At 33.5% G+C, this 57,671-nt stretch carries 35 protein-coding genes, 1 tRNA gene and 2 pseudogenes (2 of these 38 running past the window's edge); 17 read left to right on the top strand and 21 right to left on the bottom strand.

Going from position 1 to position 57,671, the window contains the following annotated elements:
- From AAHN03_RS03545 to nuoH, 4 genes are all read left to right on the top strand, one after another.
- Positions 1–1,016, top strand: partial view of an MFS transporter gene (locus tag AAHN03_RS03545; RefSeq protein WP_341761579.1) — the 3' portion only. The gene continues 310 nt to the left of window position 1, outside the view; 1,016 of the gene's 1,326 nt are visible here — the last part of the coding sequence; the start codon falls outside the window, past its left edge; it ends in the stop codon at positions 1,014–1,016.
- A gap of 244 nt (positions 1,017–1,260) precedes the next feature.
- Entirely contained in the window at positions 1,261–1,611 is a 351-nt protein-coding gene (locus AAHN03_RS03550; protein ID WP_341761580.1) for a TrbC/VirB2 family protein, read from the top strand.
- A 199-nt stretch (positions 1,612–1,810) separates the two neighbouring features.
- Positions 1,811–3,871 carry an NADH-quinone oxidoreductase subunit NuoG gene (nuoG, locus tag AAHN03_RS03555; RefSeq protein ID WP_342279120.1) on the top strand — a complete coding sequence of 687 codons (2,061 nt, stop codon included), beginning with the start codon at positions 1,811–1,813 and terminating at the stop codon, positions 3,869–3,871.
- Complete coding sequence (nuoH, locus tag AAHN03_RS03560; RefSeq protein WP_342279121.1) at positions 3,868–4,899, top strand: NADH-quinone oxidoreductase subunit NuoH; 1,032 nt, start codon at positions 3,868–3,870, stop codon at positions 4,897–4,899. The genes nuoG and nuoH overlap by 4 nt, the downstream gene beginning before the upstream one ends.
- Positions 4,900–5,064: 165 nt before the next feature.
- Here nuoH and AAHN03_RS03565 read toward each other — a convergent pair whose 3' ends face one another.
- The 12 genes from AAHN03_RS03565 to yidC form a co-directional block, all read right to left on the bottom strand.
- On the bottom strand, positions 5,065–6,864 hold the full coding sequence (locus AAHN03_RS03565; RefSeq protein WP_342279122.1) for a glycosyltransferase family 2 protein: 1,800 nt from the start codon (positions 6,862–6,864) through the stop codon (positions 5,065–5,067).
- On the bottom strand, positions 6,849–7,766 hold the full coding sequence (locus tag AAHN03_RS03570) for a hypothetical protein (protein WP_342279123.1): 918 nt from the start codon (positions 7,764–7,766) through the stop codon (positions 6,849–6,851). Before AAHN03_RS03570 ends, AAHN03_RS03565 begins: the two co-directional genes overlap by 16 nt.
- 258 nt (positions 7,767–8,024) lie before the next feature.
- Complete coding sequence (locus tag AAHN03_RS03575) at positions 8,025–11,231, bottom strand: type IV secretion system protein (protein ID WP_342279124.1); 3,207 nt, start codon at positions 11,229–11,231, stop codon at positions 8,025–8,027.
- Positions 11,232–11,568: 337 nt separating this feature from the next.
- Complete coding sequence (locus AAHN03_RS03580) at positions 11,569–14,283, bottom strand: type IV secretion system protein (protein WP_342279125.1); 2,715 nt, start codon at positions 14,281–14,283, stop codon at positions 11,569–11,571.
- 23 nt (positions 14,284–14,306) lie between these two features.
- Positions 14,307–17,243: a type IV secretion system protein gene (locus AAHN03_RS03585; RefSeq protein WP_342279126.1), complete on the bottom strand. Its 2,937-nt coding sequence runs from the start codon at positions 17,241–17,243 to the stop codon at positions 14,307–14,309.
- Positions 17,244–17,258: 15 nt separating this feature from the next.
- Complete coding sequence (locus AAHN03_RS03590; RefSeq protein ID WP_342279127.1) at positions 17,259–19,604, bottom strand: type IV secretion system protein; 2,346 nt, start codon at positions 19,602–19,604, stop codon at positions 17,259–17,261.
- On the bottom strand, positions 19,591–22,548 hold the full coding sequence (locus AAHN03_RS03595) for a type IV secretion system protein (protein ID WP_342279128.1): 2,958 nt from the start codon (positions 22,546–22,548) through the stop codon (positions 19,591–19,593). The genes AAHN03_RS03590 and AAHN03_RS03595 overlap by 14 nt, the downstream gene beginning before the upstream one ends.
- A gap of 7 nt (positions 22,549–22,555) precedes the next feature.
- Positions 22,556–24,970 carry a VirB4 family type IV secretion/conjugal transfer ATPase gene (locus AAHN03_RS03600; protein WP_341762164.1) on the bottom strand — a complete coding sequence of 805 codons (2,415 nt, stop codon included), beginning with the start codon at positions 24,968–24,970 and terminating at the stop codon, positions 22,556–22,558.
- 32 nt (positions 24,971–25,002) lie between these two features.
- Positions 25,003–25,290 (bottom strand): VirB3 family type IV secretion system protein, encoded by a 288-nt coding sequence (locus AAHN03_RS03605; protein ID WP_341753466.1) that lies wholly within the window; start codon positions 25,288–25,290, stop codon positions 25,003–25,005.
- Positions 25,291–25,536: 246 nt separating this feature from the next.
- Positions 25,537–26,463 carry an acetylglutamate kinase gene (locus tag AAHN03_RS03610; protein ID WP_342279129.1) on the bottom strand — a complete coding sequence of 309 codons (927 nt, stop codon included), beginning with the start codon at positions 26,461–26,463 and terminating at the stop codon, positions 25,537–25,539.
- Positions 26,417–27,025: a ribosome biogenesis GTP-binding protein YihA/YsxC gene (gene yihA, locus AAHN03_RS03615; protein ID WP_341761591.1), complete on the bottom strand. Its 609-nt coding sequence runs from the start codon at positions 27,023–27,025 to the stop codon at positions 26,417–26,419. The genes AAHN03_RS03610 and yihA overlap by 47 nt, the downstream gene beginning before the upstream one ends.
- Positions 27,015–28,703 carry a membrane protein insertase YidC gene (gene yidC / locus AAHN03_RS03620; protein ID WP_342279130.1) on the bottom strand — a complete coding sequence of 563 codons (1,689 nt, stop codon included), beginning with the start codon at positions 28,701–28,703 and terminating at the stop codon, positions 27,015–27,017. The genes yihA and yidC overlap by 11 nt, the downstream gene beginning before the upstream one ends.
- A 719-nt stretch (positions 28,704–29,422) precedes the next feature.
- On the opposite strand from yidC, the gene AAHN03_RS03625 reads away from it, so the two are divergent.
- The 6 genes from AAHN03_RS03625 (at position 29,423) to AAHN03_RS03650 (ending at position 38,834) form a co-directional block, all read left to right on the top strand.
- A complete protein-coding gene (locus AAHN03_RS03625; protein WP_341747908.1) occupies positions 29,423–30,352 on the top strand; it encodes an AEC family transporter in 930 nt (309 codons plus the stop codon).
- A 294-nt stretch (positions 30,353–30,646) separates the two neighbouring features.
- Entirely contained in the window at positions 30,647–32,926 is a 2,280-nt protein-coding gene (locus AAHN03_RS03630; RefSeq protein ID WP_342279131.1) for an NADP-dependent malic enzyme, read from the top strand.
- Between the two features lie 61 nt (positions 32,927–32,987).
- Positions 32,988–33,164, top strand: coding sequence for an HIG1 domain-containing protein (locus AAHN03_RS03635; RefSeq protein WP_341762705.1), 177 nt, complete (start codon positions 32,988–32,990; stop codon positions 33,162–33,164).
- Positions 33,165–33,480: 316 nt separating this feature from the next.
- Positions 33,481–35,463 (top strand): DNA topoisomerase IV subunit B, encoded by a 1,983-nt coding sequence (gene parE, locus AAHN03_RS03640; RefSeq protein WP_342279132.1) that lies wholly within the window; start codon positions 33,481–33,483, stop codon positions 35,461–35,463.
- A gap of 42 nt (positions 35,464–35,505) precedes the next feature.
- Entirely contained in the window at positions 35,506–36,885 is a 1,380-nt protein-coding gene (locus AAHN03_RS03645; RefSeq protein WP_342279133.1) for a S41 family peptidase, read from the top strand.
- Between the two features lie 458 nt (positions 36,886–37,343).
- The gene (locus AAHN03_RS03650) at positions 37,344–38,834 is read left to right on the top strand and encodes a sensor histidine kinase (protein WP_342279134.1); all 1,491 of its coding nucleotides are present in this window, start codon (positions 37,344–37,346) and stop codon (positions 38,832–38,834) included.
- 31 nt (positions 38,835–38,865) lie between these two features.
- Here AAHN03_RS03650 and AAHN03_RS03655 read toward each other — a convergent pair whose 3' ends face one another.
- The 4 genes from AAHN03_RS03655 to AAHN03_RS03670 form a co-directional block, all read right to left on the bottom strand.
- Positions 38,866–39,117, bottom strand: coding sequence for a BolA/IbaG family iron-sulfur metabolism protein (locus AAHN03_RS03655; RefSeq protein ID WP_341761597.1), 252 nt, complete (start codon positions 39,115–39,117; stop codon positions 38,866–38,868).
- A 104-nt stretch (positions 39,118–39,221) separates the two neighbouring features.
- The gene (locus tag AAHN03_RS03660) at positions 39,222–40,778 is read right to left on the bottom strand and encodes a patatin-like phospholipase family protein (RefSeq protein ID WP_342279135.1); all 1,557 of its coding nucleotides are present in this window, start codon (positions 40,776–40,778) and stop codon (positions 39,222–39,224) included.
- Between the two features lie 228 nt (positions 40,779–41,006).
- Complete coding sequence (locus AAHN03_RS03665) at positions 41,007–41,558, bottom strand: hypothetical protein (protein WP_341761599.1); 552 nt, start codon at positions 41,556–41,558, stop codon at positions 41,007–41,009.
- 83 nt (positions 41,559–41,641) lie between these two features.
- Positions 41,642–44,131 (bottom strand): valine--tRNA ligase, encoded by a 2,490-nt coding sequence (locus tag AAHN03_RS03670; protein WP_342279136.1) that lies wholly within the window; start codon positions 44,129–44,131, stop codon positions 41,642–41,644.
- Between the two features lie 69 nt (positions 44,132–44,200).
- Between AAHN03_RS03670 and AAHN03_RS03675 the strand changes: the two genes are divergently transcribed.
- Together AAHN03_RS03675 and ubiA are read left to right on the top strand one after the other, a co-directional pair.
- A complete protein-coding gene (locus AAHN03_RS03675; RefSeq protein WP_342279137.1) occupies positions 44,201–44,425 on the top strand; it encodes a palindromic element RPE1 domain-containing protein in 225 nt (74 codons plus the stop codon).
- A 200-nt stretch (positions 44,426–44,625) separates the two neighbouring features.
- The gene (gene ubiA, locus AAHN03_RS03680; RefSeq protein WP_410521350.1) at positions 44,626–45,477 is read left to right on the top strand and encodes a 4-hydroxybenzoate octaprenyltransferase; all 852 of its coding nucleotides are present in this window, start codon (positions 44,626–44,628) and stop codon (positions 45,475–45,477) included.
- 226 nt (positions 45,478–45,703) lie between these two features.
- Here the strand turns inward: ubiA and AAHN03_RS03685 are convergent.
- The 5 genes and pseudogenes from AAHN03_RS03685 to rodA all read right to left on the bottom strand — a co-directional run.
- Positions 45,704–47,953 (bottom strand): annotated as a pseudogene (locus AAHN03_RS03685) (2-oxoglutarate dehydrogenase E1 component); the annotation flags it as partial.
- Positions 47,954–48,592: 639 nt separating this feature from the next.
- A pseudogene (locus tag AAHN03_RS07650) lies at positions 48,593–48,676 on the bottom strand (2-oxoglutarate dehydrogenase E1 subunit family protein); the annotation flags it as partial.
- 123 nt (positions 48,677–48,799) lie between these two features.
- Positions 48,800–50,551, bottom strand: coding sequence for an ABC transporter ATP-binding protein (locus tag AAHN03_RS03690; RefSeq protein WP_342279139.1), 1,752 nt, complete (start codon positions 50,549–50,551; stop codon positions 48,800–48,802).
- A gap of 100 nt (positions 50,552–50,651) precedes the next feature.
- Positions 50,652–50,726, bottom strand: a tRNA-Asn gene (locus tag AAHN03_RS03695).
- 228 nt (positions 50,727–50,954) lie between these two features.
- Positions 50,955–52,058, bottom strand: coding sequence for a rod shape-determining protein RodA (rodA, locus tag AAHN03_RS03705; RefSeq protein WP_342279171.1), 1,104 nt, complete (start codon positions 52,056–52,058; stop codon positions 50,955–50,957).
- Between the two features lie 67 nt (positions 52,059–52,125).
- Between rodA and cysS the strand changes: the two genes are divergently transcribed.
- From cysS to mraY, 5 genes are all read left to right on the top strand, one after another.
- Positions 52,126–53,508, top strand: a complete 1,383-nt coding sequence (gene cysS / locus AAHN03_RS03710; RefSeq protein ID WP_342279141.1) for a cysteine--tRNA ligase — start codon at positions 52,126–52,128, stop codon at positions 53,506–53,508.
- 529 nt (positions 53,509–54,037) lie between these two features.
- On the top strand, positions 54,038–54,925 hold the full coding sequence (gene rpsB / locus AAHN03_RS03715; protein WP_342279142.1) for a 30S ribosomal protein S2: 888 nt from the start codon (positions 54,038–54,040) through the stop codon (positions 54,923–54,925).
- Between the two features lie 390 nt (positions 54,926–55,315).
- On the top strand, positions 55,316–56,233 hold the full coding sequence (tsf, locus tag AAHN03_RS03720) for a translation elongation factor Ts (protein WP_342279143.1): 918 nt from the start codon (positions 55,316–55,318) through the stop codon (positions 56,231–56,233).
- 27 nt (positions 56,234–56,260) lie between these two features.
- Positions 56,261–57,631 carry a UDP-N-acetylmuramoyl-tripeptide--D-alanyl-D-alanine ligase gene (locus tag AAHN03_RS03725; protein WP_342279144.1) on the top strand — a complete coding sequence of 457 codons (1,371 nt, stop codon included), beginning with the start codon at positions 56,261–56,263 and terminating at the stop codon, positions 57,629–57,631.
- On the top strand, positions 57,628–57,671 hold the 5' portion of the coding sequence (gene mraY, locus AAHN03_RS03730) for a phospho-N-acetylmuramoyl-pentapeptide-transferase (protein WP_342279145.1). The gene runs 1,042 nt beyond the window's last position; 44 of the gene's 1,086 nt are visible here — the first part of the coding sequence; the start codon lies at positions 57,628–57,630; its stop codon lies beyond the right edge, outside the window. Before AAHN03_RS03725 ends, mraY begins: the two co-directional genes overlap by 4 nt.

Below are 57,671 nucleotides of genomic sequence, written 5' to 3' on the forward strand. Positions count from 1 at the left end.
TCATGGCTAATCTTCCTACCTATGCTCAAATAGGAGTAGCTGCTACTTGGATAATAACAATTTGCCGTATTGTTCAAGGCATGACATCTATGGGGGAGATAGTAGGGGCAGGACTTTATTTAACCGAAACAATTAACCCACCAATCCAGTATGTAAGTGTGACATTGGTAGGTCTATCTGCTGTCTTAGGAAGTATGGGTGCTTTAGGAATTGCCTCACTTGTTACTTCCTATGGTTTTAACTGGCGTCTAGCATTTTGGATAGGTGCAATAGTGGCATTGATTGGTTTTGCTGCTAAAACAACATTGCGGGAAACACCTGAATTTGCTAATGCAAAACTTATACTAAAAAAGAAATATGAGAAAGCTAATATTGATATAAAAGCATTATATAATGATCCAGTCGTTAATGAAAAAATTAATAAAAAAACAATAATAGCGTTCCTTTTATTAGAATGTTCTACACCGGTATGTTTTTATTTTATCTATCTGCATTGTGGTACTATTCTCAAGACTGATTTTGGTTATACATCAATTGAGGTTATTCATCATAATTTTATTGTCTCTGTATTAGAGTTCTTAATCTTATCAATATTATCTTATGTAAGTTACAGAGTATATCCATTATTAACCGCAAAAATTATACTTATTATATATTCTATTGTTATTTTATTTTGTCCATATTGGCTAAATAATCTTCATTTTCCGTTTGAGCTATTTCTCATTCAGATAGTCATTATTTTATTTAAGTACTGTCATACCTCTGCTGCTCCAATTTTTTATAAAAGCTTTCCTATATTTAAACGTTTTACCTGTGTTAGCGTGATATTTTCTGTATCTCGTGCTTTGATGTACGTTATTACTTCTTTTGGTTTCATTTATATTATTGACTATTTTGGCAATTGGGGGATATTGATTATTATGATTCCTACAATTATAGCTTTTGCCTACGGGCTATTGCATTTTGAGAAGTTAGAAAAAGACTCTGGAAGTTACCCACAAAAGAGAACTACATAGTGTAACCTCAATTTAATGTAAGACATCGGTTTAAAATCATAGTTGATGACATCCGAAAGTGCAGAGATAACATCGGGAGTATTAATTAAACTTGCAAAAATTGTGACTAAAACACCACGTAAACCTTTCTTTTCCAGCAATTATCCAATTAGATTACGATCACCCTATATTAATCCTTGAACTGTAAAAATGTACAGTATAGAATCATCCACATGTCTAAAATAATTCGTTAACGAGGTAAAATATGAATATTTGTAGGTCCTATTCTGAACAGTTTGATAGTGGTTTTGTGTGGCGTTTGCTGTTTATCCTTTGTAGCATTGCTCTAATTACTACAGCATCGGATGCTTTTGCTTCTACTGATCCAGTAGGTGATGTGTTGTGTAAGATGATCAAAACATTTCGTGGTAATACAGCTCGTGGTATAGCAATTATTGGTATAGTTGTTCTAGGGATTCAAACTCTTAGAGGTCAATTAAAATGGGAAGTTGCATTGGTTATTGTGACTGGTGTTATAATATTGTTTAAGGCTCCCGAAATTATAAACATGGTAGCTAGTACTGCTGATGCTACTACAGCATGTACGGGAACTTAAGTCGTCTCTTAGCTTCATCTTAGTGCGGAGATCTAAAAAATAGCCTCAAAAGTTATGATATACAGATCTCTGCTTTCATAGGGATAGCATCTTTTTTGTTAGTTAATATTGCAAAATTCTTGTAAAATTGGAAAATTTAGATTAGTGAGTAACATATAATGTGGTATAATTTCGACGTAATATAAAACTACATTATATAATGATAAAACTTACTATAGATGGTACTGAAGTTGAAGTAGAGGAAGGCACAACCGTATTTCGTGCCTGCAGTAAGCTTGGTATAGAAATCCCACATTTCTGTTTTCATGAACGTTTAAAGATTGCCGGTAACTGCCGTATGTGCTTGGTGGAGATGGAAAAATCTCCCAAGCCCATTGCTTCTTGTGCTATGCCTGCCTCCTCAGGTATGGTTATCCACACTAATACCATAGGTGTTAAAAAGGCTCGTGAAGGAGTGATGGAATTTCTATTGATTAATCACCCCCTAGATTGTCCTATTTGTGATCAAGGAGGTGAGTGTGATTTACAGGATCAAGCCTTTAAATATGGTAAAGCAAGTTCTAGATTTTTGGAGAATAAAAGAACGGTCAAAGATAAGTATATGGGACCTTTGATTAAGACCCATATGACTAGATGCATACAATGTACTAGATGTATAAGATTTGCCACTGATATTGCTGGAGTTGAGGAAATAGGAACTCTTTACAGGGGGGAGCATATGGAAGTAACCTCGTATCTTGAACGTAGTCTTGAATCGGAGTTATCAGGCAATATTATAGATATTTGCCCAGTCGGAGCATTAAATTCTAAGCCTTATTCTTTTAAAGCTCGTAGTTGGGAACTAACAAAGACTGAATCAATAGATGTATTGGATGCACAAGGTTGTAATATAAGGGTTGATAGTAGGGGATCTGAAGTAATGAGGATATTACCAAGGATTAATGACGATATCAAAGAAGAATGGATATCAGATAAAGCAAGATTTGCTTATGATGGTTTGAAATATCAAAGGTTAGATTCTCCATATATCAGGAAAAACGGTAAATTAGTCGAAGCCTCTTGGAATGATGCTATTGCATTAGTAGCACAAAAATTAGAGTCTCTTGCTGGTGATCAAGTCGGTGATCAGATTGCAGCAATAGCTGGAACGCTAGTATGCACCGAATCAATGTTTTTATTGAAAACATTATTACAGAAACTTGGATGTAACAATTTTGACAGTAACCAGTTTAATTATAAAATAGACCAATCTAGTAGGGGGAACTATCTATTTAACACAACAATTTCTAGACTTAAAGAAGCTGATCTAGCTTTGTTAATTGGTGCAAATATTAGACAAGTAGCTCCTGTCCTGAATGCTCGTATTGGCATATTGCAAAGAGAGGGAAAGCTAAAAGTAGCTCGAATTGGCAATATTACTAACCAAACTTATTATATAAATGAATTAGGGGCTAGCCCTGACATAATTAAGGCAATAATATCAGAGGAACATCAGTTTGCTAAGGAATTAGAACATGCAAAAAATCCAGTTATAATTATTGGTGATGGTGTATATTCTCGGGATGATGGTTATGCTATTTTGGCACTCATTCACCAAATGGTTGATAAATATAAGATAGTTAGAGATGATTGGAATGGTTTTAATATATTGCATAATCATGCGTCAATGGTCGGTAGTTTAGATATAGGCTTTAGTCCTAAAAACGGTGGTAATGGAGTTTTTGAAATTTTACAAAAGGCAGAAAGGGGTGAGATTAAGTTTGTATATTTACTAGGCAGTGATGAAATTGATATGAACAAAATAAAATCATCTTTTGTAGTATATCAAGGACATCACGGTGATAATGGAGCAAATGTAGCAGATGTAATCTTTCCTGCTAGTAGCTATACAGAAAAAGATGCCACTTACGTAAATTTTGAAGGAAGACCTCAATATGGTAAAGCCGCAACTCATCCAGTAGGACAAGCAAAAGAAGATTGGGTTATTATAAAGAATTTAGCTAATAGTTTAGGGCTAAATCTTGGCATGAATAATTTAGATGAAATAAGAACTAGGTTGGCTGCAGAATTCCCGGTATTTGCCAATATTTCTGAGATAACGAGCTGTGATTTTATAAAATTTACCTCCCTCGATAATTTACTTAAATCTGATATAGTGACTAAACCTATAAATTACTATATGACAGACTCGATTAGTAGAGCATCTGTTACTATGGCAAAATGTGTAGAGTCAAAGCAAGAAAGGGACAAAGTTGCATGATATCGTTCTTTCAACAATATCTATTGCCGTTAATTATTGTGGCTTTGAAAGTTTTATCTATCACTATTCCTCTTTTGCTGTGCGTAGCTTACCTTACCTATGCTGAGCGAAGAGTAATAGGGCTAATGCAACTCCGAAAAGGTCCAAATGTAGTAGGACCTTTTGGGTTATTGCAACCAATTGCCGATGCAGTAAAACTATTATTTAAAGAAACAATTATACCAAACCAAGCTGATAAAATATTATTCACCCTAGCACCTATGATTACCCTCGTACTTAGTTTAATTGGTTGGGCGGTAATACCTTTTGATAAGAAACTTGTACTAGCCGACATAAATGTTGGTGTTTTGTATATTATGGCCATCTCATCGTTAGCTGTTTATGGTATAATCATAGCGGGCTGGGCAAGTAATTCGAAATATGCTTTCCTTGGGGCTGTTCGCTCGTCGGCTCAGATGATTTCATACGAAGTATCTATAGGGTTGGTGATTGTTACTGTACTTTTAACAACAGGTACTCTTAATCTTTCAGAAATCATAGAAAGACAAAGATTATTTCCTTGGTGGGTTGATTTGATGCTGTTACCTATGGCAGTAATATTCTTCATATCAGTACTTGTAGAAACGAATAGATTGCCTTTTGATTTATCAGAAGCTGAGTCTGAGCTAGTTGCTGGTTATAATGTTGAATATTCTTCCATGGGATTTGCATTATTTTTTCTTGGTGAGTACGCTAATATGATTTTAGCTAGCGGTATGACCACCACATTTTTCTTAGGTGGCTATTTGCCACCTTTTGGCATTAAAGTCTTAAATTTTGTGCCAGGTTTTATGTGGTTTGTACTAAAAACCGGGGTTTTATTATTTTGTTTTTTATGGATAAGAGCAACATTACCTAGATATCGTTACGACCAATTAATGCGTTTAGGTTGGAAAGTATTTTTACCTTTTACTTTATTTTGGGTGGTGTTAGTATCAAGCGTTCTAATGTTCACCAGTAATTTACCAAACCATACTCTTCTGCTTTAAAGTATATACTGCTCGTAAATGAAGAGTTGGTAGACGATAGAGTCAAAATCAACAAGTGCTAGGAGTGTTCAAGCCGAGGAACGCAGCGTACATTAGTACGTGAGTACCGCAGGTCTTGGACAACGACAACGCAATTATTGATTTTCTATCTGAGTATACCATGATTTATTCAAGGTCTAGAGTACTAATCCCATGCTGAGTTTTATCCCATTTGAAGGGCATGAAAATAATCTCCCAAATCGCCTTATAACTTGCTATCGTATGTAGTAGAAAATACAGAGGCCACACAAACAAGGCAGCAATATCTAATATTCGAAAATTAGTTATTTTTCCTTTTTTAATCAGTAAAATAAAAAAAGCACTTCCGTAAAGGTATGAAAAAGCAAAAAAACTGTTAATTATCCATAAATAATTAATTATGGCGAATGTATTAATTTTAATAGTTAGCATTAGAAATGGCAAACAACAAAAACCATAAGAAGAAAAACCAATAAAAATGAAAATAGTAGTTATTTGATAAAATTTAAACCTTTTATATTTGTCTTTTTGGGCAAGAAATACCAAAAATGTTTGGATAAATCCTTTTATCCAACGAGATCTTTGATTTATCCAACTTATAATATCTCTAGGTGATTCCTCTAAAGTATAAGAATCTATCATATGAACTTTATAACCAAAAGAATATAATCTAATTCCTAAATCAGCATCCTCAGTAACATTATAAGCGTCCCAAAACCCTATTTTTTGTAAGGCGTCAACCTTAAAATGATTGCTAGTTCCTCCAAGAGTTACTGGTAAGTCCATCAAGCTTAAACCTTTCAGAAGATATTTAAACCATAAACAATATTCTATGCTAAAAAGTTTAGTGAGTAAATTTTCATTCTCATTATAGAAGTTAAGTTTAGCCTGCAAACAAACATATTCTTTCGGTAATTCATCAAAGGCTATTACTGCTTTAAGGAGTTGATCAGTATCAGGTCTATCTTCTGCATCATATATTACTACATACTTTCCTCTGCAATATTGCATGGCATAATTAAGGGCTTTAGGTTTAGTCCTAGGTAAACTAAAAGGTACTTTAAGCAAATGTATATAAGAAGGTAATTCATATAGGATATTTTCCTTGATCATCAAATAATCATCTGCTTCAATAATGATTTTGACATCTAATTTATGTTTAGGATAATTAATATTAGCGACATAACTAATAATTGACTTTAGCTTGCCTGATTCTTTATATAATGGAAGTAAAATAGTGTAAATAGGTAGAGAATCATTTTTTAAAATGGAGATATCACTACTTTTAAACGCTGTATTTTGTACAATTACAGCTTGGTTAAATAACATAATTTTTAAAATATTTTGTGAAAAATAGCAAATAATGTTAATCACATGAAAAATATGTTTAAAATTAAATAATATTCCAAAATATATCACAAAAAATATGATAATTGACTTAGTGTAATTGATATTTTTTGCTACCATGTATACTGAGATAAATTCAAGAAAATATTTGGATTTGATTATATTCAAATGGCTAAAATTTTGTTCAAGTAGCTGATAGAAGTCATTCTTTTTGACCAAATTAATTTGTACATTATAATGTATTGTTGATAACTTCCTTAAATAAGCTAGGTCATTTATAGCAAGCACTTTATTGCTTTTATCGTTTTCATAAATGAAATAACCATTTTCTACATATTGATCAATTTTTGCATAATCACAAATCTTAACCTGTGTTTCTTGCACATTCAATAGAGGCAATAATTTATTTTTATACAAAATATCTATAACCATCTCATTATTAATAATTCCTTCTGCAATTATCACATTAAAAAAATCATTCTCACCAGTACTCTCAATTAATTTGAACTTAACATGAGATATTTGTAAATCCGTAAATAGTTGTTCTTTTAGTAGAATATCTAAAAATTCTCTATTAATATTTTTTATACATCCATCCATATTGAAAATATTACTCCTGATATTTTATAATGTTTATTAATTAGGCTTTTATCACAAAAATACCCTATTTGTGTTGTTAGGCTATTCTTCTTTAGATTACCAAATTTAATCTTTTTTGCAACTGAAAATTGCTTATATAAAGTTCTATTATAAATAGAACCGTAATTTCTCCTAGTATAATATTTGGTAAAGTCTACTAACATAATGCCATTTTGAAATTCAATACCTTCAGATATTGAAAAACTATAATGACTTCTTCTTGTATATGAGTTATTTAGGGCTTGCCCAAAACTAAAAACACTTTCAGCAAATACCGAAACTGTACGAATTTTTTTGGAAAATGCTGATAGCAATAATAATTCATAAGAAAATTGCTGTTGGCAACCATCTTTGGTCATGTATATTCTTGGCTGAACTGAAACTATCTTATTAGTGTTCTGAAAGAGCTTAATTTTATAAAATATACCAATTTCTTTATCATTAGACAGGTAGTTCATGTCATTACTTCCCTGGAATTTATTTTCTTTATAAAGTAATTGAATTCCCAAATTTTGGTTTTTATTAATTCCATATTCGATAGCAAAGATTCGCATTAATTCGTCTTGGTATGAGGATATTTCTCTAGATCTACGCTCTAAAAATTGAATTTGCCTAAATAACTTATTATAAAGAGCCGATGAATTATTAACCAACTTAATACGATCTTTTAAATATGCCAATTTACACTGAATTTGTAGAAAAAGATTGGCTCTTACTTGTTTAATGTTTTTAGAATTTTTATCAATATTGCTAGCAGTAACCGTATATTTGTACTTGCCTGAGTCAATTAACCAAGCTGATGCATAAATCTTATTTGTTACAGAAATTATAAACAGGAGTATAAATATGGTTGTTGTTTTCACCCAAATAACAATTAATAGTTTAAATTTACTAAAATACAACTATTATAAATTTAATAAATAGATATTTTAATAAATTTTCAAAAGTCTATTAGTACCTAAAAAATATATGCTATACTTAATGCTACAATTGTAGTGCTAACGTCAAAACTATGGAGCTACGGCGGGGATCTAAAAAAATCTCCTAAAGGAGGAGGTGTTTATATATTTAACCCCTGCGGGGTGACATAGTAGTGATTGGTAAGGGGTAATAGACTATTGTTAATCATTTTTTTCATGTTTAGGCATTCTAGTACCTAAGCGATATTGATTAATTCCATCAATGTGAGATATAACTTCTTTCTTAATAAGTTCTTTTCTTTCTTCTATTTTCTTTAGTACTGCTTTACTATACTCTAAAGATTGATTATCCCCATTAGCTTCAGCTTTCTCACGCATAATTTCATAATGTTCTTGTCTGCGTGCATATTTATCGTTATCTATTAGTGTCTGCTCAATTCTATAAGCACTGTCAATCATATTACGAGTTTGAGTATCCGTTGCTTTTTCTCGCATGAATCGCTCGCCCATCAAAACGGGATTCTTCCCGTCATCACCTTCACCTTTAGCTAAAGCATCATATATCTCAAAGGCAAGTTTTTTGTTAGATAGTTCTGCATAATATGCAATATCTGCTGTTCTACCCTGTAATTCAAGCTTGGCTAGATATTCAGGAGATGAAATATCTTCCTGAACAGCAATGGTTTCTTTATTGATTTTAGTTAGAAGTTCTTGATGTTCCAAAGATCTTTGCTGATCCTTAAGTGATTCACTATGTGTTCTAAGTCTTGAATCATTATAATTAAAATCTTCCCACTCTGCCCCAGTTAAGTTACCCTCAAAAGCATCCCGTAAATCTTTACCAACAATAGCAGTAAGTGCCTCTCGTTTTAATCCTTCATAACCAGCATATATTCTCTCTCTTATATTTTTACGCTTCTTATCACGTAGCTCTCTCTTTTCATCAACATGCCTATTCATCTCTTGCCAACTTTTGAGAGGTGCTATATTTTTACCAAATAACCCTATTCCCCTTGCTGACATTGCTTGATGTGTATCCACATAAGCTTGCTGGAAATCTTTGGTAAACTTTGCATCACTCGCTAATTCTCGTAAAGTTTTACCATCTTTAGTTTTCATTAAATCATCAAGCTCTTTCTGCTGATCTTTGTCAAGTTTTTTACCTTCTCCAAATTTAAGATCCGCTAAATAATCACGAAGTTCGGCATAACTATTACCCTTAAATTCTTTGTCCGTTCCATCCGGTTTGATTACTTTAATAACTTCACTAATACCCTTTTGGTAATCATCTTGAGCATGAACATTAACATCTGCATAATCTATACCATAAGTTCTTTTTACTTCATCTAAAACACTAGATTTTGGTGATTTCAGTGCTTCTCGTGCTACACCCTTCATCATTTTGTCTTCAAACCCTTCGGCAAAAAACATACTAGCTTTTTCGATAATGTGTTGATTCACCCTTTTCTTAGCAGCCTTTACAACATAATTTGCAGGTCTTTCTATTTGCTGTTGAATAGGGGCAAAAGCGGCTTGTCCAATTGCTTGTAAATTTGTTAGATTACCTGAGGTGCTAGATAAGAATTTAGCACTTGAAACAGCTATATCATTAAATTTACTTAGTAAATAAACACATACAAAAATTAACAATAATCCATCCAGCTGAACAAAGTGACCACTGAAAAAATTATCAATTCTTCTTACATCGTTGACTAGATCTAAAAATGGTAATTCAACATATCTTTCCTCGATACATTGATAAGCTAAACATAGTTTGCCATCAGGCGAGCCATCATCGATGCGATGATCAACAGGCACTAATATATTAGCTTTTGTTTTAGAAAATTTGCCAGCTTTCATTGGAGATGGAAACCACCAATAAAATATTGAGTCTCCAAGACTAGTGTCTAGATCTTCATTTATACTACCAAACAGTTCATTTATCGGTCCTAAATTTGGGAAGTCATACTTACATACTCCAAAACCAAGTGAAGAATATATTTCTGTTCTGATAATCATTGAAATAAAAGCAATACCAGTAAATAATATAATTGGTTGTAGTGCATAGGAAATCAGCTGTCTTAACCAGTTTTCAAACAATGAACGCGTGATACCAAATAACATAAAGCAAATGAATATTGGCGCCATTATGATAATCATCCCAACAGTTATCAGTGCTGTAAGATATATAATAGTAGCCTTAAATACCATCATGAAGATAAAATAAAGGGCTATCAAGAATAAAATTATATATATAAACCCTAAAGGATCGACAAATAGTAATGAAAATAATTTTGCCATAGTTTGCGGGGCTATCATTAAACCTATAATACTCCAAGATCCAGGTCCGGTAGCCGCTGTTTCTTTAATTATTCGTAATATTTCTTCTACCCCTTCCATAAAAAACACGAATAAGTAATCATGGAAAAATTGCCAGCTACTAGTTGAACTAAGTAACGTAGATACTATACTAACTTTTACTACTCTAATTATTAATTCAGTATGTGTGAGATTAACATTACCAATTAGGAAAGAAAATCCTGTAAACATAATATACAAAGTTAACAGAGCTGAAACAGATACACGATATCCTGGTGTTTTAATAATACCCTCGTAAATTGACCTAACTAGCCCATGATTCTCATCATCACCAAATAACTCAGCTTTTATTAAATTCGTTAAAAATTCAATAGGGTCAGGTCTAGTGTCAGTGACCCCAGATTTAATAACTACACGATACTGACCATTATTATCATCATAAAATTTATCTAAAATCTTAAAATATAATGGGCTAACTTCACCTTTACCTTCATATTGATAACTTATTCCTCCAGCTTTTACTAATTCCCCTCTTTTATTAAGATCATAAAGTTCATAACCAGCAAGAGGTTCACCAAGGTGGGCGGTAATGCCTTTTGGTGTACGCTGTGTATCCAAAGAGAGATTAGGATTTGTATCACGCTCAGCAATTAACATGTATAGCCCTACACCATTTTTAAATAAACATGGTGCGTTACTAATTTTGGCATCCTTACTCTTAGTACACATCCTGTCATCTATAAATTTGCATACTTGTAGTCTCTTACAAAATTCGGATAAAGTATTGGTATTTTTTTCTTGACCATACCACGCACTCCAAGCTGATAATTCTGTAGAGTTGTTTTTATCTCCTTTAGAATAATCCCAAGTTTTTACCAATATAGTGAGTGGTTGACCATTTACATTATATCCAGTATTGATCCAAGGAGCTGTTTGATTATCTTGTTGCCCGCTTAACTTTTCTTTTTTATATCTTGAAGAAATTACAAATTTTATAAAGCCAAAATCATCTGCATCAATGCACCTATCGCCAGTACACCCTGAAAGGCACAACATAGAAATTAATAAAATAGCAAAAATATTCTTCATTTATAGAAACCTAGGCTTAAATAACCTCAGTTCGATATAAGAATTATTAATTCTTATATCGAACTGGCTTTGTTATAAGGAAAAATGCACTCTTGAAGCGGCTGACGTGGGTGCATTTTAACTTTTTTTATCATTCAATATACGCGAATTCGGGATAAGAATTAACTAATTCTTATCCCGAATTGGGGTAATATGTGATTTTAATTATTAAAATCACATATTGAATGGAGTATTATATTTTAACAATCAGGTGGGCAGCCGCTTCAAACCTGATTGTTTCTATATATAATACTGAATTCGATGTAACTTGTTACATCGAATTCAGGTTAAATAGTAATTATTCCTTTTTATTAGATCCACCATCTGCTTCACCACCAGTGTCTGAATCATTTCTTGAGGCAAATATTTTGCCAGTATATTCTTTCTTGCCGTCAGGATCACTTTTCCTAGCTTTATAATTTTGATCTATAACCTTATCCTTAAATATCCTAGCTGGAGCAAAAGCTAAATCCTTGACTGGTCTTGCCACAGATTCCATATCCTGCATAATAGATTTTGTAGGATTATCAGGCCTTTGGAAATCACCCTCTTGTCTTGCAGGTGTTACGTTGGTCAATTGAGCAACTACTATAGTCACATAATCGACAAGTCCATAACACATTAGGCAATAAGCATAGAATAACAAGCTACTGGTAAATATTACCAAGAATGTACCAGTAGAATTTAATAAATCCTGTGCATTATTAATTTCCGTAACATCCGGTGCGAAGAAAGGTATCCTAGGTAAAAATGGTAATTTAAACGAGAAATTAATCGGTATGTTCATATGCGTTAGATCTAACCCTATCTCTATTGGGATGAACGTACTATCCCAACATGCTCTTACCACAATCTTTAAAAGTTGTTCAGACATCACCTGATCTATTAATAGAAAAAATATTAATAATATGGTTGGTTGCATCATATAACTAAATAAAGTAGATAACCAGTTATCGAAAATGCTTTTTGTCTTCTCAAATAGTACCAAAATTATGAATAATGGTGCTAAAGATATCATAATCGCAAGACCAATATAGGCTATAACGTAACCTATGATAACTTCCAAAATGGCTCTAAAATAAAGCGTCAGAGAATAAATAGTCATGATAGCAACAAGGGTAAGACCATTATGGATTTGGAGTAATTGTATAAATAAAAGCCCCCAAAATCTGCCATTGGTATATTTATCAAATATTGGATCAATAAAACCAAAAATGTTAGCTGTAGAACTAGTAAGCCCTACTACATTGGTCATTAGATAGTCAGTACCCTTAATAAAGGCATTAAATAAGTAATTATTGAAAAAGTTCCAACTATCATCTCCTATTAGGATAACTATCAAAGTTATTTTTATAATCCTCGTTAATAAGTCTTTGGCAGTTATTTGAATAGCACCCGCTAAAAAGGTTAAAGCATATATCATTACATAAAGAATCAATGCAGCTTTTATGATTCGGTGTAATGTTACATTTTTAGTTAGTTTAGTATAAAAATTCATAGTAAATTTATGAAACTCCTTGGTAATAGGTTTAACTGCTCCGTTATATACAATATCTGAGAACCAAGTACTCCCCATATAATTAGCATAATTTATCTTAATTTTTCCCATTACCTCTTTATTAGGATTCTTTACTCTAACCCATAAATAGCCATCTTTGTCAGCATCAGTTGCAAAATCTTGGTTGATTTGTGTACCCACTAGCGATGCAAGTGGTGTACCGCCATCTTTCATTATAATATATTCAACTTCTATGTCTTTTTGTTGTGCATCACTAATACTCTTATCACCATTACCTACTTCTACCATCATAATGTAGCGTCCAAAATGTAAAAAACTACTACTTAAGTCTACAACAGTAGAGTCATTAATATAAGAATTAAGTTTGTCAAGATCAGAAAATGTAGTCCAATCACTCATTAAAGGTTTGTCTAGGGAGGTAAACATGCCTTGGATTGACCAATCAGTTAAAAAATCTAAATCTCCAGCAATATCAGATTTATAATATAAGAAACTCTTTTTTAGAAATTTAGAATATACAAAACTTTCCGCTTCTCTCTTTATAATCTGGTTATTTACTAGTATCCTCATCCCTCTCCCTTGATCATAGAAGCACACTGGAGAGTTATCTTTATCATTAGCAAAATCAGGACAAGTTATAATAATCTGTTGTATAGAGCCTTGGGTTAACGGTTTACCAACTAATGCTAACTTATCTAACACCTTGTATTTCGTATTTGCTCCAGTATCCTGACACACTTTATCCCTTGATGAGGGGTCAATAGAATCACACAATTTTTCTGCAGTTGAATATAGTATTTTATTATCAAGGTTGCTATTTGTATAAAGTGACGGGACTCCTAATATATTATTGTCAAGCTCTGACTTTAAAAAATCTTCGTCAGTAGCTACACTAAAAAAATCTCCTGCTCCTGTGAGAGTTATATTTATTACATCACCTTTTTCTACCCAAATCTTCTGACGATTTTCAGCAAAATTAAAATAGTCTACATAATTCTGCATTTTGCTAAATGCCAAACTTATATAATCTTTAGTTGGATCAGTTGCCTTAAATTTAGGAAAATTAGTAGCTTCATATTTTTTAGTTAAGTAATTAAAAGTTTTAATAAATATTTGTGGTCTATTGAACCTTGGATCTATACGGTACATCACTCGGTATCTTCTTGGACTACTTACAGCTCCACTAGTACTCCAGTCAAACTTAATGGCTTTATCTTTTTTGACATAGTTACCAGTAGAATTCCATTCATTTGGTTTTGTAAGGTCTAAAGAAATGCTACCTTCTTGAAAACTATTGAATTTTGGTACTTCTAGACATGCTGAAAATAGAGCTGCAAGTCCACTTAAACTCGAACTCATCCAATCAAATTTAGCATCTTTCTCATTATCATCAGCTTTGACAGGATTACAGGCTAATAGGACTACTAAGGCAATAAACAGTTGCCCTTTAAGTAGAAAATCTACCAACAAAATTAGATACCTGAAATTTCTCATCCTATTCACTTCATTTTCAGTTATTACTTTGGATTCGCATTAGAAACACTTTCATTACCACTATCACTTTCAACACCACTTCTTGGATTCTGATCCTTATTATTACCATCACTATCCTTATCACTTTTTGACCTAGCTTTATTCCCTTTATCGATTGCTTTATTCCTATCTTTTAATCTACCGGCAGCTTCTTTCTTAATTGTATCTCTAGATGCCTGATCTAAACCAACCTTTTTTAAAGCTCCTTGTTCCATTGCCGATGACATTGCATGCCCCATAGATGTTGCAGAAGGTCCAGCGGTACTAGTCAACTTTGCCACCATTTTTCCAGAAAATTCAACATAACCATACATTCCATAAGCAATTATAATTAATGCAATATAATGTTGCATATTCAAACCCATCATGCCAGAACGATGATCCATTCCCCAAGGTACAAACCAATTGATACAAAAAATCTCTAAGTTAGAGAAAATCGCAGGAAGACTTGGGATAGCAGGGAATGGAACTTTTATAGGTAAAGCACATTTCCAACACACACTATAACCAGTTGCAAAATCCAAGTAAATTGTAAATAGCTGAGTAAGTATAATAATTCCTGCCATTAAAATTACTGGCTCTATCATATATCTAAAAGTAAACCTCACCCAATTATCAAATAAATATCTAGTGAAATCAAATAGCATAAACGTAAGAAACAATGGAGCTACACCAATTAATATAGCGATTGCCATAAATGCCATAATATAAACTGCCACGGCTCGAAGAGCGGTGATGATTACTATCATTGTAGCAATAAATACTATAACAAAATAAATCAATCCACTAAGACCCATAGAGATTAAAGAAAGCACTTGACCAGCAAAAGTTTTACTGAACAATATTTTACTCATTAATGCATCTAAGAACATGAAAGGATTTGTTATTTTATTCGTCGATGAAAACATGCTATAGCCACTCATATTGGAGATGATTCCATCTGAAAAATTAGTTACAAAATCAAATATATAATTATTGAAAAATTCAAAAGTACTTTCATTCATTAACCCACTAACTATAGCGATTTTTGCTATCCTAATTACCAAATCTTGTTGGTTGATTTTGACCATACCTAATAAAAACATTGCTCCGTATGACATAACGTAAAGAATTAGTACGGCTTTTATATAGTTAAAAAAGTTAGTACAAGTAGTAACTCCCCCACCATAGCAAGTCATGTTCTTAAAAATCATCACAGCTGCATTCTTGATTTTGCCTTTTAATAACTCAAATAAAGGGGTTAAAATATTTAAAGTAAAACTACCAACTTTTTCTGAGGTAAAGAATTGTACTTGGTATCTACCATAACTTTCTTTATAATCCTCTTTTTTATTGAGAATTCTCATCCATAGATATCCATTGCCACTTGTAGTAATCTTCGCATTACCTTCTGCATCATCCATACTAATATTATTGGCTGTATAGGATTTACTAGATGTGTTAGGATTTTCGTCATATGGTACTACTAAATATTGTATTTTACCACGATCAGCCACAACATCATCAAAACTCTCACCATTAGTTCTTCGACATTTGGTCTGCTTAATGTTTAAGACATAGCCACCAGTATTATTGGTATATTTGTCATCTTTTGACCATAAACGATATTGTAAATAGCTCTTTGATACACCAGCTAGAGTCTTGTTATAAATGATTTGATATTTAATATTAGCATCTTGACTACTATTTATTGGATCATAATCTTTGTTTCCAGCAATTATTTTAGCAAATTCATAGCCTGTCCCTAAAGATTTAGCATTAGTTGGGGTCTCACTATTATCCATTCTATATAATAAACCTGTTGGACCATCGGCGGAGTACCAAAAATATCTTTTATTTTGATATTCTCCTTCTATGTAAGCTTTATCTTTAATGCTATGATCAACGTCAGGACATCTACGAGATAAGCTACTAGAATTGTAAGAACATTCAGGATGAAAATTAGTAAATAACTTATTAGTATCGTCACTCCAAGGAGACGTAAAAAAACCATCCTCCTTATAAGGTTCTGGTGCCACCCCCATCACATTAGCCCAAAAAGGACCCTTATCACATATTGTTTTCCAATAACTTACTACATGCAATGGATCTATGGTACAAATAGTCGAGGGCAATTCCCAGTCATATGGCTTACTCCAACACACCTCGTGTGGATTAATATTAACACAATCATTCGGATTATTACAATTTGCCGGCCATTTGCAACCAGTGACATATTCCCCAAAATATATTGAATATCTACCACATAATGGGCTGTATTTTCTCTTGCCTTCTGAGCAATCTGCTGTCTCTATAAAATTTTTAAATTCACCATCTTGCTTAACAAGCTTAAAGATATTTTTTACACTAGCCATATTATTTGGCAAATTCGGCAATTTTTTGTGATCCGGTAAAATTGATACTATAACCTGATCATTAATAAACAATTCAGCTATATTTCGCCATTCATCAGTTTTAGCATCAAAAATTAAAGATAGTGGTTCTACATTAGTTTCTTCAATCCTAGGGATGGCAACCATGTTATTATTGGTATCTAGATCTGAAGATTGTTGAATATTATTTTTTGGAATATAAGCTCTACAAAGACTTATGTTGCCCTCTATTTTAAACTTAACATCCTGCTTATTTGTAACAGCTAGATTAGTATTTAACCATTCTCCATAATGTTTAGGATCATACTTAGTTTCAATTGAACCATCTAGTTTTGTTGTGGTAATAACAGTATAGTTTGCTGTTGCGTTAAGCATGATTGTATTAGTAATACGATCAGTACTACCTCCCTCTGCATCTTGATCATATCTAAGGAGGCAACCATTGGTAATTTTTACTGACCCTATCATCGCAAGTAATACCATAACAATGCTAACCACTAGAGCCACTATGCCTAATACCATTATGAGTTTTGATAAATTTCCTTTCATACAATAATATCCAAGTTAACCACCGCCACCACCTCCAGAACTCATACCACCTTCACTACCGCCACCACTAGAACCTGCCATACCTTCAGCTTTGCCACCACTATCACCCCCACCTGAATCTTTTGCTTCTTCTCCTCCTTTCCTTGGTTTTTCTAAAGGATTTTTCTGCGGTGGTTTTCCACCGGAGCTTTTTGCAGCATCGGCAATAAACTCTGCCCCTTTTTTAACCATATCAACTATCTTAGTAGGACTAGCTGTTACAGAATCCATGATAGGACCACCAGTAAGCTCGGCAGCAAACTGACCAATTGATTTTGAAAAATAATAAAAAATAATTGAGAAGACTAATACATAAAGTAACTCTACCATGAGTGATACGACATCTATAACAATTGATTTAATTGGAAAAAGAATTAAAAGATGCTTCTCCCAACCTTCCCCTGAATAATATCGTAATAATTTATATCCAGCACTATTTTTACAATCCTCAGTATTAGTATTTGGTAATCTAAACTCAAAAGTACTAAACTGAGCATCACTGCTATACGTATAGTCATGCCTCATAAACTCACAATTCTTGTATATTGCCGAATCATACATAGTAAGTAATAAGGCAATAAAACCAGCTACCACTGCAGGCTGCACTGCACAAGATATACAAATTTTTAGCCATGTATCAAAATACGCTTTGGTTCTAGTAAATAAAGCCATAGGAATAAATATAGGAGAAATATAGGTCATGACATATATGGTAACTAGACATACTAAATAGTGTGTTATAAAATATAAAATTATTGAAACAAATATTACGGAAAATATTATTCCAGATGCTACTATTATTATTTGTCCAGATAAGAATAAACCAAACATTACAGTAAAAAATCTGAATCCTCCCACTTTTCTCAATGCATCCGGAGCTTCATTTCCAGGTTTTTTAAAGTTTACAGCAGTACCTTTAGTTCCACCCGGCACATCATTAGGAATACCGTTTAAAACGGATTCTGTGTTGTAATATAGCCCCATACCCAAATAATAACCTATCCTGCAATCAACAGCATCCCAAAGTGCATAAAACTTATACCCATCTTTATATTTACTAGTATCGTATTCACATAATCCTCGAGAGCCACCAGCATTAAAAACTATTTGGGCAAATTGTGGAGTAAGCTCCGTAAGTAATGGTAAACCATACTGCAGCATACCATTTTCGGTAGTTTCCTTTCCACCCTTAAAATACGCTGGTCCAAGACCTGTAGCAAAATAAGTGACAACTATTAGCTTCATAACAAAAGATGCTATTTTATCTAAATTACCATATTCTTTGTTTAAAATCATATTAACAGCAAAAAACATAACATATAATATTAACGCCGCCCTAATAGATATTTTCAAAGATTCTTGGAAGGTTGAGAAAGGATTAAGGGCAGTCAAACTAATCTGATCATTTTTTGGATCACAGCTACTATAACGAAAAAAAACTTTATCAAGAGTTTCCTTTACACAATCTACAGCTAAGCCAGAAAAATTAAGTAATGACTGACTCCTTGTAGTACCCATATAACAAGTTTTACCTATATTCCGGCATTGTTCGTCTGGTGGTGCTACCGGAGCTGGTGTGGTAGTATTTTTACAAGCTAGTGGAAGTTGTCCTTTTGAGGTAGACATGACTAGGCACAATCTTTTATCGACAATTTTTACTGTTAAAATAATATCTTTTAATAAAGTATTTCCACCTAAATCAGGATTATTATCAGTGCTTAACTCACTAAGACGCTTAGAATCATTTAAATTAAGAGTAATAACTTTACATTCTAGAGGACTACCATCTTTATTTTTGAGACAGAATTTAAATTGTGGGTCAGTTGCATCACACCCATTAGGAGTACCGGTTATATCAATACTATATAGAAGATGCCCGTAAGCTGTGTTTTGTCTTAGATAATCATCTACTGCAAATGTAGCTGATGGACACGGATCTCCAAAACCAGCAAAAACTTTGCTTGAAAAAAGTACCAAACAACATTGTATAAAAATTTTTATGACTTTACCAAGTGGGCAAGTTTTAAGTAGGTATAACAGCCCTAATGTGTTATTCCTGCTTCCTTTTATATCATTAGACCTCTTTCGAAACTCTACTTCTGCTGGCGATTTGTACGCGACGTCTGTACTCGAATCCTCACGTACATTAGAGTACGCTGCGGTTCGAGGTGAAGCGTCTCCTTCACACCCTTGCGCATAAGCGAGTTTCGAAAGAGGTCTATTCCTGTTTCCCTTAATATCATTCCCGCCTACGCTGGAATGACATCGAGGACTATTATACCTACTTAAACTTGTACAGTTGGTGACTTTATGAATTTTCATTAGAGCCATCTTTTTTTACATTAGTTCTAGCAGTTGTAGTTTTCTTAGCTGGTTTAGTTTTAAGATCGCTCTCCTTCCTAGCTTTTTCCTCACGATTTTTTATTTCTTGTTGAATGTCACCAGCCTTTCCAGCTTGCACCGTAGAATCTTCAAGTCCTCCCAAAGTTTTAGAAAGTAACTCATGGGTCTTTTGCTCTTTTGGTAATTCCTTAGCAGGACTTGCTTTCTCTACTGTCCTTCCTAATTCTTGTGTATTTGTTGTAGCTATCTGTGGTGATCTATTAACAAAATCCTCTGTTTCTACTATTTTATTAGTTGGAGGTAGAATAGGTTCGTCAATAGTCTGCAAATTAACCCTTGATTCCTTTGAAGAACCTCCTGCATCTGAAGAACTCGATTCAGATACACCAGCTGCAGTAGATTCTGCTATATGACGGGCTGGAGAGAGAGGAAGTCCACCACCACCTCCTCCTGCTGTTGATACAGTATCTCTAGATGAACCGCTAGTGTCTAAACTATCTCCTGCTGATTCACCACCAGTAGCTTCAGTATCTCCGGCTGATCCACCTCCACCACCCATATCCTTAGTAGCGCCTCCAGCACCTCTAGCTACTTTATCAGCCGCCTGCATTTTACCAGCAGCTCCAAGAGCAGCCATACCAGCTTTGTATATTGCCTGTGGATGTATGGCAACACCACTAAGAGGTACACCTTCAGTCATATCAGCTGCAAACTCTGCTAATTGGCTACTAAAGTGATACATTAAGTACAAAGTAAAACAAGCAGTAATTAAAGCTAGAGCAATATCCTTAATTTTCTCAAAAACTAATTTGGGTGATACAAAGAACATACCAGGTCCCATAATAATACCCTGCAAAAACGGGTATTCAGATAAATAATCGCTTGTACTGCCACTACCTGGTTTTTTTTTGACCATCTCGTTGAGGTTATCTTTAGCAAAATTAAAAACTGTTGACAGTGGATTATTAAGCATATAACCTAGGCTATTTTGACAGCTTTTAGCATCATCTATACCTTTACTTTCATCTTTCTTATATTGATCCCAATTAGTGTTAACATAAAATATTTTTACCTTTCTTTTTCCATCTCCCCCACTTTCTATACTATTTTGTATAGTTTTACTTGTATATTTACAGTGACCATAAAAACCGAAATCATAAACTGAAAACATCATAATCAGAAAGGTTACCACTACCATAGGTTGTAGCAAAAATGATATTAATAACTTTACCCATGATTCAAAGTAACCACGAGTATATTCAAATAAAAACATTGGCACAAAAAGAGGAGCTAAAACACCTAATATTACTATAGATATCATGCACATCACTGTAGCATTCACCATAAACGCTCCAACAGAAATCACTAATAAAGGATAGGACAGTGCTAGAGATACTAGAGTCATGTTACCTGAAATAATAGCAGGAATCAGTAAATATACATAAGGTGGGGCTGAGAAACTAAAAAAGTCAAAACTCTTGAAATCATGATTTTTATATTGATTTTCTACCAGTAAGGTTGATAGGATATCTAATCCTAAATAATGGCTTACATGACAGTCTAATGAATCCCATAATGCCATATAAGAAAGATTTTTATCGTAATCTTTAGCATCAAATTTACACAACTCTGATGGAGAAGCATTCATAACCCAACCAGCAAGTGTATCTATTCCTCCTAATAATAAAGGAAAAGCCCATTGCACCATACCATCTAGTCGATTATAGTCAGAATTACTACTAGGAGTAATGTTTATACCTACAGAGAAATAGGTCACAAACAACATCTTTAATACAAAATTAATTATTTCATTTTTAGGAGGAACATCACTAGAAAGTATAATTTTAAAACCAAAGAAAATTACATATATAGTCAATAAAGCGGTAACAGTTCGGTGCATATTACGTTGAAATTGAAATAATATGCTACTTTCTCTTTTGCTTGAATTAATTACTTTATTAATATCATCAAATGTACAAACATCTTTACTAACCAGTAATCTTGCTGTCATTTCTTTAATACATTCTATTAATGGTGAAGAGATAACAATGGCTGTTTTAGAATTATTATAAGCTCTTTGGTAACAACTAGAAGATGATAAACCACAATCAACTATTGCCATTGGGTCAGTAGCGGTATTAGTATCTTTCTGAGTTCCACCATCAAGACTCATAAAAGTCGCATAAATCGATTCAGGGTAAGGTTCTCTAATATACTTACAGCCAACTGGTACCCAATCTGCTAATATACTAGGCGCAGCCACACACATGGTATCTTTTATTTTTACTACTTTAAATATAATAGCTGGTATAGGTATAGGTGATATGACCAAGTCTATCATTGCATCTTTGTAACCATCTTCTTTGTCCTTATAAATAGTATGAAATGATGCTTTATTGCTCTTCCATGCGTCCATAATATCTTTCCACGGATCAGAACCGGTTAATACGGCTTTGGCAATAGCAAGAGCAGAAAGGGCTATCGCCTTCACTCTAACAGCTGCTAGCTTAACATTATTACAAAGTGCAAAGGTTAATTTAGGGGTCTTTGGATCAATTTTATTATTTCTTGCACATTGTCCTCCAGGGTAATCTCCATCAAATAATTCATGGTCATTTATTTTAAGACGTAGCATGGTATTTGCATATAATCCTGGCGAGATTATATTAGAAACAGCAAAGGTAAAAAATGATGCCGGTATACAAGTGTGAGAAAATTCCGTACGTAATAAATCACCGATACCTTGAGTTTCACAGGTCAAATTTGAGAGAATATCAATTATAGTATCTAAAGTATCTTTTTGTTTTGGTTCTTCTGCATAACTATTATGGATAATAGTAAAATTTAGTAGACTGCATAGCACTACTATTCTAGCAAATATTTTTGCTCCACTAAGTAAATTTTTTATAAAATTATAATGCATAAATTAACTAAAGTGATTTTACTTCCTCATAAAATATCGGTAACCATTTTTCAGGATCATTACCATATTTCTCTCTAATCCGATCTAACAATAACACTGTTTCAACCCGACCAGAAAGAACATTGATAATATCAGTCATACCATCTAAACTTATTTTTGCAACAACTGCATCTACCCCCTGTTTTATTAAGAAATAACGCGATGTTGGATCTGTAGTTTTTATCAAAATATATTCACGTTGACTAAGCATAAAAGCACTACGGTAAATATCAGTTGCCTTAAGGTTTGGTAAGAATATTTGTGTTGCAGTTTGTTGGATCAAGGTATCACTAATCCTGCTTTTAGCTGCATCTTCAACACTTTGGGTAGCAAAAATTACAAAAGTATTTAACTTACGCAAAACCTTTAGCCAGTCTTTAATTTTGGGAGCAAATACTGGATTATCAATCAAAGCCCACGCTTCATCAAGAACTATCATAGTTCTTTGACCATCTAAAGAAATACTAATTCTATGGAAAATATATAGTAGCACAGGAGCAAGACTAACTGGATCTTTTAACAGTTCAGTCATATCAAAGCCAAATACTCGAGCTTGCTGCAAATCAATATTATCTGCCTCATTATCAAATATTCTAGCATGAGAGCCTTTACCAACCCACATAGCAATCCTGCCTGCTAAGCTATTAGGACCATCTATGCCCAAAAATGCTACAACATTTTTTAATCTTCTATCTTTTTTCTCTAGCTTAAAATTACCACTTACTGCTTGTGATAAAATCTTATTATCTTCTGATGATAACTGCTCTCCATTAGAAGTAACTAATACTTTAAGCCATTCTAATATAAATGTTCTATTCTCCCCAGTATCATCAAGCTGTAAAGGATTAAAGTTACATTCTCCTCCTGGATCAATTGTAGTATAAATCCCATTAAGTGATCTAATAAATATTTCAGCACCGTGGTCTTTATCAAAGAAAAACATTCTAGGTTTAAATTTTTGTGCTTGTGCACATAAAAAATTCATTAATACTGTTTTACCAGCACCAGTTGGGCCAATGATCAGAGTATGCCCAACATCTCTAACATGAAAACTGAAATAAAAAGGTGTTCCCGAGGTAGTATCGAGTACAGTTACATATTCTCCCCAGTGATTATTAAAAACCTTACCTAATGGATAATTGTGCATAGATGCAAAACTAGCCATGTTTAAAGTATTTATAGTCGAACCCCTTACTATATAATCCATATTTCCAGGAAGCTGCCCCCAATAACTTGGTTCCATATTAATTCTTTCTCTAACAGGTTGAATTCCAGAATTGGAGAGTTCAACAGAAGCCATAGATAGGGTATCCTCAAGGGATTTTAAATTACTATCAGAGCATAGAAGCGAAAAATGATGTTCTCCAAAACCAATATCACCACTGGTAGCCATATCAAGTGCTCGAGAGATTTCAGCAATTTGTGATACAGCTTTATCCCCTGCTTGAATCATTCTATTTTGTTGTAGTTGCATTTTGCCAATCGCCACTGTCCTATTAGCAAAAACAAAACTTTGGGTCATTACAAACTCAAAAGGCATTTGTAAAAATCCGTCAAAAATTCCAGCTGATGTAGATGGTCCATACTCTAGAATACTTAATATACCGGCGTATCTTCTACCCTTTGGACCACGTGCTTCTATAGATCTAGAACCAAAAAACAATCTATGGGTTGGAAGATATTGGTCTATTGAATTTCTTGGAACGGCCATTTGCATTGAAGATCCACAATTTACCAAAGTACCCAAGAATTCCATAATATCACAACAATAGCCACTATTTGACTTGCGTACGCCAAGTAACCTCGCCGAATAACTATGGAATGTATTAACTACCCTTGAGGACATTTCTCGCAAACTATCCTGCATATCTCGCATGTCATTTTCCCAAGCTGATTTATCAGACTTTTGCATCAGCTTTTTAATGAAATATTCGATTATAGCAACTCCAGCTTTATCTGGTCTATAAAGAATACTAACATATAATTCATTAAAAAACGACCTAGAACCTGCATGTTTCTTACGCCATTCATTTGATAAATAAGTTGTGAAATCATTAGGTACTCTTATGGTAGGGTCAGAGGTATATTCAAACCCATCAAAAACCACTGGTTTACGTCTCCTGATCGTGTGGAAATACATCACAATATTGCCTGATGACATATTTTTAAGTAACGAATTCCTGATATTTTTTTTAATATCTAAATCTTCATCATCGGCTGTTTCAAAGGAAAAACCACCTATTTTTACTACTTGTAATAATTCATTATTTTTAGTTAAAATAGTATTACTATCCCAATGGCATTTATAAGGAATAAAATGAGAAGTAGGTTTTTCTTTCCTAGATCTCGACTCTTTGGCTGTTTTTGTTACAGATAGTTTTATCATTTTGTCATTTTATACTTTGCTCATAAAACCTAGATACCGTATGAATTCGCTCCATAGAATGATTTATTAGGACACTGACTACATCTAGAAGATTTATTTAAAAGCAATTCTATAAATCTTGGTTCTTTAAAACATATTACATACCCTATCATATGAATCACAAAAGCAACAAGCAAATTCATGATACTATTACTTTGAATAAATAATGACATAGATATAATCATATTAAGTGCTGCAAATTTTATACTCACACCAAATATCATTGCGGGTCTTGTTAAACCAACAAATAAAGGGTCTGATACTAAACTGCCTGACATAAATTACCTCTCTTTAACTCTAATTAACCCACCTTACGTATAATCCCCATGGCAATTTAAAAATTGCAGAAAAGTACAAGACGTCATTGCGAGACCACGTAGTGGTCGTGGCAATCCACATTTATTGGATTGCTTCGTCGCCACCAAAGTGGCTCCTCGCAATGACGTTTAAGCTAGGAGCATATATCTTGCTGATTTTGTATGTATCGCCTATCTAAGGTAACATATATTACTGCCCACATCTTTTTATATAATTGGCAACTCACTTTCTTTACTTGTAAACATACTTAACAATATAGACTCAGGGAAAGCCGAATTGAGAAAATGTACATAATTGTTACTGTTTTGAATAGTACTTAAAGCTGCTTCAAGCAAGCTAACTTTTTCAGGATCAACAGTATTATTCAGCATCTCTTTCAATACATTAACATCTCGTATTCGTATATACTTCTCTCCGGCAAATTCTACCCCATCACATAATAATACTAAATGATCTGCATCTAATGAGGAAGCAATTATCGAGGTCGTCAGATTTACATCCAGCAGATGAGTATTGCCTTTTTCATCACTAGCTACTGGTGTTATAACAGGAATAATATTGCTATCTTCAAAATTTATTAAAATCTCAGGGTTTATTGTAACTGGTTCACTGACAAATCCAATATCTATTACAGCTTGATTACTGTCTCTCCTATATGATAATTTTGATTTCTTAGCTTGAATAAGATTAGCATCTTTGCAGGAAATACCAATAGCATAACAACCTAAACTACAGAGCTTTGAAACTATACGCTTATTAATATAGCCAGACAGAACCATTTCCATAATCTGCGAGCTCTTATAATCGGCTACCTTAATATTATTGATAAATTTTTCATCACAGCCAAACAGTTTTAGCGTATCATTTACCAAATTAGTATGATCATGAACTATAAAGATTTTAATGCCACAACTGTCAAGTAACTGTATTACCTCTGCAAAATTCGTTAACAATTTGTCATCATCAATAATTAATGACGGTAGCTTAAATACCATGACTTGATCTCTAACTTCACTACTACGTCTTATTATGTCTTTAATTAGGCTAGTATCTTTGACACGGGCAAAACCTTTACCTTCCTTTTCTTTATAATTTAATGCATTTTGCCAAATTAAACTGCAATTCTTTTGCACCTTCTTTACTCCTGCTACTTGTATAAATTACATTACAGGAGTAGCCTAAAGTTGCAAGAAAATTCTGTGTTATCGTCGTTAGGTTTTCTCTATGTGTTATCTTATCTGACTTTGTGAAAACAATTTGAAAATCTTTATTGCAAGAAAGTAACAATTTAGCAATTTCCATATCATTTTGCTTCACTCCTCTTCTAGCATCAATCAATAAATTTACTAATTTGAGGTTTAAACTCGTTCTGAGATAATATGCTATTAAGGTTTCCCACTGCTGCCTGATGTATATTGGCACTTCTGCAAAGCCATATCCAGGAAGATCAACTAACATAAGTTTATCGGCAAGGGAGAAAAAATTTATTTGCCTAGTACGACCAGGAGTATTAGACACCCTAGCAAGACTTGAATTATTGCATATACTATTAATCAAACTTGACTTGCCAACATTTGATTTGCCAACAAATGCAATTTCTGGCAAAAACATGCTAGGAAACTGACTTATTTTTGCCACACCAGCTATGAATTTTACTTCTTGACGGAAAAGTTTTGTAACCTTATCAACCGACATTATTGTCTAACTTATTGATGTAATATTGCTGAATTATTGATAAAATATTACTCCAAGACCAATAAATCACTACTCCAGCTGGAAAACTACTACACATTACTAAAAAAACCAGTGGCATAAATTTCATTACTTGAGCTTGAACTGGATCAGCTGGCTCTGGGTTCATCCTTTGCTGTAAGAACGCAGTCAGAGCCATGAGAATAGGCCATACACCAATCATCAGGAAGCTTGGACAAGTAAATGGCAGTAATCCAAACAAGTTGAAAATTGTTGTTGGATCCGGAGCAGATAAATCTTTTATCCAACCAAAAAATGGTGCTTGACGCATCTCAATAGTTACATTTAACACTTTATAAATCGAGAAAAATACTGGGATTTGTACAATAAGGGGGAGACAACCAGTTATGGGGTTAACCTTTTCCCTTTTATACAATGCCATAACTTCTTGGTTAAGCCTCATTTTATCATCAGCATATAAAGCCCTAATTCTCTCGACTTCAGGCTGAAGATTTTTGGTCTTTTTCATCGAACGATATGATTTATTAGCTAGAGTAAACATTAGCAGTTTTATGATAACAGTTACGATCAAGATACTAATACCGAAGTTACCAACATAGTGATAAAAAAAGTTCATAACGTTAAAGAGTGGTTTAGTGATTATATAAAACCAACCAAAGTCAATTGCACGGTCAAATAGCGTAATATTATATTGCTTTTCGTATTTATCTAATAAATCAACTTTCTTTGCTCCGGCAAATAATTTTTGTGATATAGTAAATTTGTTTCCTACTTCTATGGTTTGAGTTGGTGAGATGAAGTCAACCTGATATTTTTCAATACCGTTTTTTATTACACAATTGAAATTAGAACTATACTTACTAATTTTATCCGGAATTAAGGAAGCTAGCCAATATTTATCTGTTATGCCAATCCAATCAACAACACCTTGCGGAAATTTTTCAGTCTTTTTATCTTTTAAGTCATCAAAGGAATGTTCTTTAAGCCTACCATCAATAGCACCAATTGGTCCTTGATGCAGGATATTAGCCACTTTCTCTTTGCCAGTATATTTACGGTTAATTAGTCCATAATACTGCACTGATATTGGCTGCTTACTATCATTCACCGTAGTCTGATCTATGGTGAACAAGTAATTACTATCCATGCTAATAGTAACCAAGAATTTAACCCCATCTTTGTTGATCCATGATAAATTCACAGGTTTTGTAGGAGTAAGCTCATCACTATCAGCTTGCCAAAGAGTTTCACTGTTAGGAAGAATAGCACTACCAGTTTTATCAAACCAACCTATTTCTGCAAAATAGGCTTCTTCTGACTGAGAATGAGCAAATAATACAACAGGCTTACTGTCTTCTGATAGATCTTGCTTATACTTCAATAAAACCAAATCATCAAACCTTAACCCTTTTAAAGCAATCGATCCGGAAAGTAATTCTGAGTTTATCTGAATTCTCTTGGTAGCAACAAAGGATTCAGCTTCTTTAGATGCTTCTACTTGAACATTCTTTTTCTTTAACTCTTGAACTTGCTTATTATATATTTTATTTTGCTGTTCTAATTTTTGTAATCTTGGTTTATCGTAAAAATATTGCCATCCAAAAATAATACCAAGGGACAAGATAATGGCAGCTGCCAAGTTAACTATGTTATGATTCATCACGGTCTAAAAATAATTTAAGTTTACTAGAATATATACTACTCGTAAATGAAGAGTTGATAGACGATAGAATCAAAATCATGATAGTAGCAGGAGTCGAAGGGTCGATGGTCGGAGCGTACATTTAGTACTGGCTACCTACGAACCCTGAAGACGACAACGCAATTCTTGATTTTCTATTCTAGAGTATATCAGAATATTTGATTCCACTAAGTATTTTATATATAATTAAATTTAGGTACATACAATAAAAATAGCTCCCTCATCTTAGAACCTTCATTAGACTTCCCTATGAGTTCTATAAGATTTAAGCAAAATAATCAAGAAATTTGATGTATACTCAAATCAGGATAAGTATACGTCTTGATTTGCAATCAAACTCTGATATTATGCGAAGTAAAATTTTAATCGTAACACGCGATAATCAAGTTTTTTAGAATTATTAAAAAATACGTCATTGCGAGAAGCCGCTGAAGGCGGCGACGCGGCAATCCAGGATACGCGAAGCGTTACTCTAAAAAAACAGCTTCGCTGTTTACCTAGATCGCCACGGCATCTAAAGAGCCTTGCTATGACGGTTAAGGAAAAACTTGATTATCGAGTAACACACGAATTCGGGATAAGAATTAGCTAATTCTTATCCTGAATTGGGGTATAACATATATTTACAGCCAATTGCTAATTGTCTAGCAATTGGTAATTGGGATAATTGTAAACTGATGAACGAAATCTTCTCTAGTACATTACCTGTTTTGTTGATTCCCTTGTTTGGTAGTATTATCAAAAGGAAATGGTTGACTTCTGAAGAATTTTGGCGAGGATTAGAGAAATTATCATATTTTTTTCTTTTCCCTATTATGCTTTTTAATAATATATCTGCAGCCGATTTAAATGCATCGTCTATAATAAAACTGGTATTTGCATTAATCATCTCCACCTCTATTATTTCTTTGGCTTTAATTATTTATCAGAAGAAAACCAATTTTGACAAGGTTCAGTTTACTTCAACTTTTCAAGGTGCAATACGTTTTAATAGTTATATCTTTTTTGGTGTTAGTAGTCCTCTTTTGGGTCAGGAGGGACTTGCTATAGTATCTGTGATTTCATCCTATATGATCATTTTTACTAATATCATATCAGTAATGATTTTTGCACGTTATATCCCTGATAGTTCAGTAGCTAAGTCGCCTAAAGCTAGCTTTATATTGATACTTAAATTGATAGTACAAAATCCCTTGATTATAGCTAGTATAATTGGATTTCTTTTTAATTATTCTGGTTTAGAATTACATCTTGGTATAAAAAAAACCTTATCTAGCCTGTCCAACTCTGCTTTAGCTATAGGTATGCTAAATGTTGGGGCAAGTCTCAAATTTTTTATGCGTGGTGCTATTTTACAAAATGTATTGCTTACTAGTTTTGTTAAGTTAGTGGCTTTTCCTGTTGTCACAATAATTGTGTTGTCACTAATGTCAATAACTGGTACTGCTAAATCAGTTGGTGTCCTGTATAGCTGCCTGCCGTGTGCTAGCACGGCTTATGTTTTATCACGTCAGCTTGGTGGTGATCCGGAATCTATGGCATCAATTATTACGTTCACAACACTTTTTTCAATAGTATCATTGTCAGTTCTTATGTGGATGATATAACTAATAAACTCAATTTCGGATTAATGAAATTAATCCGAAATTGGAATGAGAATGTAAACAATTAGGCTTAAAGCGGCTATCACGCCTGATTGTTAAATATTTCATTTGCTAATAATCTTATTTTTATATCAATAAAAATAAGATTATTAGCGATAATAGATTAAAATGCATTCGTACCAGCCGCTTCAAGAATGCATTTTTCTGATATTCTAGCCATTTTTGGATTAAAATTTTTAATTTTAATCCAAAAATGAGGTTAATAAACACTTGCAGTAATTAAGAAGGAATAACATCATGGGTGAAATGAATAAAATAAATTATCTCAAAGCCTTAGAATATCATCAAAAAGGTAAGCCAGGCAAAATTGCTATTGCGGCAACTAAGCCTTTGGATACTGCACATGACTTGGCTTTGGCTTATTCGCCAGGGGTAGCAGCTCCGTGTCTTGAAATTGCGAAAAATATAGATGATATTTATAAATATACTGCTAGAGGCAACTTAGTTGCTGTAATAACTAACGGTACGGCAGTTCTTGGTCTTGGTAGTATAGGGGCAGCTGCGTCGAAACCCGTAATGGAAGGAAAAGCCGTTTTATTCAAGAACTTTGCTGATATTGATTCTATTGATCTTGAAATAGATACGACTGACCCTGATGAGTTTGTTAATGCAGTAAAATATCTTAATTACAGTTTTGGAGGTATTAATTTAGAAGATATTAAATCTCCTGAATGTTTTATAATTGAAGAAAAATTAAAAAGCTGTATGCAGATACCGGTTTTTCATGATGATCAGCATGGTACGGCTATTATTGCTGCTGCAGGTTTAATTAATGCAGCTTATCTTACCAATCGTTCACTTGATAGTCTAAAAATTGTCATAAGTGGTGCAGGGGCAGCGGCAATTGCTTGCATTGAATTACTAATTGCTCTTAGTGTGGACAAAAAAAATGTTATACTATGTGATAAAATTGGGGTAGTTTACCAAGGTCGGCAAGAAGGCATGAACAAATGGAAAGAATTATATGCAGTCGAGACCGATCTCAGGACTCTGAGTGATGCTATGAAGTCAGCCGATGTATTCCTTGGTTTATCCGTTAAAGGAACAGTATCGAAAGAAATGGTAGCTAGCATGGCTGCAAATCCTATCATTTTTGCCATGGCTAATCCAGACCCAGAGATTACTCCGGAGGATATACAGCTAGTTAGAAGCGATGCGATTATTGCTACCGGACGCTCTGATTATAATAATCAGATTAATAATGTTATGGGATTTCCATATATTTTCCGTGGAGCTTTAGATGTTAGAGCTACTACTATTAATCAGGAAATGAAAATAGCTGCAGCAACTTCTTTAGCTGAATTAGCAAGACAAGCTGTTCCGAATGAAGTTTATAAAGCATATCCTGGTAAAAAAATGGTTTTTGGTTCAGATTACATAATTCCTGTACCATTTGATCCAAGATTAATTACCACTGTTCCAGTAGCGGTAGCTAAAGCTGCTATAGATAGCGGGGTTGCTAAAATTACCGAATTTGATGTTAAGAATTATGCAAAGGAGCTGGAAAGTAGGTTAAATCCTACCTCTCATTACATGAATCTATTATTTGAGAGAATTCAACAGTCAACACCTCAAAGAATAGTTTTTGCTGAAGGTGAGGAGGAAGAGGTAATCATAGCTGCTATGAGCATGCGGGATGCTTCGCATGCTCATCCTATCCTAGTTGGTAGATATGATAAAATATCTGCTGTTTTAAATAGAATAGGTATGAATTATGATTTAGATGGTATTACCATAATGAATGCTGCTATTAACCAAAATCTTGATAAATATATAGATACTCTTTATAGCCGGTTACAGCGTAAAGGTTACTTATACCGTGACTGTGCTAGACTAGTTAAAAGTGATAGAAATATATTCTCGGCTATCATGGTAGTTTGTGGCGATGCTGATTGTATGGTTACTGGTGTTACAAAGAGCTATTATAGTAGCTTAGAGGATATTATGAAGGTAATGGAAGCCAAAGAAAATAACAGAATTTTAGGCTATTCCATTCTGATTGCCAAGGAGCATAATATAATTATTGCTGATAATAGTGTGGCTGAACTGCCAAATGAGCAGGACATTGTAGAAATAACCTTGCAGACTGCTAATATAGCAAAAAATATGGGAATGACGCCAAAGGTTGCACTACTTTCTTTCTCAACTTTTGGTAATCCAATGAGGGAAAAGGCAAATAGAGTACGGGAAGCTGTTAGAATTTTAGATAGTATGAGTCTAGATTTTGAATATGATGGTGAAATGTCAGCTAATGTTGCTCTGAACCCTAATCGTAATTCATATAAGTTTTGTAGGCTATCAGGTTCTGCTAATGTATTAATTATGCCCGGTCTACATTCGGCTGCAATATCAACACAACTGCTGCAAGAATTAGCTGGAGGTGTTTTTATAGGACCAATAATTAATGGTTTTGAATATCCGGTACAAATAGTACAAATGGGATCATCGGCAAGTGAGATAACAAAAATTGCCACATTTGCCTGTATAGATGCAATAAATCTCTTGAACGAAAGATAATTAATTTTCGGATTTTATATTATTTGTTAATAGGTTATAATAACTCTTTCGAGGAATTTTAATGATATATACATTAATTGCTTTAAGCTTGACTACATTAGTCTTAGTGATAGGGATTGTATCTATGGCTATTGGTGGAAAATTTGATAAAAGATTTAGCTCAAAATTAATGTCGCTACGGGTTATATTTCAGGCAGTTGCTGTATGTTTGCTTGCTTTCCTCTATCTTTCAAAATAGTATATATACTCGATGAAAATCAAGAATTGCGTTGTCGTCTTCAGGGCACAACTGTTGAAAGTTAAAAAATCGTCATCGCGAAGTGCTGTTGTAAGGCTTAAACCGTCATTGCGAGCGAACGTACGTGAGCATGGCAATCCATAAAGCTTGTCATATAGATTGCTTCGTCGACCTACGGTCTCCTCGCAATGACGCTGTGGTATAGGTATTTGTAAACTTTCAACAGTTGTGCCTTTGACACGACGACCTTAATTCTTGAAGTTCTACCTGAGTATACTCGAATGATTTGGAAAAACTTGTAAGTTAATACCATAATATGTCTGATCTATTTAGTTTTAATGATAAAAAGCCTAAAATTAATAATTCATATACTGCAAAAGATATCGAAGTATTAGAAGGGCTTGAACCCGTACGCAAGCGTCCTGGTATGTATATTGGCGGAACAGACGAAAATGCTATGCATCATCTTGTTTCGGAAGTACTGGATAATGCTATGGATGAAGCTGTTGCTGGTTTTGCTAACATTATAACCATAGAAATGCATGTGGATAACAGTATCACTATTTCTGATAATGGTAGAGGAATTCCTGTCGATAATCACCCCAAATTTCCTGAAAAATCTGCTTTGGAGGTGATTCTAACTCAGCTCCACTCGGGAGGTAAATTTGCGAATAATGTATACCAAACAGCAGGTGGATTACACGGAGTTGGTATTTCTGTTGTTAATGCTTTATCAGACTATTTAGAAGTTAAAGTGTACAAGCAGGGTAAATTATTCAAGCAATCTTATTCTAAAGGGCATAAATTGAATGATTTAGAAAGTGAAGATGTTGCAAAAAAATTAAAGGGAACATCTATAAATTTTCATCCTGACCTAGAGATTTTTGGTGAAAAATCATGTTTTTCTCCTAAAAAAATATACGAATTAGCTAAATCAAAAGCCTATTTGTACAGGGGAGTAACGATAGAGTGGCAATGTGAGATTGAGACTAAAAGTGATGTACCGACAACAGCTCTGATCCATTTTCCAAATGGTTTGAAGGATTATTTAATATCAAAAATAAATCATGACGATTTAGTTAGTGGAGAGATTTTTTGTGGTAATATTGACTGGGACCAAGATCACGTAAAAGTGGAATGGGCAATTGCGTGGCATAAAAATGAATACCAACCCTTCATACAATCATATTGTAACACTATTCCCACCCCCCTTGGCGGAACTCATGAACAAGGTTTGCGTAATGCATTACTTCGCGGCTTAAAAATATACGGCGAAATGATAGGTAATAAAAAAACAACTATACTTACTATTGAAGATATTCTTGAGACTTCTTCTATTGTTCTCTCTATATTTATCCAAGATCCAATATTTCAAGGACAAACAAAAGAAAAATTGGTTTCACTAGGGGTTAATAAAATAGTAGAAAACATTATTAAGGATCATTTTGATCATTGGTTGAGCAGTAATAAAGTAGCCGCAAACCAATTAGTTGAGCATATAGTCAATATTGCTGAATTCCGAATAAATAAGCGTAATGAAAAAAATACCTTACGTAAAACTGCTACACAAAAATTGCGACTACCAGGTAAATTAGCCGATTGTACAAGAACGTCTCCTAATGGGACGGAGCTATTTTTGGTTGAGGGAGATTCAGCTGGAGGATCAGCTAAGCAGGCAAGAGATCGAGAAACACAAGCTATTTTGCCCCTTCGGGGCAAAATCCTAAATGTTGCCAATGCAACTCTAGAAAAGATTACTAATAATCAAGAAATTCAAGATCTAGAAGTAGCACTAGCATGCGGTAGTCTTAAAAATTACCGAGAAGAAAATTTACGTTATGAAAAAATAATAATTATGACAGATGCTGATGTTGACGGAGCTCACATCGCCTCACTGTTAATGACGTTTTTTTACCTTCGTATGCCAAAGCTAGTATCATCGGGTCATTTATATATTGCAAAACCACCACTTTATCGACTAACACAGTCTAATAAAACTTACTATGCAGTAAATGATCAACAAAAGACTGATTTAACTGCTAGATTATTAAAAAATAGTAAAGCTAAAATAGACATTGGTAGATTTAAGGGACTGGGGGAAATGATGCCAGCTCAGTTAAAAGAAACAACAATGAATCCAAAAAATAGGTCACTTTTAAAAGTTACTATAGATGATTTTGATAATATTGCTAAGATGGTAGACAATCTTATGGGCAAGAAACCAGAAAAACGTTTCCAGTTTATTTATGATCAGGCTTTAATTAAAATGGATACTATTATAAATAATCTAGATATTTAAAATTGCATCATCTACCAACTACTTATAAATTACAGGAGTACTATGTTCTTACGTTTAATTACAATATTATTATCAAGTTCTATCATTTTTTCTAATATAACATTTGCTGAAGAAGTAAAGAAGAAAGAATTACCAGATTCAGCTTATTTAAAACAATTCCAAGATATCTTTGAACGTGTTAATAGAGACTATGTCCAAGAACCTGAAAAACAAAAAATGACTGATGCAGCTATAGATGGCATGTTAACTTCGCTAGATCCTCATTCTAACTACATTACTGATGAGGATCTAGAATATTTTCTTGACCACACTAAAGGAGAATTTGGAGGTATTGGTGTTGAAGTGCAATATGACAATAGTGCTATCAAAGTCATTTCCCCTATTGATGATCTACCCGCTTATAGGGCAGGTATAAAAGCTGGAGACTATATTGTGGGGGTTAATGATGAGTTTGTATCAAATTTAGGATTTAATAAAGCGGTCAGAGAGATGCGTGGAGAACCAGGGGCAAAGGTAAAATTATTGGTAATCACGGAAGGTGAAAGTAAGCCAAAGGAAATTGAACTTACTAGAGAAATAGTTACAATTACACCAGTAAAAGCCCATTTAGAAAGAAATAATATCGCTTACGTAAGGATAGGGAGTTTTAATGAACATACTATTTCAGAATTAAAAAAATCTATAAAAACTTTAAAAAATGAAAGTAAAAATGGTCTAAAAGGTATTATCTTAGACCTACGTAATAATGGTGGTGGTCTGTTAGATCAGGCTGTTGCGGTTAGCGAATATTTTATTGATTCTGGGGTAATCGTTACTACCAAAGGCAGAAGCAAAAATAGTAACTCAGTATTGACTAGTAATAAATTTGCAGAAAAAGCACCATCTGCCCCTATTGTTGCTCTTATTAATGTTGGATCTGCTTCAGCTGCAGAAATCGTAGCTGGTGCATTGCAAGACCATAAAAGAGCAGTAATACTTGGAACAAAATCTTTTGGTAAAGGGTCCGTACAAAGCTTTGCTACAATTAGTCCTAGAGCTGCTATAAAGCTTACAACAGCTAAATATTACACTCCTAGTGGTCGTTCAATTCAAGCAGAGGGTATTGAACCTGACATAGTGGTTGAGATGGCAAAAGTTGAGTATCCTGAAACAAAATCAACAGATGTGAGATTTTCTGAATCTTCTCTAAAGAATTATCTAAAAAACGATAATAATAAAAACGATGATAAAAAAGTAGATACTACAGATAAAAATAAAGAACTTATTAAGAAAACAAATGATATTACAAAAAATACCAAACCAAAAAATACTCTAGAACAATTATCTGATCTTTATAAAAAAGATTATCAATTTGCTAGAGCTTATGATTTAATTATTGGATTAATCTTGACTAATAAAAGTAGTAATGAATTGAAAGAATAAAGGGTATACTCAGGTAGAACTTCAAGAATTGGCGTTCCCGCGACCAAAGATCGAAGCTGCTCACGTACTAATGTACGCCTAGCAGCTCGACTTTGATACTCCTAGCTCTTCTTGAAGTTATACTATCGTCTACCAACTCTTCATTTACGAGCAGTATACAATGGGTAGGGTAATTGGGCATAACTGTTGAAAGTTAAAAAATCGTCTATTAGCGAAGCGTTGTTGTAAGGCTTAAACCGTCTATTAGCGAGCGAACGTACGTGAGCGTGGCAATCCATGAAACTTGTCATATAGATTGCTTCGTCGACCTTATGGTCTCCTCGCAATGACATGCTAGATTCTTAAGTTGACGCCTATGCGAATTCGCGTGATAAGGTTACAAAGGAAATATCAGCTATTAGTTATGACTTTAATATTGTCCTGTGTCTATATGTGTAAGTAATATATGTGCAAACCTAATGATTCAAAATAAATATATTATTAGACTGTCATCCATTGGCTTATTTATAAACATTATTGTAAATATGATTTACTATCGTTACTTCATTATTGAAGAAATGATTTTAAAGCAAGTCGGAGAAACAAATATTAAAATAGCTGATGTTTATACAAAAAATGTTTGGGATAGGAATAGAACTGCTGTAGATAAGATACATGAATTTGGTTATATAAATTTATTACAAGATACAGATTTTATTAAGTTTGCAACTACTTCAGTTGATATTTTTGTTAATCTTAATGCATATATTTCTTTGTATGATCTACAAGGTAATAAAATTATAACTAGTTCGCCAATTCAAGTAACAAGTCACATGAATTTTCCTGAAGACACTCTGTATCAAAAAATTATTACCAAAATTGATAGATATTTTTTAAAAGAATTGAGTATAGAACAAGCCTTTAACAAAGCTTTTAAAGGGATAACAACTCATCTATTAATTCCTAGAGCCATGTTACATATATCAGGGGAGGTAAAGAAAGCATCTTGTATAACAAGTTATATCCCAATAATAAACCGTGATCCATTGAACTATCCTGTTGATGGTGTATTAGAGATACATACCAATATTACTAGTTTATGGTCAAGTATTATAGAGCTTGAAAGAAAAGTATTATTAACTTTTGTTATCATTTTGGTAATATTTTTAGTTATAGTTATGAGTAACACAAATTATGCACAAAAAATTATAGACCGACAATTTGAGGCTAATAAAGCATTAGAGGAAGCAGTAACTAAGGTTAGAAATGAAAGTTCTGCTCATACTAAATTTTTTGCCAATGTTAGTCATGAGCTGCGTACCCCTCTAAATGCTATTATAGGTTTTTCAGAAATTATGATGTCTACACCTTACAATAAGGAACATGATGCTTATGTAAAAGATATTCATAACGCAGGCAAGCATTTACTAGGTATAATAACCGATATATTAGACTTGTCAAAAGCATCTGCTGACAAGCTATTAGTTGATTCTGTAGAGTTAGACCTAAATAAATTAATTACTTCTACTATAAGGATAATGCAACCAAGAGCTGACCAAGCGAATGTAGCATTAATTGAAAAACTACCAAAAGATCATATTATTATAAAAGCAGATCCCAAAAGGCTTAAACAAGTATTTTTTAACCTTTTATCTAATTCTATAAAATTCACCAACGCATTAGGTTCTATAACAATTCATGCTGAAAAAAATGAATCTCAAGGACTAGTTTATGTGCAAGTTATAGATACTGGTATAGGAATTGATGAGAAAGATATTCCAAAAGTACTCTCAACATTTGGTCAAATTGATAGTGCCGTTGGCAGAAAATATCAAGGTACTGGTCTTGGTTTACCACTCACTCGAAAGTTGGTTGAACTAATGAGAGGTAAATTTGATATACAAAGTAAAATAGGCATAGGCACAACTGTAACACTAACTTTTGCTTATGATAGTAGTATAGAACAATAACTACCCCAATGTTGGGAATGCAGGTGTATGATTATTTGACTATATTTAATGGAGAACTGGTAGTTTTTATGGTGATAGCATGTAATTTATTATTATTCAGTATTTCTGCTAAAGCTTTTTTTACCATCTTATGCTGATTAATTAGACTAATTCCAAGAAAAGCATCATCTTGTATTTCTAAGGAATAGTGATTCTGATCTCCAGCTAAATCAACAATTTTTATTTTGGCATTTGGAAAACTATAACGTATAATTTCTTCAAGTTCTTTAATAGATATTGCCATTGTTCTTTAGAGTTTTTTATGTAACATACAACAAAAGCTTAAAGTCTGCAATCAGAGAAATTTAAAAGTCGATCTGACTGGCAAAGTAATGCATTTTTTACTTTCTAATAACAGTCAACTAAGTCGTCAGCATGCTCGTATAGTGTATCCTGTCCCTCAAGTTTAGTCACTTCTTGAACACAAGAAATATTATACTTATAATCATGAGAGGTACTAATTATTAATGACTTAATATTTTCTAATAGCTCTGAACGACTCTCTGTATCTAACCCTACAATCCATTGAACGGTTTTCTGTACTTCTTCAGGTAGTGATGCAATTGTAGTAATATCTAACTCTTCAGGAGATACATTATTAACATATTCTAAATATTCTAATGCACATTTGGAATCCTTTGCATATAATTCTTTAATCCATTGAAGTGTTGTTGTAAATTTCTCACTAATTACAGCAGGATATGTTTCTCCATTAGTCACTATAGTACTACTAGATTCTAATTCATTACTTACCATTGCATTTAAGACTTCAGGTTCTACAGCAGTTGTTACTATATCAAAATTTGAGTTATTAGCATTACTTTCATACCCTTCATCATTAACCTCAGAACTTACCAGTGCATTTGAGATTTCAGATTGCTCAAGATTATCATTCCAATCAGCTTTTAACCTATCACACAGATCTTGTATTAACTTGGAATTATTTTCTAAATATTGCTCAGCGACTAGCTTTAACTTTGTTATATTATTTTGGCTAGAATCGTCTAAGCTTTTACATTCTTTTGGGATAGGCAGCCATATCTCTGTATTTTGTCCTTCACCTGTTAGATCTAACCTAACCTCATTTACGTCAGCTTCCTCGTCGTTTTTCATAAGTGTATCAATTAAGCCGTTAAGCAACCACCCTAATGCTCCATCAAAATTAGATGATGGTATTTGGGCTTTGGTTTGCTCACCTTTTCCAAAATTGATAGAACAAATCATAGTGCGTTCCATAATGTCTGCTTGTTCATGATAACTAAGCCCTTCTTTAAGCACCTGTAGCACTGTAGCAGCTGGACGATTAGCACCAAGACCACCATCGGCAAAAGCATAAGGCTTACCCGCAGCATAATCATAATCTTTTACGACCTCTTTATTAACAACAGCTTTAAAATAGGTTGGTGCTGCTGTAGTTGCAAGAAGCACGTCCTTTGTTCTAACATGTGGACTATGTTGATCATGACTATCAAAAATCTTCATACTATTCTTTCCTTCATTCAAATCAGCAACTGGTATAATAAGACGGCATAGACTATCATCCAATCTATTATCCCCTAAATGCTTTTCTAGCATTTTCTTCAAAGGTTCTTGACTATATTTGTGTTTTATTATTCCCCAGTTAAACCAGCTTTGAGGGAAGATTTCAGGAGCAGTGTTTTCAAATAATTCTAAAGCTTCTTTAGCTGAATAACGAGGTTCTGTTGATCCTTCTTCTTTAGGAATTGTTAATAAGGCTGCAATTAATCCTCCAACACTAGTGCCAGAAATAATATTAAATAATTTAGATATAGGTTGCTGGGTTATTTCTTCTATTTTCGCTAGTACAACTAACTCAGCTATTCCTTTTACCCCACCACCTGAAAGGCAAAGAACTTTGTTTTGTCCTGTTTGATTTGTAGTCATAAACTATGCCTCCGTAACCTTTTAAAGTTTCCTGATATTTAGGTTATCATAAAATTTATATTATAACAAATAAAATTTTGTATCGTAATAAATAAAAGCAAAAAATAAATTATATAATATCGTAGGGAAGGCTAAAATATTACACACCAAACTTGTAAATTGATTTATCAATTTTTCAAAGTATTTGAGTATATAACACCCCAATTCGGGATAAGAATTAGTTAATTCTTATCCCGAATTCGCGTATAACCTAACATGCTGCAAAATTTTCTTTGCAGCCTCACTAGCAGGAAGGAGTGTAACATCAAGCTCAAATAAATTAGGATGAGAAATTTGAATCAAAGGATATTTTGGATAAACATCTTGTATATCGATTGATTTGTAACGAAGCAGCCTATCTAGTTGTTGAATTCTCATAATATTTTCTTCTTCTGAAATCAATAATTTTACAGGAATAAATGTTGACTTACGGTTCGATGCTAGCTGTTGTACTTGATTAAAAAGCTTATGATCACCATCAATCTCATAGAGACAATTAGTAAGAACATAGTTATTATAAGTTTCTTGGCTTAGAAAATTAAAAATACCATCTCGTATATGTTTAATTGTATCCCAAGCAAATTCTGGAATGGGAGTCAACCCATCATAATTTAGAAGTGAGAAAATAGGATTATTGATATGCTGGTTATCACATATGCTGTAGCCAGCTTTTGCTATTTCCTTTGCTATAGTATACTTGCCAGTCCCTGGTTTTCCTATTAGGTAGATAATGGTAGTCATTTTGTTTAATCTCACTAAAAGCTAACTATACTAATTTTATTTGTGTTAAACTCTAAAAACTTAGAAATTGATTTATCAATTTTTCAAAGCATTTGAGTATATATTACATTAATTACAACATCGCCATTCTTTAAGACTTGATTTGTTGATGAAAATTGCTCAACAAATTCTATGGTGCGAGCAGACGTAACGTTTTTGAGATCTATTATTAGGTCATCAGAAAGTTTTTCTCCTATAATTTCTAGTATCTCAATATCAGCTTTGACTGACAAATTCTTTTCTGCTTTAGCTTTCCTAACCAAGTCTAGTATTTCAATAAGTCTATCAGGCTGAATTTGATCTACCGGAAAAGATAAATTTTTGATTTGAGGCCAGTTGCTCCTTGTATGTATAGATTTTGTACTGTACAAAATTTGCCAAATTTCTTCTGTTATATGTGGAAGGAAAGGAGCTAATAATTTAAGTAAGATTTTTATAGAATGATATAAGGTTATTATGGCACTATACTGCCCTTTATTATCTGAACTATCCATATTATAAGCTCGGGTTTTAGTTATCTCGAGGTAATTATCACAAAATACTGACCAAAAAAACTTTTCTATCAAATCCACAGCATTGGCATACTCATAATTTTGCATGTCTGATTCAACTTTGCTTACTAACTCAACTAGTTTAACTATTAACCACTGGTCAAACTTATGACAAATCTTGCTTTCTATATCAGATATTTCAGCATTTTTATCTAGTGAGTCTAATTTATCGAAGTGAATAGCAGCAAATTTAGCAGCGTTCCATAATTTATTAACAAGCCTCTTGCCATTTTTCATTACGTCTTCAGAGTAAACAGTGTCTGCCCCAAGCTTAGATTTAGAAGTCCAATAACGTGTTACATCAGCACCGTATTGCTCAAGCAATTTTTGTGGTACAATAACATTGCCTTTAGATTTTGACATTTTGCTACGATCAAACGCTAGACACCACCCGCTAATCATAATGTTTTTCCAAGGTAGGGTATTCTCATGTAATTGGGCTTTAAGTATTGTATAAAAGGTCCATGTCCTAATGATTTCATGAGCTTGCGGATGTAGGTCAGCAGGAAATAATTTTTTATGACGCTCGATATCTACGTTAAACTTTTCAGAGATACCATGACTACTTAATTGTGGTGATACTGCACTGGTAGCCCAAGTATCCATAACATCGTAATCCGGTTCTACTTCCTCTCTAGAATAGCCAATTGGTAGGTCTCGAAGAGGGTCTACTGGCAGTTGTTTGATATCTGGAAATAGGGGTTTGCCTATTTCGCCAATTCTTTTAGAATACCAAACAGGGAAAGGTACACCAAAATAGCGTTGACGACTTATACACCAATCCCATGATATGCTATTTATCCAGTTCTCAAGCTTAATTTTCATAGTTTTTGGATGCCAATTCAGCTCACATGCACGTTGCATTAGAACATCTTTATGTTTTATCGTGCGAACAAACCACTGAGGTAGCGTAAGTATCTCTAGCGGTGAGCCTGAACGTTCAGCACATTTTACTGTTTGAGTAATTTCTATTTGTCTAACTAATAGGTCTTGCTCTTTTAAGATTTCTATAATTTTACTTCTAGCATCTTTTATTTTTAAACCATTTAACTGATGTGAATTTGATAATTCAGTCGGGACATTTATGATACCTTTTTTATCTATAATAATTTTCATGGGTAAATTGTGAGTTCTCCACCAAGTTATATCGGTTGTGTCACCAAAAGTACAGCACATCACAAGTCCACTTCCTTTATCTATTTGAACTAAATCATCCGCTAGAATAGGTACTTTAACATCAAATAGCGGTGTTATGGCAAATTGGCCTTCTAGTTGTTGGTATCTATCATCATTTGGATTGTAAAATACTGCAACACAAGCTGGTAGCATTTCTGGTCTAGTGGTAGCAATAATAATCTTCTCACCCTTACTGGTATGAAAAATTATATCATTCATCATTGAAGTTTTTTCTTGGTCTTCAATGTCAGCTTGAGATAAAGCCGTTTGATCAACTGGATCCCACAACATTGGTTGATTATTACGGTAAATTTCGCCTTTGTCGACTAAGTCTAAAAATGACATTTGTGATATTTTTTGTGATAATGGATTAATTGTTTGGTATTCCAAAGTCCAATCAACAGATAAAGCCATTTGATTAAATAATGAGCGGAATTTCTCTTCCTCAGAAATAACAACTTCCTTACATATCTCAATAAATTCATCTCTTGCAATACTGGCTGCTCTGAGTTGTTTTTGTTTTTCAACTAAACGTTCGGTAGGTAAACCATTATCATCAAAACCGATTGGATAAAAAATATTTTTACCCAGCATCCGTTGGAAACGGACAATAAAATCAGCTTGAGTATAACTGTAAACATGTCCTATATGCAAATGTCCTGAGACTGTTGGTGGTGGCGTATCTACTACAAAACTATTTTCTCTCGTATCATTTTTATCCCAAAGATAAATTTTTTGTTCCTGCCAAAATTTTTGCCATTTTCTTTCGCTTTCAATAAAGCTATAATTTTTTAGAAATTCTATCATAATAAGACTATCCTAGTTACGCGAATTCGGGATAAGAATTAACTAATTCTTATCCCGAATTGGGGTTGATTGTTAAAATATACTCGTGTCAGCCACTTCAAAAGTAGACCTCTTGCAGAATTCGCTTCTGCTAGGGAATTTGTAGGAGGACCGGAACCTCGACCCGCAGCGTACTCAAACGTACGTGAGGATTCGAGTCTAGTCCCGACGCACAAATTACCAGCAGAAGTAGAATTATGCAAAAGGTCTAGTGCATTTATCGAATTAATGGTTAGAATATATCATAATATTTGACCCCACTAAGTATTTTATATTAGATTTTTTGAATATTTCTATGTTGAGTAGATTTATAGGCATTTTCGCTAAGCAAGAACCGAAAGCAGTACTAAATTCCGTTACGAATTCGAGAACGAAAATAACGATCGATAAGACCATTAGATGGAAATGTTCACAGACCTAGTTAAATTAATTCAAAATATATCATAACTATAGAGATGCCAAATAAATTTTTTCTGAGCCTTAAATTAATGAGACTGCAAAGTCCTACTGGCTATCTGTTACTATTTTTCTCAACATGCTTTGGGGTACTTCTTACTAATATTGCAATTTATAATTTAGTAAAATTATTATCATTGTTTTTTATTGGAAGTATCATTACTAGGGGAGCTGGTTGCGTTCTTAACGATATTTTTGATAAAGATTTTGATAAGCATGTTTTAAGAACAAAGGATAGACCACTAGCTAATGGATCATTAAATGTAAATGAAGCGATGATTTTGTTAACTATATTATCAGTCTGTTCCTTGACAATTTTATTATCATTAAATAAAACAGCGATTTGCCTAGGGTTTCTTAGCTTTATCATGATTGTTTTATATCCGCTAATGAAAAGAATGATAAACTTTCCGCAAGTATTTCTAGGACTAACATTTAATGGAGTATTGATTGGCAGTAGTGCTGTAATTGATAAAATATCAATAGAATCGGGTATTATGTATATTGCCTGCTGTTTTTGGATTATTGGTTATGACACTATTTATGGTTTTATGGATATAAAGGACGATAAGAAGATTAAGATCAAGTCAATGCCACTTTTTTTAGAAAAGAGAAATTATAAATTACATTTATATGTTTACTATACCATCTTCATATTATTATTCATATTTGCTAACATTATAGCAACCCATCGACCTAACTATATAGCTATTCTCTGTGCTTATATAATGCTGATTTGGCAGGTAGTAACATTAGAAATCTCAGACCCACAAAATTGTCTTACTAGGTTTAAAAATAATAATTACGTTGGTTTAATCTTGGCTTTAGGTGCATTAGATTTGAATAATTAAATAATTCACCTTACGCGTGGCATTTAAAAATCATAAGGGAGAAAACAGCCCGGCGTCATTGCGAGGAGCTACTTTAGTAGCGACGAAGCAATCTAATAAATGTGGATTGCCACGACCACTACGTGGTCTCGCAATGACTCTTGTACTTATTCTGCAATTTTTAAATTACCATGGTGGTTATGCGTAAGGTAAGTTAAATAATTATGCTGACATTTCCAACTTAACTCTATCCCTTAATTATCAAGGCTTCTTCAAGCAATTTTTTCTGTTGCTCATTATGTATGATCGGTGAGCCAACTGCTGGTGAAGCAGACTCATTCCTACCAACATATATAAATTGATTATTAATTGATGCATTTTTTAGGCTCTCATTTAAGTGATCTTTAACAAAATTCCACGCCCCCATATTTTTAGGTTCTTCTTGACACCAAATAAACTCTTTAGCTTTATTATATTTACCTAATATTTTAACGATAATATCCGTTTCAAACGGATATAACTGTTCAAGTCTAATAATCACTATATCTAAAATATTCTTTTCTTCTCTTTTTTCTAATAAATCATAGTAGACTTTACCACTACATAATATAATTCGTTTTACTTCCTTGGCATTTATAGCATCATTAATTTCGTCTAGCACAGGTATAAAGCTCGTATTCTCATCAAGCTGGGAGAGAGGTGATACAACCATTTTATGTCTTAATAAAGATTTTGGTGACATTACTATTAGTGGTTTACGAATATTACTGTATATTTGACGACGTAATAAATGAAAAAATGAAGCTGGCGTCGTAGGATATGTAACTTGCATATTATTTTCAGCAGCAAGCTGCAAGAACCTCTCGAGTCTTGCAGAGCTATGCTCTGGACCTTGTCCTTCAGATCCATGTGGTAGTAGCACTACTATACCGCTCATCCTGAGCCATTTGCTTTCACTACTGGAAATGAATTGGTCGAAAATTATTTGAGCTCCGTTAGCAAAATCGCCAAATTGAGCTTCCCAAATTACTAAATCTTTTGGATTAACTAATGAATAACCATACTCAAAACCTAAAACTGCATATTCAGATAAATTACTGTCAGCAATTTCAAAATTTGCTTGCCCAAAATTTCCTTGGTTTTGCGATAAATTATTTAATGGTGTATAAGTTCTATCATCCACCTGACTATGTAACACTGCATGACGGTGAGAGAAAGTGCCACGCCCACAATCTTGACCAGTAAAGCGTATTCTAGTACCTGAATTTAATAAACTGGCAAAGGCTAACTGTTCTGCAGTTGCCCAGTCAATAGGTTTATCTTGCTTTAAAGTATTTTCTCTTAATTCAAATAATTTTACAAGTTTGGGATTTAAAGGAAAATCTTTTGGTATCTGACAAAGCTTTATACCAAGTTCTTTTAAGGTGTCTTTGTTAACACCAGTAGAGAGCATTTGAGCATTTGACCTAGTATAACTAGACCATAAACCTTCCAAAAACTGAGCTTGCGGCTGATAATTTTTGGCTTGTTCATATTCTTGATCTAATTTCAGTTTAAATTGTTCTTTTAATGTAGGAAAATAATTTTGGTCAATTATTCCACCTGCTACTAGTTTATTTGCAAAAATAGTTGCCGGGGATTGCTTATTTTTTATTACATTATACATAACAGCTTGAGTATACATAGGCTCATCACCTTCATTATGACCATATTTACGATAACAAATAATCTCAATGACTATGTCTCTAGCAAATTTATACCGGTAATTCACTGCAATATTGGTAGCCTTGATCACTGCTTCAATATCATCACCATTTACATGTAGAATTGGACTATTAATTATCTTAGCAAACTCAGTAGAATATCTACCTGGTCTAGTGTCATAACTATTCGCTGTAAATCCAAGCTGATTATTAATGACAAAGTGAATAATCCCGCCAACATTATAAGGCTTTAGATCCAACATAAATAAACTCTCAGCTACTACACCTTGACCACAAAAAGCACTATCGCCATGAACCAAAATACCCATTACTTTCTTACGATTAGTATCTTGGATGCTATCCTGTTTTGCTCGTACTTTACCAGATACTACCGGATTCACCGCTTCTAAATGTGATGGATTATCTGCCATAGAAAGATGCACCTTAAACCCCTCTCTTATCTGATCTGATGAATAGCCAATATGATACTTCACATCACCTGAAATACCTAAATCAGTCGGCAAGATACTACCTGTTATAAATCCAGACAAAATAGCTTTATAAGGTTTAGTCATTACCTTAGCCAGTGTGCTAAGTCTTCCTCGGTGAGCCATACCTATTACTACATCTTCTAGTCCATGGACAGTAGACATATCTATGGCTTTATCTATAGCCACTACGGCTGCCTCTCCACCTTCTACTGAAAAGCGTTTTGCTCCAGGAAATTTGGTATGTAGATATTGTTCAAATCCTTCAATTTCTACTAAGTCTTTTAGTACGTCCTTCTTATCTTGTTCCAATATATTAGACTTCCTGCATAATTCTACTTTTGCTGGTAATTTGTGCGTGATACCGGTACTCTGTTCCTCACGTACATTTGAGTACGCTGCGGGTCGAGGTTCCGTGTCTCCTACAGATTCCTCAGCAAAAGCGAATTCTGCAGGAAGTCTATTAAAAGCTTGAACATTACTTTCTATTTGTTCAAAAAACCAAGTTTTCTCATCTTCATTGGTCACATGAGCAAATTCTACGGCAATATCTTTAGTATAAGTGTGATCAAGCAAATTAACCAATTCCTTAAGTGAACATGCTTTTATTCCAAAAAATTCATCATCAATTTCTATAATATTATTCAAATGATCTGTGGTAAAACCAAAATCTTCTATATTAAGTCTCAACTCATTTTTAGTCTTAAGAACCTCAAGATTCAAGGGATCTAGCTTGACTAAATAATGTCCATAATTACGGTAGCGGGCAATCATTGCTTTTGCTCTGAGCTTGTTAGCTGTAGCAGAAAATTCCGTAACATACGGCGGAGGTTTTTCTTGAGGTGAAGTAATAACATGAGCAATAGTTTTATTAACTTGGTAACTATTATTATTCTCAATATTTTGGAAATAGTTTTGCCAGCTTTCATCAACTGCTTTATGATCTGATAAATATAGCTGATATAGTTCTTCTATAAAAACAGCATTACTACCAAATAAAAAACTAGTTTGTTTTAAATTTTTATCCATAAACTCCTATTCCTAATTAGTAAAAAGCCTAGATAGCATTCCCCGTGGGGAATGACATCGTTTTTGGTCTTGTAAGTATTATTTCCAATTTTCCAAATCATTTGTCGCTTTTGAAGTACAAACCTAAATTACCATACCATTTACTTGATGCTCCCAAAGTTCTTTGAATTTACCATTTGGCATTGCAAGTAGTTCTACAAAATTTCCATCTTCAACAATTTGGTCGTTTTCTATCACAACAATTCTATCTAAATGTCTTATTGTTGACAGACGATGAGCTATGGCAATTACAGTTGCATTATTTTTTTCAAGTAGTGTGTTTATAGATTTTTGAATTTCTAGTTCGGTTTGACTGTCAAGTGAAGAAGTCGCTTCATCCAAAATTAAAATTGGGGCATTTTTAAGAATAGCTCTGGCAATTGCTATACGTTGACGTTGACCTCCACTTAGTTTAATTCCTCTTTCGCCCACAAGGGTATTATATTTCTCAGGTAGGGTTTCAATAAACTCATGAAGATTGGCTGCCAGTGCTGCACTTTCTATCTCAGCTTGCGTTGTATTTTCTTTAGCATACCCAATATTTTCTCCAATAGAACGATGAAAGAGCATAATATCTTGTGGAATTAGAGATATTTGACTACGTAGGCTCTCACAAGATACATTATAGATACTTTGATTATCAATAATAATATCCCCGGTTGTTATTTGAAAATTTTTGAGTAATAAAGATATTAATGTTGATTTTCCACCACCAGAATGTCCAACAATTCCAATTTTTTGACCAGCTTTGATATTAAGATTTAAATCCTTAAATACACAATTAGTGTTGTTATAACCAAAAGATAAATTCTGAAATACAATATCACCTTTGGTAATCGTTAAGTTAGTTACAGAAGGAGTATCAATTGTATTTTGTGGGATTTGCATAATTGTAAAAGCAGAGCGAAAAGCAGCAACATCCTCTAGGAAATCTTTTATTTCCATTGTAGTTTGCCAACTATTTTCAGTAAATAAAAAAGTAAGTGACATAACAAAAGCAATATCACCAATTGAAATCTCATTATTATTTTTCATATAAATGACATAACAAAATAGTGAGATTAAAAATACCCAATAAAATAAACACAATATTATAGATATAATTAAATCGTATCTATAATATTTGATAATTAATGGGTTATGTATATTATCATAATAGTGCTGTATTTTGTGTAACTCACGCTGCTGAGTAGCAAAAGCAAAAACTGTAAAAATGTTAGTAATACAATCTGCTACAGTTCCAAATAAATAATACCATGAATCTTGCTTTTCCTGCTCCATTTTGGCAAGCTTGGTAAAAAATTTAAATGCCATTGGTGCATATATAAAGCTAAATGCTAGAACAAAAAAAAGTATTTTTATATTGGTCAGACCTAATGCAATACCAGAAAATAACGTAATAAACAATGGTTTACTTAACTGCAATTCAAGTGCTTGATGCATTTTAAAATAGTTATCACCAATTCCTTTTACTTTCGCAACAATTGAACCGGAAAGGTTATGTTGAAAAAAAGTATATGATAATTTAAAGCAATGTGTGCAAACTTTATTTAATATATTTTGTAAAATATATGGCATACATTTTAATTGAGCAAAATTATGCATCCGCCATGCACCATCAAGGATAATTTGGGAGCTTATAAATATCGTTATTGGTTTCCAACTTTGTTCAAAAGTAATATTTTGATTTTGAGTAAACAAATCAATTAATAGCTTTATAGCATAATTATATATAATTGGATATACACCATTTGCACATGGTGCAATCATCATGATAAAATATAAATACTTATATGGTTTTATAACTGACCAAAGAAAGGAAAATGGAGTTAACATTTTTGTATAAATTTATTTGTACTAGTACAAAGACGGAAAGCTAGACTTTATGCTACGTCCACCGTTTGATATGTTCACAAAATGCACTGAAATTGAAGAATGGCTCCCCGGGCCGGACTCGAACCAGCGACCGAACGGTTAACAGCCGTTTGCTCTACCACTGAGCTACCGAGGAACATTTGCCTTTATATAGACTAGGTTTCTTATAACAAATCTTTTGACTATGGTCTAGTATTTTCTTATTTTATCTATAAAAAATAAATAAACCTCTTGCAAAATTCGCTTATGCTGAGGAATTTAAAGGCGACTTGAAACCTCAACCCGCAGCATACTCAAATGTACGTGAGGAGCAGAGTACCGGTATCACGTACAAATTACCAACAGAAGTAGAATTATGCAAGAGCTATTTAAAAACATTACTATGCTGGTGTACCTGAGCATTCATTACTAATCCAAACCCAATAAGCATTGATACCATCATTGTACCGCCGTAAGATATAAAAGGCAAAGGCACACCTACCACTGGCAATAATCCCATCACCATAGCTATATTTATAAATACATGACTAAATAGGATTGATGTTATGCCTATTACCATCAGTTTACTAAATATAGCTCTACAATTCACAGCAATCATTAATGAAATTATTATAATTGCAGAATAAAGAATTAACAGAAACAAACTACCAACAAAACCAAATTCTTCAGCAAAAGTAGCAAAGATAAAATCGGTTTGATGCTCTGGTAAAAAATCTAGATGGCTTTGGCTACCTTTAGCTAGCCCCTTGCCCCACAATCCACCAGAACCAATAGCGATTTTTGATTGAATAATGTTATATCCAGCTCCAAGAGGATCTTTCTCAGGATCAAAAAAAACCATGATTCGTTTTCTTTGATAATCATGCATCACTTGCCACATAACTGGTATGCAAGTAAGGACTATAATACCAATTATCACAAAATTTCTCACTCTAAAACCAGCAGCAAAAAAAATAATACTAGCAATGATGATATTAATCACCCCAGTACCTAGATCCGGTTCTTTTATTATCAGTATAACTGGTACTATCACACCTATTATAGGCAATAATATCTTGTAAAATCTAGCAAAATCCTCAATCTTTAGTTGATGAAAATACCTAGCTAACATTAACACTACTGCTAATTTTGTTGGTTCAGAAGGCTGCACACGGATAACTCCTAAATCTATCCAACGTTTTGCACCCATAGAAATAGATCCAAAAAGCTCAACACTAACTAATAAGATAATAATAGCAATATAAAATATATATGAAAACTTAAATATATACTTTATATCAATAGTTGCAATAATAATCACAACTGGTAAAAACAGGAAAAAATGCATCATCTGCTTATACGCCCAAGGGTGAATATTACTATTTGAAGCGGAATATAGTATAACAAAACCAATGCTACAAATCACACTAATAAGAATAATTAAAGTAATTGGTAATTTTTTTAGTTTTTCAAAATAATTTCTTTGAATTGACATTCTAGGTAGATATCCATAAAAATTAGCTGTAAAATGACATTATTTATTACGATTAAAAAACATGAAATTATTATTACATAACACACTTACTCACAAGAAAGAAGTTTTCATACCGCTAGATAGTAATTTAGTAAAAATGTATGTTTGCGGTCCAACTGTCTACGATCATCCCCATATTGGTAACGCTAGGTCCGTAGTAGTATACGATATTTTATACCGCTCACTAAGCAAAATATTTGGTCAAAATCATATAAAATATGTGCGTAATATTACCGATGTTGATGATAAGATAATAAATAGAGCCAAAGAACTCAAAATAACGATTTCTGACTTAACAGTTAGAATTACCGAAGAATTTCATGCTAATATGCAATATCTAGGTTGCAAAACGCCAAATATTGAGCCAAAAGCCACCATGCATATTGATGACATGATTGTGATTATTCAAAAATTACTTAACCTAAACCATGCTTACATCGCAGATAATCACGTTTATTTCGATATTTCTACCGCCCCAAATTATACAAAATTATCAAATCGTAATCTTGATGAAATGCTAGAGGGAGTGCGTATTGAAAATAATCCATCAAAAAAGCAACCACATGATTTTGTATTATGGAAACCAGCCAGTAAAGATGAAGAAATATTGGCAAATTTCGATAGCCCTTGGGGAAGAGGTAGACCAGGCTGGCATATAGAATGTTCAGCGATGAGCTATAAATATCTCGGAGAAAATTTTGACATTCATGGTGGAGGGGCAGACTTAATTTTTCCTCATCATACTAATGAGATAGCACAAAGTACATGTGCTTTCCCGAACTCTCACTTTGCTAAATATTGGGTGCATAATGGATTTCTGACCTGTAATGGTGAGAAAATGAGTAAATCGCTCAATAATTTTATTACTGTAAAAGACTTGATAGATAAAAAAATCCCTGGTAACGTAGTTAGATTACTGTTACTGAGTAGCCACTACCGTAAACCATTAGATTACAACAATAAAGCTCTAGAAGATGCTACAAAAACAATGAATTATTGGTATAGAGCGATAGAAAATTTGGACATTAACAAACTTGACGTTCAGAACATTCCAAAAGAATTTTTATCTCACTTATTCGATGATATGAATACACCTCTAGCCATTAAAATAATAAACGATTATGCTAAACTGGTCTTTGCGAGTAACAAAGAAGATGATAAGTACTTATATGCTTCTTACTTACTTTCATGCAGCAATTTTATAGGTCTAATGACCCAATCAGCTAGTAGGTGGTTTTACTGTGAAATAAACTATGAACCGATTCTCCAGCATATTGAGCAACGTAGGCAGGCCAAATTACAAAAAAATTGGTTATTAGCCGACCAAATTCGTCAAAATTTATCAAAAGATGGCATAATTCTAGAAGATAAACTAGATGGATCAACTAGTTGGAGAAAAGTTTGATTAAGTGATCTTTTCTGTGTTGAGGCTGCTTGATATTTCTTCCATATTGACAATAAAAAGTTACATAACCCTTGCAAATATGTTGATTGAATATATAATAAGCTTTGCTTAAAATATATAGTTAACCCGATTAGCATTACTCAGTCATTGCGGGGAGGCGTAAGCCGCACAACTGTTGAAAGTTAAAAATCGTCACTGCGATAACCTTTGTAAGCCCTAAACCGTCTATTAGCGAGGAGTCGCTGTAGCGAGACGACGTGGCAATCTTGTGAAGAAGAGCTTACTTCATGAGATCGCCACGGTGTCTATCGACGCCTCGCGATGACGATTTTTAACTTTCAACAGTTGTGACTAAAGTGATGCCTCGCAATGACGCTAGTTTGCTATGGCTAAATGCTAGTATGGTTAACTATAATAAGCAAAATTCACACGTAAGAGCCTAGTTGTTAGTCCAATTTCTTTGGTATCAACTCTTACGGAGGAGTACCTATAATTAGGTACATAACTAACATTTTAAGGAGATTTAATAATGTCGAAACTACAAACTGTTAATGTCAGAGATTTACTTGATGCTGGGGTGCATTTTGGTCATAAAACCTCACGTTGGAATCCAAAAATGGCATCTTACATTTATGGTGTCAGAGATGATATCCACGTAATTGACTTACAACAAACTGCTGCCTTAATGCAGAGAGCTTTGGGTATAATTTATGAAACTGTCAAGAAAAATGGTAAAATATTATTTGTCAGTACTAAAGTTCAAGCCAGTGATATAGTAGCTGAATATGCAGAGAAATGTGGGCAATATTACGTTAACCACAGATGGCTTGGTGGTATGTTAACCAACTGGGGGACAATTTCTGGCTCAATAAAAAAGCTGGATAATCTTGAGAAAGTTTTGGGGAATGAAGAGGAATATTCCGGTTATACTAAGAAAGAAATACTGGAAATGACCCGTAAAAAGGATAAATTACTTAAATCCTTAGGGGGTATTAGACATATTGGAACAAGACCCAATTTGCTTGTGGTAATTGATACTAATAAGGAGCATTTAGCAATCCAAGAAGCAGTAAAATTAGGTATTCCAATAATTGCTATTGTTGACACTAACTCCAATCCAGATAATATAGACCACCCTGTTCCCGGTAATGATGATGCAATAAGATCTATAAGACTTTATTGCACCTTGTTTGCTGATGCCGTACTTGCCGGTATAGAAGAGGCTTTAGCTGCATCTGGTGTTGATTTAGGAAGCATAGCTACTCATGAAGAAAAAGGTACAAATATAAAAGGTGTTACTAAGTTAAAATCAACCAAGAAATTTTCTAAAACTCTAGACCTAAATAATCAAGAAGCACTAGAGTCAGAGTTTGAGACAGCTTTAGAGCTTGCAGAAGTTGCTACAACAACAAAATAACTAGTATACTGCTCGTAAATGAAGAGTTGATAGACGATAGAATCAAAATCATGATAGTAGCAGGAGTCAAAGGGTCAAGGTGCATAACTGTTGAAAGTTAAAAAACCGTCATTGTGCATAGGCGTCATTGCGAGGAGACCGCAGGTCGACGAAGCAATCTATATGACAAACTTCATGGATTGCCACGCTCACGTACGTTCGCTCGCAATGACGATTTAAGCCTTACAGCTACTTCTCGCTAATAGACGATTTTTTAACTTTCAACAGTTATGGGGTTGATGCTACCCCTGATTCCCCTTTGATGTCACCCCTGCGAAAGCAGGGGTCTAGAAAAGACTAAATAGTTTTTCCAATAAAAATAACTATAAACCTTAAATAAAGGAGAGTAAAATGATAAATGCTGTACTTGTAAAACAATTAAGAGAGAAAACTGCTGCAGGAATGATGGACTGCAAGAAGGCCTTGCTTGAAACAAAGGGAGATTTTGAAGCAGCTATTGACTGGTTAAGAAAAAAAGGATTATCAGCTGCAGCAAAAAAAGCCGATAGAATTGCTGCTGAAGGACTAACAGCAATAAGCATTAAAGATAATGTTGGGGCTATTATAGAAGTAAATTCGGAAACAGATTTTGTTGCAAGAAACGATAAGTTTCAGCAATTGGTTAGGAATATTGCTGAACTAGCTTTGACACAAGATAATTTACCATCACTAAAATTAGCAAAAACATCAACAGGTAGATCAGTTGAAGAAGAAATATTAGACAATATTGCTACAATTGGTGAAAATTTAAATCTACGTCGTATGGATGTCTTACGGGTATCAGAAGGTGTGGTTGCATCTTATGTACATAATACTGTTGCTGATGGTCTAGGTAAGATTTCTGTCATTGTTGGTTTACAATCAACTACCAAAGATAAAGCTAAGCTCCTGGAATTTGGACAGAAAATTGCTACCCATATAGCGGCAAGTAATCCTTATAGCCTTGATGCATCAAGTTTGGATCAAACATTAATTGAACGTGAAAAAAATATATTTTTTGAACAATCAAAAGCTTCCGGTAAACCGGACAATATCATTGAAAAAATGGTTGAAGGTAGAATACGTAAGTTCCTAGCAGAAGTTGTTCTGCTTGAACAAAACTTTTTATTTGATGATAAATTAACAGTTTCTGAAGTTATGGATAACACTGCAAAAGAATTAGGAACTTCGATTAAAATTACACAGTTTATAAGATATGAACTAGGTGCAGGCATAAAGCAAGAAGATAAAAATTTTGCGGACGAAGTTGCAGCTGTCATGCAAAGCTAGGAAAAACTGATTATATTTGAGAAAATAATGATTTGGTCAGCAAAAGACTTAAGTAGTGCGTTGAATATTGAAGTACATCCTGATATTCAGGGGAGGCAGATTCAATTTAACTCTAATTCCGTTGCAAACGGCGATTTATTCATTGCTCTGCAAGGTAATAATGATGGACATAATTATGCCTTACACGCTCTAGAACAAGGAGCAAATGCAGTAATTATTAGTAAGGAAATAAAAGGATTACCTGATAATAAAGTAATTATGGTCTCTGATACCTTAACTGCTATACACCACATGGCTGAGTATAAACGTAAAAAATCTAAAGCAAAGTTTATTGGTGTTACCGGTAGTATTGGTAAAACGGGTACTAAGGAAGCAATCAAAACTATATTAAGTTATTTTGGACCTACTTTTGCTAGCAGAGGAAATTTTAACAACCACCTTGGCGTGCCTATAAATCTTGCTTCGATGCCTGATGATATAGAATATGCTGTTTTTGAAATGGGTATGAATCATTCAGGAGAAATAAGAGAGCTGACAAAAATGGTACGACCTAACATATCAGTAATCACCACAATAGCGGAAGCCCATCTTGAATTTTTTGAATCTATGCTTAGTTTGGTTGATGCCAAATGTGAAATTTTTGAAGGAATGCCAAGAAATGGCATAGCTGTTGTAAATTCAGACCATCAATATTATGACCGAATTTTACAAAATCTTAAACAATTATCGATTAATAATATATATAGTTTTGGTAAGTCCGAAGGCACAGATTCTAGATTAATATCATATGAGCATATTGGACAAGAAGTACGTCTACATTATTCTATCTGTAACACTAAAATAGATATTAAAATTCCTTTTGTACCGGAACATTATGCTAGAAATTATACTGCCGCTCTTCAGGTAGCAGCAATACTGAACTTAGATATTAATGCTGCAGCAACACAATTAAGCAAAATATCATTAACTGAAGGACGTGGTAAACTAGTCAACGCTAAATATAATGGTCAGAACTATCAAATTATCTGTGATTATTATAATGCTAATCCAGCATCAGTAAAAGCTGCTTTATTATATCTAAAACAGCTTAGTGGACAGAAAAAAGTTGCTATACTAGGTGATATGCTAGAATTGGGAGAAAATTCGATAAAATTCCATAAAGACTTAATACCAGCAATTCTTGATTCTAGTACTAAGAGGGTTTTTTTAGTAGGTAATCTTACCAAACATATATACGATTCTTTGCCAAATGACATAGAAAAAATGCATTTTGATAATGTTGATTTGTTGATAGAAAACTTAAATGAATTACTTAAAGGCGATGAATTACTCTTACTAAAAGGATCTAACAGTATCAAACTTAGTAAAATTACACAATCTTTTGAATTGCTACAATGATATACAACCTTCTTGCCCCCTATATACATAAATTACATAT

The organism is Candidatus Tisiphia endosymbiont of Myopa tessellatipennis, from assembly GCF_964031105.1.
GTDB lineage: Bacteria > Pseudomonadota > Alphaproteobacteria > Rickettsiales > Rickettsiaceae > Tisiphia.

Coding starts and splice junctions, on each gene's coding strand:
- AAHN03_RS03575 (WP_342279124.1), bottom strand. CDS start 11,231: ATGAAGAATATTTTTGCTATTTTATTAATTTCTATGTTGTGCCTTTCA.
- AAHN03_RS03660 (WP_342279135.1), bottom strand. CDS start 40,778: ATGACTACAAATCAAACAGGACAAAACAAAGTTCTTTGCCTTTCAGGT.
- parE (WP_342279132.1), top strand. CDS start 33,481: ATGTCTGATCTATTTAGTTTTAATGATAAAAAGCCTAAAATTAATAAT.
- AAHN03_RS03590 (WP_342279127.1), bottom strand. CDS start 19,604: ATGAAAATTCATAAAGTCACCAACTGTACAAGTTTAAGTAGGTATAAT.
- cysS (WP_342279141.1), top strand. CDS start 52,126: ATGAAATTATTATTACATAACACACTTACTCACAAGAAAGAAGTTTTC.
- AAHN03_RS03585 (WP_342279126.1), bottom strand. CDS start 17,243: ATGAAAGGAAATTTATCAAAACTCATAATGGTATTAGGCATAGTGGCT.
- AAHN03_RS03650 (WP_342279134.1), top strand. CDS start 37,344: ATGATTCAAAATAAATATATTATTAGACTGTCATCCATTGGCTTATTT.
- nuoG (WP_342279120.1), top strand. CDS start 1,811: ATGATAAAACTTACTATAGATGGTACTGAAGTTGAAGTAGAGGAAGGC.
- AAHN03_RS03690 (WP_342279139.1), bottom strand. CDS start 50,551: ATGTTAACTCCATTTTCCTTTCTTTGGTCAGTTATAAAACCATATAAG.
- AAHN03_RS03580 (WP_342279125.1), bottom strand. CDS start 14,283: ATGAGAAATTTCAGGTATCTAATTTTGTTGGTAGATTTTCTACTTAAA.
- AAHN03_RS03550 (WP_341761580.1), top strand. CDS start 1,261: ATGAATATTTGTAGGTCCTATTCTGAACAGTTTGATAGTGGTTTTGTG.
- AAHN03_RS03625 (WP_341747908.1), top strand. CDS start 29,423: ATGAACGAAATCTTCTCTAGTACATTACCTGTTTTGTTGATTCCCTTG.
- AAHN03_RS03630 (WP_342279131.1), top strand. CDS start 30,647: ATGGGTGAAATGAATAAAATAAATTATCTCAAAGCCTTAGAATATCAT.
- AAHN03_RS03645 (WP_342279133.1), top strand. CDS start 35,506: ATGTTCTTACGTTTAATTACAATATTATTATCAAGTTCTATCATTTTT.
- ubiA (WP_410521350.1), top strand. CDS start 44,626: ATGCCAAATAAATTTTTTCTGAGCCTTAAATTAATGAGACTGCAAAGT.
- yihA (WP_341761591.1), bottom strand. CDS start 27,025: ATGTCGGTTGATAAGGTTACAAAACTTTTCCGTCAAGAAGTAAAATTC.
- AAHN03_RS03665 (WP_341761599.1), bottom strand. CDS start 41,558: ATGACTACCATTATCTACCTAATAGGAAAACCAGGGACTGGCAAGTAT.
- tsf (WP_342279143.1), top strand. CDS start 55,316: ATGATAAATGCTGTACTTGTAAAACAATTAAGAGAGAAAACTGCTGCA.
- AAHN03_RS03565 (WP_342279122.1), bottom strand. CDS start 6,864: ATGGATGGATGTATAAAAAATATTAATAGAGAATTTTTAGATATTCTA.
- nuoH (WP_342279121.1), top strand. CDS start 3,868: ATGATATCGTTCTTTCAACAATATCTATTGCCGTTAATTATTGTGGCT.
- AAHN03_RS03655 (WP_341761597.1), bottom strand. CDS start 39,117: ATGGCAATATCTATTAAAGAACTTGAAGAAATTATACGTTATAGTTTT.
- rpsB (WP_342279142.1), top strand. CDS start 54,038: ATGTCGAAACTACAAACTGTTAATGTCAGAGATTTACTTGATGCTGGG.
- AAHN03_RS03635 (WP_341762705.1), top strand. CDS start 32,988: ATGATATATACATTAATTGCTTTAAGCTTGACTACATTAGTCTTAGTG.
- AAHN03_RS03670 (WP_342279136.1), bottom strand. CDS start 44,131: ATGATAGAATTTCTAAAAAATTATAGCTTTATTGAAAGCGAAAGAAAA.
- AAHN03_RS03605 (WP_341753466.1), bottom strand. CDS start 25,290: ATGTCAGGCAGTTTAGTATCAGACCCTTTATTTGTTGGTTTAACAAGA.
- AAHN03_RS03725 (WP_342279144.1), top strand. CDS start 56,261: ATGATTTGGTCAGCAAAAGACTTAAGTAGTGCGTTGAATATTGAAGTA.
- AAHN03_RS03595 (WP_342279128.1), bottom strand. CDS start 22,548: ATGCATTATAATTTTATAAAAAATTTACTTAGTGGAGCAAAAATATTT.
- yidC (WP_342279130.1), bottom strand. CDS start 28,703: ATGAATCATAACATAGTTAACTTGGCAGCTGCCATTATCTTGTCCCTT.